Genomic DNA, 56,905 nt, shown 5'->3' on the forward strand with positions numbered 1-56,905 from the left:
CCCCCCCCCCCCCCCCCCCCCCCCCCCCCCCCCCCCCCCCCCCCCCCCCCCCCCCCCCCCCCGGCACAGGTCAACGCCCCCGCGTCCGTCAGACCCGGCCCCGGCACAGGTCAACGCCCCCGCGTCCGTCAGACCCGGCCCCGGCACAGGTCAACGCCCCCGCGTCCGTCAGACCCGGCCCGGGCACAGGTCAACGCTCCCGCACCCCCGTCAGGCCCGGCCCCGGCCGGCGCGGCACCCCGGCGAGGCCGCGACGCCGATCCGCACCGGGGTCCCGGCCACGCCGGAACCCCGTCGCCACTCCGGCCACGCCGGAACCCCGGTCCGGTCCGCCGGAACCCCGCGGCACAAGAACCCCGTCCCGCGGAGCGACAACCGCTACGCCCAGAGCTGGCCGTGCAGGTTCTCCACCGCCGCTTCCGTGGAATCGGCCGTGTAGACGCCGGTCGAGAGGTACTTCCAGCCGCCGTCGGCGACCACGAAGACGATGTCCGCCGGCTCGCCCGCCTTGACCGCCTTGCGGCCGACGCCGATCGCCGCGTGCAGGGCCGCGCCCGTCGAGACGCCCGCGAAGATGCCTTCCTGCTGGAGCAGTTCGCGGGTTCGCCGGACCGCGTCCTCGGAGCCGACCGAGAAGCGCGTGGTGAGGACGGACTCGTCGTAGAGCTCCGGGACGAAGCCCTCGTCGAGGTTGCGCAGCCCGTACACCAGGTCGTCGTAGCGCGGCTCGGCGGCGACGATGCTGATGCCCGGGACCTTCTCGCGGAGGTAGCGCCCGACGCCCATCAGGGTGCCGGTGGTGCCCAGGCCCGCGACGAAGTGGGTGACCGACGGGAGGTCCGCGTAGATCTCCGGGCCGGTGGTCGCGTAGTGGGCGCCCGCGTTGTCCGGGTTGCCGTACTGGTAGAGCATCACCCAGTCCGGGTGCTCGGCGGAGAGCTCCTTGGCGACCCGGACGGCCGTGTTGGAGCCGCCCGCCGCCGGGGAGGGGACGATCTCCGCGCCCCACATGGCGAGCAGCTCGCGGCGCTCGGACGAGGTGTTCTCGGGCATCACGCACACGATGCGGTAGCCCTTGAGCTTGGCGGCCATGGCGAGCGAGATGCCGGTGTTGCCGGAGGTGGGCTCGAGGATGGTGCAGCCGGGGGTCAACCGGCCGTCCTTCTCGGCCTGTTCGATCATGTGGAGGGCCGGCCGGTCCTTGACGGAGCCGGTCGGGTTGCGGTCCTCCAGTTTCGCCCAGATCCGGACGTCCGGGGACGGGGACAGCCGCGGCAGACGGACGAGCGGCGTGTTGCCGACCGCTGCCAGCGGGGAGTCGTACCGCATCAGCGCATGCCGCCCGCGACCGCCGGGAGGACGGTGACGCTGTCGCCGTCTGACAGCTTGGTGGAGATGCCGTCGAGGAAGCGGACGTCCTCGTCGTTGAGGTAGACGTTCACGAAGCGGCGCAGCTCACCGCCGTCGACCAGGCGCTCGCGGATGCCGGCGTGCCGCGACTCGAGGTCGGCGAAGAGCTCCTCGAGCGTGGCGCCGCTGGCCTCGACCACCTTCTGGCCGTCGGTGTAGCTGCGAAGGATGGTCGGGATGCGGACCTCGATGGCCATGAGTGGGCTCCTGTCGGAATGAAGCGGAGGGCGCGCGGCGTCCTTCGCCGGCGGCAGAGAGTGCTGAGGGCCGGCAGCGCGGCCTGACGGGGTCAGGCCGGGCGGCGGGCAGCGGTGTGCGGACACATCGCACTGGCGAGGCGGCACAGGTCGACGTGCAGCCGCGCCACGAGCAGCGTGCCCGGCGTCTTCTCGCTCACGTCGTGGACAACCATGGGGTCATCGTATCGATTCCCCGTCCGAGCTCCGGGATCCGATCCCAGGATCCGGACGTCGCTTTGGACACGTCCCGTGGGACCGGCCTGGGCTCAGTATGCCGTGACGATCTTCACGTTCTCTTCCGTGACCTCGCCCTCGACGATCCGGAAGGAGCGGAACTGCACGGGCCCCTCCTCGGCGCCGCTCTCGGCGGTGGAGACGAGGACGTAGTGGGCACCGGGCTCGCCCGCGTACGAGATGTCCGTGCGGGACGGGTACGCCTCGGTGGCGGTGTGCGAGTGGTAGATCACCACCGGCTCCTCGTCCCGGTCGTCCATCTCCCGGTAGAGCGCGAGCAGGTCGGTCGAGTCGAACTCGTAGAACGTGGGCGACCGGGCCGCGTTGAGCATGGGGACGAAGCGCTCGGGACGGTCGGACCCCTGCGGACCGGCGATCACACCGCACGCCTCGTCGGGGTGGTCGGCGCGGGCGTGCGCCACGATCCGGTCGTGGAGGTCCTGGGTGATGGTGAGCATGGCACGAGGATAAGCAGACGGCCCCCGGAGGAGATCCGGGGGCCGTCTGCTGAGACGCGTGCTACTTGGTGCTGTCCACCAGCGGGCGGTCGGCCTGGCCGCCGGGGCCGGGCAGGGTGCCGCGGCTGCGGAGGACCAGCCAGCCGATGCCGAGGACGACGGCCCAGCCGGCGCCGACGTACAGGGAGACCCGGGCCTCGCTGTCGTAGGCGATCAGACCGGTGACGAAGACCAGGAACAGCAGGGCGACCCAGCTGAACGCGGCACCGCCGGGAGCCGGGAAGGAGGACGCCGAGAGGCGGCCGGCCTTCACCGCGCGCCGGTACAGGATGTGGCTGACGAGGATCATCATCCAGGTCCAGATGCCCGCCGCGGTGGCCACCGAGGTGACGTAGGCGAAGGCCTTCTCCGGGACGACGTAGTTGAGGACGACGCCGATGCCCATGAGGGTGACGGAGAGGGCGATGCCGACGGCCGGGGTCTTGCGGGCGTTGAGCTTGCCGAAGACCTGCGGGGCCTCCTGGTTGGCGGCGAGGTCGCGCAGCATCCGGCCGGTGGAGTACATGCCGGAGTTGCAGGACGACAGGGCCGCGGTCAGCACGACGAAGTTCACGATGCCCGCGGCGAGCGGAATGCCGATCTCGCTGAACGCGTGCACGAAGGGGCTCTCACCCTCGGAGAACTCGGTCCACTTCACGACGGAGAGGATGACGGTGAGGGCACCGACGTAGAAGACGATGATGCGCCAGGGCAGGGTGTTGATCGCCTTGGGCAGGGTCTTCTCCGGGTTCTCGCTCTCACCGGCGGTGACGCCCACGAGCTCGACGGCCAGGTAGGCGAACATCACGCCCTGGAGGGTCATCAGGCTGGAGCCGATGCCGTTCGGGAAGATCCCGTGGTGCGACCAGAGGTTGCTGACCGAGGCGGTGTCACCGACCTGCGAGAAGCCGAGGGTGAGCACGCCGAGACCGATCACGATCATGCCGATGATCGCGGTGACCTTGACCATCGAGAACCAGAACTCGACCTCGCCGAAGAGCTTGACGGAGATCAGGTTGACGCCGAACAGCACCACGAGGAAGACCAGCGCGCTGACCCATTGCGGGATCGCGGGGAACCAGAAGTGGATATAGATGGCGGCGGCCGTGAGCTCGGCCATGCCGGTCACGACCCACATCAGCCAGTAGGTCCAGCCGGTGACATAACCGAAGAACGGGCCCAGGAACTCGCGGGCGTACTCCGCGAAGCTGCCGGACACCGGCCGGTAGAGGAGCAGCTCACCGAGCGCTCGCATGATGAAGAAGATGATGACGCCCGCCAGGGCGTACATGAGGATGATGCTGGGGCCGGCCTTGGCGATGTTCGCTCCGGCACCCATGAAGAGGCCGACGCCGATGGCGCCACCAATGGCGATCATCTGGACCTGGCGACTGCCCAGTCCGCGCTCGTAGCCCTCTTCGGAAGCTCCGTTGCCCGCGGTGCCCGCCTCAGCGGTACGGCTCGCGACCTGCTCAGAGGTCATGGATGGTGCGCCTTTCTCCATACCGATCCGGTCTGTCCGGATCGGGGTTCCGATCCCCCCGGATGGAGTCCTGCTACCGACGGTCGGCCGGCTGCGCCCCCGTCTCGCCATGGGTGGCGGCGTAGACGGCAGGTCGTGAAGATTTATCACGCCGCTAACACTGAACCGGCCGGTCAGATGTGGCACACACCACAAGAAAAAGGGGACAAAGATGCACCGGAAGGCCGAAAATCGATGGCCCTGGTGATGGGATCGTTATCCGGAATTGAGTGTCTACTGAGCGAACTCGCCGCGACACACCGCAAACGATCAGCTGAAACGGTCAGGGCAGCAGAGTTTCGACGAGCGACTCCTGGAGCCCGCCGAGCCAGAGGTAGGCCATGACCATCGGCTTGCGCGGATCGGAGTCCGGCAGCCGGTAGAACTCCTCGCCGTCGTCGTCCGAGACCTCCAGCCGGGCACCGATGGCCAGCCGCAGGTCGTTGAGGGCTCCCAGCCACTGCCGGGACTCGTCCGGGCCGAGCCCCAGGACGGCACCGCCGTCACCGGCCATGGTGAGGGCGTCGAGGGAACGGATGACGGCCAGGGCGTCGTCCCGCTTGCGGGCCCGCAGGTCGTTCTCCGTGTAGCGGCGGAACTCCGCGGAGAGGTCGCGCGCCTCGTCGTCGTCCGGCTTCACGTCCGGGCCGCCGTAGGCGTCGGGGAAGAGCCGGGCCAGCGCCGGGTCCTTCGGCGGTTCACTGGGACCCTCGGCGAACAGCGAGGCGAGCGGATCCTCGCCTTCGATGGGCTCGTCGCCGGGACCGACCAGCTCCAGCAGCTGGACGGCGAGGCTGCGCAGGATGGAGACCTCGACCTCGTCGAGCGCCACGGCCGCGCCCCCGCCGGGTACGGCTTCGAAGAGTCCGGACATCAGCGGTCCTGCTGGAGAGTCGCCCACAGGCCGTAGCCGTGCATGGCCTGCACGTCGCGTTCCATCTCCTCGCGGGTGCCGCTGGAGACGATCGCCCGTCCCTTGTGGTGCACGTCGAGCATCAGCTTGTGTGCCTTGTCCTTGGAGTAGCCGAAGTACGTCTGAAAGACATACGTCACGTAGCTCATGAGGTTGACCGGGTCGTTGTGCACGAGCGTCACCCACGGGACATCGGGTTCGGGCACCACGTCGGGTGCCTCGCTCGACTCGGGACGCTCGATTTCGACGGGTGCGACGCTCACGCGTCCATGCTGCCACCAGGGGTGGGGCATCGCATAAACCGGCCTCCGGGCGGCCCCGTTCCGCAGAAATCGTCAGAGTGACGAGTATGCGGGGTAGCATCCCAGCCATGAACACAGCGGACCTGGGGCTGCCGGTGGCCGTGCCGTCGACTGCGCTCTTCACCGATCAGTACGAACTGACGATGCTGCAAGCAGCGCTGAGAGCGGGCACCGCCGACCGCCGCTCCGTCTTCGAGGTCTTCACCCGCCGACTGCCCGAGGGGCGGCGCTACGGGGTCGTGGCGGGTACCGGCCGCGTACTGGACGCCGTCGAGAACTTCCGTTTCGACACCGACGTGCTGGACTTCCTCCGCAGCCGCGGCGTGGTCGACGAGCCGACGCTGCAGTGGCTGGCCGACTTCCGCTTCCGCGGCGACATCCAGGGCTACCCGGAGGGCGAGGTCTACTTCCCCGGCTCACCGCTGCTGCGGGTCGAGGGCAGCTTCGCCGAGGCCGTGCTGCTGGAGACGGTGATCCTCTCGATCCTCAACCACGACTCGGCGGTGGCCGCCGCGGCCTCCCGGATGTCGCTGGCCGCCGGGGTCCGGCAGCTGATCGAGATGGGCGCCCGGCGCACCCACGAGCTGGCCGCGGTCGCCGCCAGCCGCGCCGCGTACATCGGCGGCTTCCACTCCACCTCCGACCTCGCGGCCGGCTTCCGTTACGGCATCCCGACGGTCGGCACCAGCGCCCACGCCTTCACGCTGCTGCACGACAGCGAGCGGGACGCGTTCACCGCCCAGATCGAATCGCTCGGGCGGGGCACGACCCTGCTGGTGGACACCTACGACGTGGCCGAGGCCGTGCGGACCGCCGTGGAGCTGGCCGGGCCCGAGCTGGGCGCCGTCCGGATCGACTCGGGCGACCTGCTGCTGGTGGCGCACCGGGTGCGCCAGCAGCTGGACGCCCTCGGCGCCCGGGACACCCGGATCGTGGTCACCAGCGACCTGGACGAGTACGCGATCGCCTCGCTCGCCGCCGCCCCGGTGGACGCCTACGGCGTCGGCACCCAGCTGGTCACCGGCAGCGGCCACCCGACCTGCTCCATGGTCTACAAGCTGGTCGCCCGCGCCGAGTCCGCCGATCCGGCGGCCCCGCTGGTGCCGGTCGCGAAGAAGTCGCTGGGCGGGAAGACGTCGGTCGGCGGCCGCAAGTGGGCCGCCCGCCGGGTGGACGCGGACGGCGTGGCCATGGCCGAGGTGGTGGGCACCGGGGAGGTCCCCCCGGAGCTGGCCGGAAACGAGCTGCTGGTGGAGCTGCTCCGGGGCGGCGAGGTGCTCTCCCGCGAGCCGCTGGACACGGTCCGCGACCGGCACGCCCGGGTCCGGGAGACCCTGCCGCTGTCGGCCCGGCAGCTGTCCCGGGGCGAGCCGGTGCTGCCCACGGAGTACGTCTAGATCCCGCGCCAGGGGCCCGTCACGGGGCTCGGGCCGGGGCTCACCGCTCCGGCCCGGTCCCCCGACGGCGGGCTCCCGGGCCACGTCCGCTCCCCGTGCGGCGCCCAGGGGGAGCGGACGGCACGAATCCGGGCAGGCCCCGGGACGCGCGCCATGGTCAGGGACACCCCATGAGGGCGTCCGGCCCCCTCCCGCGGGGGCGTCCGAATCCCTACGCTCGGAAAGGCCGGGACAGGCCGGTCGACCGTGCGGTGGTCCGGGCGCCGGTTCCGGGAAGGGGCCCGGTCCGCCCCCGCCGTTCACCAGCCGAAGGGCACGCCATGCACCGGGCACTCATCGTCGTCGATGTGCAGAACGACTTCTGCGAGGGCGGCAGCCTCGCGGTCGCCGGCGGCGCCGACGTCGCCGCCGCCATCACCGACGTGATCGGAGCGTCGACCGCCGGTTACCGCCATGTCGTCGCGTCCCGCGACTTCCACATCGATCCGGGCGGTCACTTCTCCGAGCAGCCCGACTTCGAGCACTCCTGGCCCCCGCACTGCGTGGCGGGCACGAAGGGCAGCGCGTTCCACCCGAACTTCGCCCCGGCCGTCGCCTCGGGCGCGATCGCCGCGATCTTCGACAAGGGCGCGTACGCCTCGGCGTACAGCGGGTTCGAGGGCGTCGACGAGGACGGGACGACGCTGGCCGACTGGCTGCGGGCCCGGCACGTCAGCGAGGTCGACGTGGTCGGCATCGCGACCGACCACTGCGTCCGGGCCACCGCGCTGGACGCGGTCCGCGAGGGCTTCACCACGGGGGTGCTGCTCGATCTGACGGCCGGGGTGGCCCGGCACACCACCGAGCGGGCGCTGCGGGAGTTCCGCGCGGCGGGTGTGGAGCTCACGGGGCGGCCGGTGGTCTGACGCCCGCGGAGCCGGCCCCACCGGGGACCGGACAGACAGGCGCCACGGGGCCTCCGGGCCCGGACGTATGGGGCCCGAAGCGCCGGAGCCCGGAGCCCCGGGCCCTGAGCCGCCAGGTCCTGATGGGCCGGGGCGTGCATGGGCCGGGCCCTGCCGGGGCGGGGCCCGGCCTCCTAGAGCACCAGCGGTGCGGGCACCGCCGGGAAGGCCGGCAGGCTGCGCCCCTCCGGCGCCCGCGGCTCCGGCGCCGCGGGCTGGGCCGGCGGTCGCAGCAGGGTCCGGATCGGGTGCCAGGACTCCGTGTCGTCGTGCGGCGCGGCCCGCCACACGAGCCCGTCGGGGTGGTGCAGGACGGCCGTGACCTCGTCCGGCGTCGGCGGCGCGATGTTCCCCCGCAGGTACACCGAGCGCAGCCCGAGATTGCGCAGGCGGGTCAGGGCCCGCGCCCGGTTCGCGGCGTGCACGAGCACCCGGACCCGTACGGCCTCGCCGCAGGCACCCTCGCCCAGCGGGCGGGGCAGCGACAGCGCGACGACCACGCTGCCGCCCGGAAGCTTGATGAATCCTCCATCTGCCATGCGTTCGAAATCTCCCCCGTGAGTGGTCATGCGTGACGGTCGTGTCAATAAGAAGTTTGCCAGAGCATCTAAACGCGGATCGGCCGCCGCCCGCTAGAGGGCGACGGCCGATACCGTTCCGACCTGCGAAGATAGCGATCTACCGGGTCGAGGGCCCGACCTTCACCGTCATCGTCGACCCGTCGCGGGCCTCCTTGACGATCTTGATCTGGGTGTTGGTGTCAGGAACGACGACACCCGCGGTCGGGTTCGAGCGGTACCAGTAGGTCCCCTTGTGATCGTCGAAGACGGAGACACCCTTCTTCGACTTGATCTTGGTGGCCTTGCCGTCCTTGTGGATCTTGAACCCGTCCGAGGCGTACCGGCTGAAGGGCGAGTCGTACGCCTGGACGCGGTTGCGCAGCAGCGTCCCGTCGGCCCACTTCTCCGGCTTGGCGTGGGAGTCGACCGGCAGGATCAGCCCCTTGCCCGGGTGGACGCTGACGTTGTTGTCCGCCTGCGAGGTGTCCCAGAGCGAGACCAGCAGGCCGTTCTGGTACGGGTAGTGCTCCACCCAGTTCGGACGGGCGGTGGCCCAGCCGAAGTTGTACGGGCCGACCTTGAGGGTCTTGTCGTACGACACGTACTGGCGGTTCTCCGCGAGGTAGTACTGCGGGTACTTCTTGGTGAAGGTCTCGCCGATGCGCGAGAAGCCCTTCACGGCCCAGCCGTTGTCGTCGGCCTCGGCGCCGTCGGTGAACAGCGGGGAGCCGTCCGCCACCACGCTGATCTCGTCGGCCGCGAAGCCCTTCTGCGCCGCGCCGCCGTCGGTCTGGTAGCGGAAGCGGAGGTCGATCTTCTTGCCCGCGTAGGCGTCCAGCGGGTAGACGACGTCCTTGTAGGCCCCGGAGACACCGGTCAGCGCCGGCTTGTCACCGCCGTCGCGCGGAATGGCCTTGCCGTCCGCCGTGCCGTCCACGGGCGTCCAGTTGGCGCCGCCGTCGGTCGACACCTCGGCGTAGAGGTAGTCGTAGTTCTCCTCGATGTCCCACCAGCCCTTGAGGTTCAGGGCGGCCTTGGACTTGCCCGTCAGGTCGACCGAGCGGGTGAGGGTGTTCTTGAGGTCGTTGCCCATGTCGCTCCACCACTGCTTGGCGCCCTCGGTGGGCTTCGCCACGGTGGTGGTCTCGGACTTGGACGGCAGGTTGACGACGAGCGCCTGCTTGTTGCGGGTGTTGTACTCCGCGACCCCCAGCTTGTGGGTGGACTTCTTCGCCGCCTTGGCCTTGCCGTAGTTCAGCCAGCCCAGCTGCAGCTTGTCCCAGGCGCTCATGTCGCCCGGCAGGTCGCCGATCTCCTTCTTGCCGGTGCCCAGCCAGGAGCCCGAGGACATCAGGGACCAGAAACCGACGGACGACTCGCCCTTGCCCGTGGTGTCGTAGAGGTCCGGCAGGCCCAGGTCGTGGCCGTACTCGTGGGCGTAGACCCCGAGGCCGCCGTTCTCCGGCTGCATCGTGTAGTCGCCGACCCAGATGCCGGTGTCACCGATCTGGGTGCCGCCGGACTTGTTGGCGGAGGGGCCGGTCTTGCCCGCGTCCGTGCCGTACGCGTACCAGCGGTGCGCCCACAGCGCCGTCTCGCCCTGGACGCCGCCGCCCGCCGACTCGTCCTCGCCCGCGTGCACGAGCTGGAAGTGGTCGATGTAGCCGTCGGACTCGTTGAAGTTGCCGTCACCGTCGAAGTCGTAACGGTCCCACTTGTCGTACTTGGCGAGCTGCGCCTTGATCTGGGCGGGGGTCCGTCCGGCGGCCTTCTGGTCGGCGGCCCACTGGTTGACGCCGTCACGCACCGCGTCCCAGACGTTGGGGCAGTTGGTGTCGCCGCAGTAGTTCGAGCCGTACCGGCCCTCGTTCCACTTGACCTTCACCCAGTCGGAGACCTCGCCGTCGACCGAGTACCGGCCGGAGGAGGCCTTCTCGTAGTACTTCTTCAGGGACTGCTTCTTCTTCGCCTTGGAGAAGTAGAGGTCCTGGAAGTGCTTGCGGTCGTAGTCCTTGCGCCAGGCGGTGCTGTTGTCGTCGGCGCGGTCCGGCTTCGCGATCTTGTTGTGCTTCGGGCCGGGCGTCCCGCCGTACTTCTTGACGGCCGGCTTCGGGCCGTCCGCGCCGTCCGGGTCGTACATCGTGGTGTTGTCGACCTTGTTGCCGAACTCCACGAGGATCGTGAAGATCTTGTCGGTCCGCTCCCGGCCCAGCTCGACGTACTTGTTCTTGTCGAGCTTGACGACCTGCGAGGAACCGCGCTTCTCGGCCCGCGCGTCTCCGGCGAGGATCTGCTTGAGCGCTTCCTCGCGCTGAGCCTTCTGCTTCTCGCTGAACGGGCCTTCCAGGTCGTGGTCGACCTGCCCCCTCGCCGACGCCGGGTCAAGGCGCTCGACTCCGCCGGTCGGCCGGTCATCGGCCTGCGCGGCGCCCGCTGACAGAGCTGCTGCTCCGAGCGCGGCGACCGCGGTTGCCAGGGCGGCGGATCTGATGGTCCTCCGGTGGCTGCTCACGTGGCGCTGTCCTCCCCGGGTGTTCCCCCAAAAAAGCTTCTTCTGGGGGGCATTGGACCGGAGTGACGACAGAAAAGACAGATCTTGACTTGAACACGCCATGCACATACGTTGAGCGGTTCTCATCTTCCGGACATCGGACAGATGTCCGTCGGGTGAACGTCGCGGCCCCCGGTCACCCGGCCCCACCTCGGGCAACGCGGTTCCGGCAGACGGAAGGAACAGGCGCGTCCGTCTCGCCTGTTGAAATACGGAATGACTCCGTGCGCCCCCTGTGCACCGGCACCGTGTGTAAGGTCACGCTTAGTACCGGATCCGCTCGGGCAGACAGCAACTGGAGTCACAGGACGGCGCGAGCTCGGCGTCCACCCCGGGCCCAGCGGCCGGTGACTCCGCCAACCCCGACACTGTCCCGAGGACGGAACTCCGCGATGCCGCGTCCGACTCTCGCCCAGCTCGCCTACGGTTCGGCCACCGTCGTCTTCGCGACCCTGGCCATGCTGCTGCTCTTCCGGACCGGTTCGGCCCTGGGGGTGACCCTCGCCGCCGTCGTGGGCCTGGCCCTCGGCCTGCTGGTGGCCACGACCGTCGCGGCGCCCCGCCGCCCGGCCCGGCCCGTGGCGCAGCCGCCCGCCGGCCACCCCATGGGCTCCGCCCCGGCCACCACGCACCGGGCCCGGGTCCCCCGGCCGCGGCACCACCCGAAGGCGGGCTCCCGGCTGGAGGGCCACTCGGTCCGCCGCTGAGGGCGGGGCGCGGGCTCAGGATCGGGCTCGGGCTCGGGCTCGGGCTCGGGCTCAGGATCGGGATCGGGCTCGGGTGACGAGCCCGCTTCCGGGGCCGGGCGCGACCGGAACAAGGCCCGGGTGACGCTCACTTCCGGGGGCACACGGCCGGAACAGGGCCCGGGTGACGCTCACTTCCGATGCGGGCGCAGCCGGAACGGGCTCGGGTCCGAGCCCGTTTCCCGGCCGGGGCTCAGGTGACCGCCACCACCACGGTCTTGGCCGCCTTGTCGTGCAGACACTGCTGATACGGCTTGTCCCAGGTGCAGTTCAGCACGTTGACCAGCCAGAAGATGAAGCCGCAGCAGGGCACGAACTCGGGCAGGGTGTAGACGGCGGCGCGGATCCAGCCGACCGATCCGGCCGGGATCCCGCCGTTCTCCAGCAGGGCGACCCGGATGTTCATGAGCTTCTTGCCCACGGTCTGGCCGGAGTTGCTCAGCATCAGCCCCTCGTAGATGAAGTACACGAGCATGACCGTGCCCTGGACGGTGGCCGATCGGCCGGTGTCGTCGGGGTCCGTGGGGTCGTAGCCGCCGACGATCAAGCTCATGATCACGCCGACCGGGATGGCGATGAGCAGCCCGTCGATGATCCGGGCGAGCAGCCGTTTGCCGCGGTTGGCGAGCGGGGGCATTCCGGCGAGCGGATCGACGCCGGAGCCCGAGCCATAGGGATCGCCGCCGTACGGACCACCGCCCGGCCCGCCGCCGTAGGGGCTTCCGCCGCCCGGGGCTCCGCTGTACGGGCCGCCGCCCTGGCCTCCGCCGTACGGACCGCCCGCGCCGCCGGGCGGAGGGGGCGGCGGGGTACCGCCACCCCACGCACCGCCGGAGCCGTCCGCGGGCGGGGGCTGCGGCCCCTTCCGGAACCGGTCGTCGTCCGGCGGCTCACCGGACCCGGGCGACGGCTGATCGCTGCTCATGGCCCCCAGTCGACCCCGGCCGGGGAGGCTCCGCAGCCCGGAACGAGCCGTTCGGGGGACCGGGCGGGGACCGGACGGCTCAGGGGACTGGGCAGCTCAAGGGACCGGACGGCTCAAGGGACCGGGCAGCTCAGGGGACCGGACGGCTCAGAGGCCCGGACGGCTCGGAGGTCCGGGCGCTGTGCCCGGCCGGGTCGCACGGCCCCGGCGCCGCACCTCGCCGCGTTGCCGGAGCGCAGCGGTGGCCCCACGGCCAGGGCTCTGCGGCAGCTTGCGACGCCCGGCACCGGACCACAACGACCTACCGGGTGCCCACAGCGCCGGAACCCCTCAGTCCTGTCCGCCCGTTCCGGCCACGAACGTGCGGGCCGCCTTGTCGTGCCAGCACTGCCGCCACGGGCGGTCGAAGAGGCACCAGAGCACATTGACGATCCCGACGGCCAGGACGCCGAGCAGGCCGTAGAGCAGCCAGCGGCGCAGGGCGCCGCCGAAGGACGGGGAGTCGTGGGTCTCGATGTCCAGCACTTGCACCCCGCAGAGCCGCTTGCCCACGGTGCGGCCCCACTTGGCCACCGGCAGCGCCTCGTAGAGCACCCCCGCGACGAGCAGCACGCCCAGGACCGCGCCGAAGTACCCGGCCGTGGTGCCGTCGACCAGCCAGACGGTCACCGTCTCACCGGTCAGCCGGGCCTTCTCCAGCTTGTCGTCGATGTGGCCGAGGGCGAGGGAGATCAGCGGAACGGCGGCGGCCGCCACCACACCGCCCAGGAGGACGGTGTCGATCAGCCGGGCCGCGAACCGGCGGCCGAGCGGGGCCGGTCGGGCCGACGCCTGGGCCTGGGCGGCCCGGAGGAAGGGGTCGTCGACCGGCGGCCGCCACGGGATGACCCCCTCGGCACCGCCCTGGCCCGCACCGCCCTGGCCCGGGAGGCCCTGCCCCTGCGCCGCGCCCGCGGCGGCCTGGTCCGGGGTGGCGAGCCGGTGCACCTGCTGCGCCCAGGACGGCTGCCCGCCGCCGGGGCCCTGGGTGACCGGCGACTGCGGGGCGGCGGGGCCGGTCCCCGGCGCCTGCTGCTGCGCGGGGACGGACGGCTGATGCGGCGTCGGGGCGGAGGGGGAGGCCGGGGTCTGCTGCGGGGGCACGGACTGGGCCGAGGGGGCCCTCTCCGGCTGGGCGGACGCGGCCTGGCCGGTGGCCGACGGAGCCTCCGGGCCCGGCTGGGGCGGGATCGCGTCGATCCGCTCCCGCGCGGCACCGGGCCGGGCGGCGCGGATGGTCAGGGTGCCGTCCTTGCGGTCCGCCCCGGACGACGCCCCCCGCTCGCCGGCGTCGGCGCGCAGGGTCATCGTGCCGTCGTGCCGGTCCCGCCCCGCCGGTCCGGAACCGGTGCGCGCGCCCAGCTGCACGGTCGCCGACGGGCCCTGACGGTCCGTGGTCCCGGCCGGCGCTCCCCCGGCCGCTTCCGGGGACCGGCCCGACGGCTCGTTACGGTCGGCGGAACCGGCGCCGGCCCGGGCGTCCGCCGGCTGCTCCGGATCCTGGGGCGGGCCGAACGCGCCGGAGACGGGCCGGCCGACGTCCTGCGCCGCACCGCCGGCCCCCACACTCTCGCCCCCCACACCCCCGGGAGCGGCGCCGGGGCCGTCGCCGACGGAGGGCGCCGCGCCGTACGCACCGGGGGTGTCCGCGGACTCCGCGCCCCAGGAGATGCGGCGCTCCTGCTCCGCGCCGAACCCGGTCTGCCGGGAGGCGTCCGCCTGCCAGGCGGAGGCGGGTTCACTGCGGGAACCGGCCGGCTGGGACGTCCCGTCCGGGGCGCCGGAGCCGGTCTCCGGCAGGGAGCCGGCGGAGGACGCCGCCAGGGCCGGGTCCTCGTCGAGGAACACCGGGCCGGACTCCTCCATCGACATGCTCCGGTCCCCCGGGACGGCGCCCGGCGCGGCAACGGCAGGCGTGGCGGCGGCCGGTGCTCCGGGCGTCTCCTCGCCGTCCTTCGGCGCGGGACGGCTCGTGCCCGGCACCCAGGACGAGCCGTTCCAGTACCGGATGTAGCTGGGAATGGACGGGTCCGGGTAGTACCCGGGGCTGGGGCTGCCGTCGGCGGATCCTGAGGTTGGCGCGCTCATTGACCGTTTCCCGTCGTTCTGCTCGTCCGTGCTGTGCGGTTGGGCAGGAGCAGTGTGCCGCACACGCGCGGTGTGGGTGTAGCGCGCTCCACCGCTGCCCGGAGGCGCACGGGGCCGGAGCGCAGTGTCCACACATACCAGACCCGTCCGTCCGGCGCTCCAATCCCCGGTTACCGCCACGACGGCCGGGCGGAGCCGGGAGAATCCGTGGGCGTGCCCGCGGAACCACCGCCGACGCCGGGGCTCCTGCGCCGTGTGTCCGGGGGGTACGCGCTCCGCGCCGCTCACCGCCGGGGACGCACATCGGGGGAGAAGCGGGGCACGAGAACGGAGCCGGGCGGGCCGTCCGCGGCACCGCCCGGTCACCACCGGCGTCCGCCCGGCACGTGTTCCGGCGGGTTTCGCGAAGTCGCGTCATGAATGCCGAGGTGCGGTGTCTCACCGTGTGCGGGCCCGTCGCGAGGGCCGCCGCCCCAGGAAAGGACGACGTCATGCACACCGTGGTGGAACGAGAGTTGGAGCTGGACCTGGTCCTGTCACCCGAGCGCAGCATTCCGGTACCGGCCCGGCTGATCTACCGGACGGAGGATCCGTATGCCGTGCGCATCACCTTCCACATCGGCTCGGACTCCCCCGTCACCTGGACGTTCGCCCGGGATCTGCTGATCGAGGGGGTGTTCCGGCTCTCCGGTGAGGGGGATGTCCGGGTCTGGCCGACGAAGATCGACGGACGGAGCGTCGTCTGCATGCTGCTGTCCTCCCCCGACGGTGACGCGCTGCTGGAGGCCCCGGCCGGTGCGGTGTCGGCGTGGCTGGAACGGACCCTGCGCCTGGTGCCGCCCGCGGCGGAGGGCGAGCGGCTGGCCATCGACGACGAGCTGGAGGCCCTGCTGGCCCCGGCGGTCCCGGAGGAGGCCCGGCTACGGGAGCTCCGGCCCGCCGACGAGCCGCCGGAGACGCCCGCGGGGGCCTGAGCCGGGGACGACGCGGGCCGGGCAGGAGGCCCGGAAGGGGGACGAGGGGAGCCGGGACCGGAGAAAGCGACCGGGGGTGAGGACGGGGGTCGGGGATCGGGGGTCGGGGGTACGGCCAGGGGCTGCGGCCGGGGGCACAGGCGGGCCCCGACGGTTGGCCCCGGGGGATGAGGGGGTGGCCCGGGCCGGGCGCCGGGCAGTGCGTCAGAGACGGTGCGCCGGAAGAGGCGGGGCGTCAGAAGAGCTTGCCCGGGTTGAGCAGGCCGAGCGGGTCGAAGGTGTTCTTGATGCCCCGCTGGAGCTCCAGGCCGACCGGGCCGATCTCCCGGGCGAGCCACTCCTTCTTCAGCACGCCGACGCCGTGCTCGCCGGTGATCGTGCCGCCGAGTTCGAGACCGAGGGCCATGATCGCGTCGAACGACTCGCGGGCGCGCCGTGACTCGTCCGGGTCGGCGGCGTCGAAGCAGACGACGGGGTGGGTGTTGCCGTCGCCCGCGTGGGCGCAGACCCCGACCGTCAGGCCGTACCGGTCGCCGATCGCGGCGGTGCCCTCCAGCATCTCCGCGAGCCGGGACCGGGGCACGCAGACGTCGTCGATCATGGTGGCGGTGCCGATCCGCTCCAGGGCGGTGAGGGCGAGGCGCCGGGCCTGGAGGAGGAGTTCGGACTCGGCGGTGTCGTCGGCCGGTACGACCTCGGTGGCCCCGGCCTCCTCGCAGATCTTCCCGACCGCCGCCAGCTCGCTCGACGGATCGGGGGTGTCGAAGGCGGCGAGCAGCAGCGCCTCGGTGGTCTCCGGCAGTCCCATGTCGGCCATCGCGTTGACCGCGCGGAGCGTGGTGCGGTCCATGAGTTCGAGGAGGGAAGGGCCGTGGCCGTCGGCCATGATGCGGCAGACCGCGTCGCAGGCGGCGGCCGTGCTGGGGAACTCGGCGGCGAGCGCGAGCTGCGGCGGCGGGGTGGGCTTCAGGGCCAGCACGGCCCGGACGACGATGCCGAGGCTGCCCTCGGAGCCGACGAACAGCCGCGTCAGGTCGTAGCCGGCGACGCCCTTGGCGGTGCGGCGGCCGGTGGTCAGCAGCCGCCCGTCGGCGAGCACGACCTCGAGGCCGAGCACGTACTCGGCGGTGACGCCGTACTTCACGCAGCACAGGCCGCCGGACGCGGTGCCGATGTTGCCGCCGATGGTGCACTGTTCCCAACTGCTCGGGTCCGGCGGGTAGTAGAGGCCGTGCTCGCCGACGGCCCGGGAGAGCGCCGCGTTGACCACGCCGGGCTCGACGACGGCGGTCCGGTCGACGGGGTTGATCTCCAGGATCCGGTCCATCTTGACCAGGGAGAGCACGATGCACCCGTCGGAGGCGTTGGCCGCGCCGGAGAGCCCGGTGCGCGCGCCCTGGGGGACGACGGGGACGCGCAGGGCCGTGGCGGTGCGCATCACGTGCTGGACCTGCTCGACACTGCGGGGCAGGACGACGACGGCGGGGACGCCCGCGTCGCAGAAGGACGCCATGTCGTTGCTGTAGGCGGCGGTGACGTCGGGGTCGGTCAGCAGAGCTTCGTCGGGGAGGCCGTCCCGGAGCAGATCCATCAGCTGGTCCATGAGGTCCAGCGTCGCATTTGCGTGCTCCGCTGGGAAGATCGACACCTCTCGGCGCCGGGCGGGATCCGGCCCGGCCGTGACCTCGACCGTGGCCGGATACGGGGAGACGTCGCGGGACGGGCCCGGCGCCCCGGCCCGGTTCCGGTGCTCACGGGGCCGCCGCGGTGGTCCTGGGGTCCGCTGCGGTGCTCGTGGGGTCCGTGCGGTGCCCGTGGAGTCCGCCGCGGTGCTCCTGGGCTCCCGCTGCGGTGCTCCTGGAAGCGGTGGCCCCGCTTCCAGGAGCGCTCGGGGCCGGAAGCCTCGGCTCAGGCCCGGCCCAAGGGCTCGGGCCAAGGGCCCGAACTCAGGGGCTCGGGTTCAGGGGCTGGGGTTCAGGGGCGGGGTTCAGGGGCTGGGTTCAGGGGCTGGGGCTCACGGCCCCGGGCTCACGGCCCCGGGCTCAGCGGAGCCGGATCCGGCTCCGGGGCCTCCTTGTAGTAGAGGGAGTACTTCCGGCCGCCGACCGGCCCCGAGGCGTACCCCATGCACAGCCGCGGCCGGGGAGTGTGCAGCACCGCCAGGCCCTCCGGCTCGCGCGCCAGCAGCACGTCGACCGAGCGGGTCCGCAGCTCCTGGATGACTCCCCCACTGCTCAGGTCCATGCAGTACAGGCGCCCGTTGATGCCGACCTCCTCGGAATCGGGGTCGTCGGGGTCCCGGAAGGCGCCGATCACCTGATAGGCGTAGTCGCCGTACAGCGTCATGCCCTGGAACGGGAGGCCGAGCTCGGCGCCCGGCTGGGGGAAGTCGACGATCGGGCGGTAGCTGCCGCGCCGGAAGAGGTCGAAGTCGTAGACGGCGAAGCGCACCCCGTCGGCCCGGCGGTAGCGCAGCAGCAGCCGCCGGCCGTGCAGGTCGATGGCGGCCGAGTTGCTGATGGAGCCGGGCTGCGGGCGGTGGATGGCGACCCCGGGGTCGGAGCAGTGCAGGATCGTGTTCTCGGCGTAGCGGTAACGGCCGATGCCGCGGGCGTGCCCGGTCTGGGGGTCGGCGTCGCACTCGGTCCACAGCGCGAACCGGCCGCTCCCGAGCGGCTCGACGCCCATCGCGCTGCCGTGCCCGAAGCCCTTGAGGTACATGTGGCCCAGCACGTCGCCGTCCATGGAGAGCCGGTTGAGGCACAGGTCCCCGGACCGGGTCCGCTCGGCGTGGGTGTACGCGCGGGGCTCGCCCGGCAGCTGGACTCCGCCGCGGATCACCTGGAGGGCGTAGATGTGCCGGTTGTCCTCGTCGAAGGCGAAGGACTGGAGCACCGTCGTCTGCTGCAGCCGCTTCTCGTGGATCCAGCGGGTGGCGGCCCCGCTCAGGTCGAACGGCCGGTCGGGGGCGGCCGGTGCCCGGCCGGCGCCGCGGACGGGCCGTCCGGTGGCGGACGGCCCGTCGAGCGGCGCGGTGCCGGTCCCGGTGGCCGCGTACGCCGGTGACGCCCCGAGCGCGGACGCCACCACCGCGCCGCCGCCGAGCCGGAGCACGGACCTGCGGGTGGGCCGAAGTGGTGATGTGTCTTCCTGTCGCATCGGAACACTGTCGGAGGTACCGGGACGCGGCCGGAACGAAGGCGGACGGCGGGGTCGCGAAGTTCATCCGTACGGGGTCCGTTCCGCCCGGCGTCCGTGTCACGGCGGTGGTGTCCCACGGCGCCCGGCCGGTGCCCGCGCCCGGCGCACGGCGGCGCGTCGGCCCGGAGCCGCCCGCCCCGCCGTCGGGCCGCCCCCGCCGTCGGTTCAGCGGCGCCCGAGGGAACGGCGACGCACCGCGGCCCCACGGGTCAGGTTCCGTGGGGCCGCTGGGGCCACCCCCGCGCGAGCGGGAGCGTGCGGGCGGTCCAGGGGCCGGTTCGGATCAGGCAGGATCCGGACCACAGCCCCGGCGCCGCCGGGCGTGTCACAGGTTGCCGCGCTTCTCCTGCTCCCGCTCGATCGCCTCGAACAGCGCCTTGAAGTTGCCCTTGCCGAAGCCCATGGAACCGTGCCGCTCGATCATCTCGAAGAAGACGGTGGGGCGGTCCTGAACGGGCTTGGTGAAGATCTGCAACAGGTAGCCGTCCTCGTCGCGGTCGGCGAGGATCTTCAGCTCGCGCAGCGTCTCCAGCGGCACCCGGGTGTCGCCGACCCACTCGCCGAGGGTGTCGTAGTAGGAGTCGGGGGTGTCGAGGAACTGCACCCCGGCCGCCCGCATGGCCCGTACGGTCGCCACGATGTCGTTGGTGGCCAGCGCGATGTGCTGGACGCCCGGGCCGCCGTAGAACTCCAGGTACTCGTCGATCTGCGACTTCTTCTTCGCCACGGCGGGCTCGTTGAGCGGGAACTTCACCTTGCGGGTGCCGTCCGCCACGACCTTCGACATGAGCGCGGAGTACTCGGTGGCGATGTCGTCGCCCACGAACTCCTTCATGTTGGTGAAGCCCATGACCTTGTTGTAGAAGCCGACCCACTCGTCCATCCGGCCGAGCTCGACATTGCCGACGCAGTGGTCGATGGCCTGGAAACGGCGGGGGCCGGGCTCGACGATCGGCTCGGCCGCGACATAGCCGGGCAGGTACGGACCCCGGTAGTCACCGCGCTCCACCAGGGTGTGGCGGGTCCTGCCGTAGGTGGCGATGGCGGCGAGGACGACGGTGCCGTGCTCGTCCTTCACCTCGTGCGGCTCGTCCAGGCCGGTGGCGCCGTGCTCCACCGCGTAGGCGTAGGCGGCGCGGGCGTCCGGCACCTCGATCGCCAGGTCGATCACGCCGTCGCCGTGCGCGGCGACATGCTCGGCGAGGAACCGCCCGTGGTCGGAGACGGGCTTGATGACGGAGGTGAACACGAACCGGGCGCCCCCGGACTCCAGCACGTAACTGGCGGTCTCCCGGCTGCCGTTCTCCGGGCCGGAGTACGCCACGCGCTTCATGCCGAACGCCGTGGAGTAGTAGTGGGCGGCCTGCTTGGCGTTGCCGACCGCGAAGACGACCGCGTCCATCCCCTTCACCGGGAAGGGGTCGGCCTGACGTGCGCCCTCTTCGGTCGATCCGGCAGGGCGGTGATCGATGGTCTCAGTCATATCCGCAGGCTCCCCCCGAACCACAAGGTGCGCAATAGTTGGGGATTCCGCTGCACACTGTGTACAGCCGAACCAGGGTTCCGCCGGTCGGTCTGTACATGATGACCATCGGGAGGCGTGACGCATGGGGATCGACGGACTGGACGGGCGGCTGATCGAGCTGCTCGCGGTGGAGCCCCGTATCGGGGTCCTGGAGGCGTCCCGCCGGCTCGGCGTGGCCCGGGGCACGGTTCAGGCCAGGCTGGACCGGCTTCAGGCCAATGGGGTGATCCGCGGCTTCGGGCCGGAGGTGGACCCGGCGGCCCTGGGCTATCCGGTGACGGCGTTCGCCACCCTGGAGATCAAGCAGGGGCAAGGCGCCGACGTGCGGACCCACTTGGCGACCGTGCCGGAGGTGCTGGAGCTGCACACCACCACCGGCCACGGCGACATGCTCTGCCGGCTGGTGGCCCGCTCCAATGCCGACCTACAACGTGTCATCGACCGGGTTGTGGGCTTTGATGGCATCGTGCGAGCCTCGACTGCCATCGTGATGGAGAACCCGGTACCGCTACGGATCATCCCGCTGGTGCGCCAGGCGTCGGAGGACCGCCCCTGAGCCGAGCAGGACGGAGGGCCCGGATGTGAGCTTCTGGGAGTACCTCGGAAACCGCCACGAGCAACTGCTGGTGGACGCGTACCAGCACGCCAGCGCGGTGTTCCAGTGCATGGTGCTCGCCACGCTGATCGGAGTGCTGATCGGTGTGCTGACCTACACCTCCGAGTGGGCCGGGAACCTCGCCATCACCTCGACGGCGACCGTTCTCACCGTGCCCTCGCTGGCCATGATCGGCCTGCTGGTGCCGGTCGTCGGCCTGGGCGTCGCCCCGACCGTCATCGCGCTCACCCTGTACGGGCTGCTGCCGGTGGTGCGCAACTGCATCGTCGGGCTGCGCGGCGTCGACCCGTCGCTGGTGGAGTCGGCCCGGGGCATCGGCATGTCCCGCACCGCCCGCCTCCTGCGGGTCGAACTCCCGCTGGCCTGGCCGCCCATCCTCACCGGCATCCGGGTGGCGACGCAGATGCTGATGGGCATCGCCGCCATCGCCGCGTTCGCCTCCGGCCCGGGGCTGGGGAACCTGATCTTCCGGGGGATCTCCAGCCTGGGCAGCGCCAACGCGCTGAACGAGGTGCTGTCCGGGACGCTCGGGATCGTCGTGCTCGCCCTGCTCTTCGACGCCGCGTACGTCCTCATCGGACGTCTCACCATCTCGAGGGGAATCCGTGCCTGAACCCGCGGTCACCGGTGCCACGATCGAGCTGGAGCAGCTCACCAAGCGCTATCCGGGAGGTTCGGTCCCCGCGGTCGACGGCGTCGATCTGCACATCAACGCCGGGGAGATCGTGATCCTGGTCGGCCCGTCCGGCTGCGGCAAGAGCACCCTGCTGAAGATGATCAACCGGCTGATCGAGCCGACGTCCGGCCGGATCCGGATCGGCGGGGAGGACGTCACGGGCATCGACCCGGTACGGCTGCGCCGCACGATCGGCTACGCCATCCAGGCGTCGGGGCTGTTCCCGCACATGACGGTGGCCGAGAACATCGCGCTCGTCCCCCGCATGGTGGGCTGGCCGAAGGCGAAGGTGAAGGACCGCGTCGAGGAGATGCTCGACCTGGTCGGCCTGGACCCGGGCGAGTTCCGCGGCCGCTATCCGCGCCGGCTCTCCGGCGGCCAGCAGCAGCGCGTCGGGGTGGCCCGGGCGCTGGCGGCGGATCCGCCGGTGCTGCTGATGGACGAGCCGTTCGGCGCGGTCGACCCGATCACCCGCGACCACCTCCAGGACGAGCTGATCCGGCTCCAGCACGAACTGCACAAGACGATCGTCTTCGTCACCCATGACTTCGACGAGGCGATCAAGCTGGGCGACCGGATCGCGGTGCTGCGCGAGCAGTCGCACATCGCCCAGTTCGACACCCCGGAGGCGATCCTCACCAACCCGGCCGACGACTTCGTCTCCGGCTTCGTCGGCGCCGGGGCGGCACTCAAACGGCTCAACCTCACCCGGGTGCGGGACGTGGAGATCGCCGACTTCCCCACCGTCACGGTCGACGACCCGCTGGACACCATCCTGGAGCGGCTCCAGTCGGGCAACACCAACGAACTGCTGCTGCTGGACCAGCGGGGACGGCCGTACAAGTGGCTGCGGCGCGGCGACCTGATGCGCGCCCAGGGCTCGCTGGCCCGCGCCGGGGCGCTGATCCAGGACACGGTGACCCGGGACGCGACCCTCCACGACGCCCTGGAGGCGGTGCTGGTGGACAGCAGCGGCCGGGTCGCGGTGACCGGGCGGCGCGGCGAGTACGCCGGGGTGGTCGACATGGAGACGCTGCTCAACACGGTGCACGAGATGCTGGAGGCGGACCGGCTGGCCGCGATGGAACCGCCGGACGAGCGGCGGGCGTCGGAGGCGGAACGTTCCGGCGGTGGGGGGTCGCAGGCGGAACGTTCCGGCAGTGGGGGGTCGGGGGCGGAACGTTCCGGCAGTGGGGGGTCGGGGGCGGAACGTTCCGGCAGTGGGGGGTCGGGGGGCGGCGGTTCCGGTTCCGGGGAGTCCGGTTCCGGAGAGCCGGGGTCCGGCGAACCGGGTGCCGCTGCCGCCGGGCCACGGGCCGACGCCCCCGGCCGGGAGGGCCGCGGCGGGTCCGTCGCCCCGCCGGAGGAGCCGTCGTGAGCCCGGGGACCACCGCGCCGGCCGCCCAGGACGAGATCGAGACCGGAATGGTCGGCCAGGACCGGGTCCCGGCCCGGCTCACCTGGCAGAAGCTGGTGATCATCCCGGCCTTCGTGGTCGTCGCCGTCGGCGCCACCGCGCTCTGGCTGAGCAACGTCCACCTGGACTCGATCGCCCGGAACTCCCTGAGCCTGGAGATCGTCCGCACCGCGCTCTGGCAGCAGATCAAGCTGGTCGCCATCTCCACGTTCTTCGTGCTGATCATCGCGATTCCGCTGGGGATCGCCCTGACCCGCAAGGCGCTGCGCCGGGCCTCGCCGGTGGTGACCGCGCTCGCCAACATCGGCCAGGCGACCCCGGCCCTCGGCCTGTTGGCGCTGCTGGTGATCTGGCTCGGGATCGGTCAGCGGTCGGCGCTGATCGGCATCATCATCTACGCGATCCTGCCCGTCCTCAGCAACACCATGGCCGGGCTGAAGGCCATCGACCCGACGCTCGTGGACGCGGCGCGCGGCATCGGGATGTCACCGCTGGGCGTCCTGACGCGGGTCGAACTCCCGCTGGCCGTCCCGCTGATCCTGGCCGGCGTACGCACCGCCCTGGTGCTCAACGTCGGCACCGCGACCCTCGCCACGTTCGGCGGGGGCGGCGGCCTCGGGGACCTGATCGCGGCCGGCATCACCAATCAGCGGATGCCGGTGCTGGTGCTGGGCTCGGTCCTGACCGTGGCGCTGGCGCTGATGGTGGACTGGCTGGCCAACCTCGCCGAGGTCCTGCTGCGGCCGCGCGGCCTGGAGGTGGGGTGAGGATGCGCCGGACGAGGACGATGCGCCGGGTGAAGATGCGCCAGAAGAGGACGACGCACCGGGTGAGGATGCGCCTCGCGACGACGGCGACGGCCGGCGGCTGCGCGCTGCTGCTGGCCGCCGCGACGCTCTCCGGATGCGGACTGACCAGCGGCAGCCCGCTGGTGGACGATGTGCTGCCCGGCTCGGTGGGGCAGGGGCGTCCGCTGGAGGGGGCCAAGCTGACCGTCACCTCCAAGCAGTTCACCGAGCAGATCATCCTGGGCCAGATGATGGGCCTGGCCTTCAAGGCGGCGGGCGCGGAGGTGCTCGACCGCACCAACATCCAGGGGTCGATCGGCGCCCGGGAGGCCGTCAAGTCGGGCGCGGCGGACGGGATGTACGAGTACACGGGCACGGCGTGGATCACCTATCTCGGCCACACGACGCCGATCGTGGACCCGTACAAGCAGTGGGTGGCCGTCCGCGACGAGGACCGGAGGAACGGCATCACCTGGCTGCCGCCCGCGCCGCTGGACAACACCTACGCGCTGGCCGCCAACCCGGCGAACGCCAAGAAGTACCGCCTCCGGACGCTGTCCGACGTGGCGCGGCTGACGAAGACCGACCCGGGGGCGGCCACGCTGTGCGTGGAGAGCGAGTTCGCGGTCCGCGACGACGGGCTGCCGGGCCTGCAGAAGAAGTACGGCTTCACGATCCCGCCCGGGAACATCAAGAAGATGGACAGCGGCATCGTCTACACCCAGGTCTCGAAGGGCGCCGCGTGCACCCTGGGCGAGGTCTTCACCACCGACGGCCGCATCCCGGAGCTCAACCTGACGGTGCTGGACGACAACAAGCACTTCTTCCCCAACTACAACGCGGCACCGGAGATCAACACGGACGCCTTCCGGAAGCACCCGGAGATCGCCGACGTCCTCGACCCGATCAGCAAGCGGCTGACGACGCGGGTCGCCCAGCAGCTGAACGCGAAGGTGGACGTGGGCGGCGAGGACCCGCACGACGTGGCGCTGGACTGGCTGGTGCAGGAGGGGTTCATCAAGGAGGGGTGACCGGGCGGGAGCCGACGTCGGACGCGGGACGCCTTCTCGGGCGACGGCCGGCACCGACCGCCCCGCGCCGAGCGGGTCAGCAGCTCGGGACCCGGCCGCCGGTGTTCAGGGCCTGCAGCGAATCGACGGCGCCGTCGAGCGTGGTGACGGGGATCAGGCGAAGCCCCTTCGGCAGGCCGGACTTCGCGTCGGAGCACTCCGCCTTCGGGACCAGGAAAACGGTCGCGCCGTCCCGCCGGGCCGCCTGGGTCTTCAGCGGTACGCCGCCGACCGCGCCCACCGTGCCGTCCTCGGTGATGGTGCCGGTCCCGGCGATCGTACGGCCGCCCGTGAGGTCGCCGCCCCGGCCGTCGCCGTCCAGCTTGTCGATGATGCCGAGGGAGAACAGCAGCCCCGCGCTCGGCCCGCCGACGTCCGCGAGCCGCAGGGTGACCTTGACGTCGTCGGGCGAGCGGTGGAGCCGGCGCAGCGCGGCGTCGGTGGCGGAGCCCTGGGACTTCCGCATCTCCTGCACGTTGTGCTTCTCGATCTGCTGGGTGCTCTCGCCGACCGGGTAGACCGCTTCGCGCGGCAGCACCTCGCGGTCCGTGTCGAACCAGCCGTCGACCACGTCCCCCAGGCCGACCTGCGCGTCCGGGCCCGTCGCGGCGATCGTCGTCATCCGCAGCTGCCCCGTCGTCTTCCGGGTCTCGGCACCCGAAACGGTGATCACCGGCTTGCCCTTGTTGCTGCCGAGCACATCCGCGGTCATGCCCGGCTGCGCGATCGAGAACGGCAGGGGGGCGAACGCGGCCACGGCGAACAGCGCGGTCACGGGCAGGGCGCAGACAGCGAGGAGCCGGGAGCGGGGAGAGACGGCTGGCATGGGAACGAATCTAGTTCACCGGAGGCGCGGACGTCGCAGGGGGCGGCTCCGGGCCCGGCGACGGCGCAGCCACCGCCCCGGGCCGGCCGGCGTGGTGGACGGACCGCCGCGAGCCCGCGGCCGGGGCCGGGGGCCGACGCGGTCCCCGAGGCGACAACCGGGACGGGCACGCCGGGACGGCACGTCGGGACGGCACGTCGGGACGCGCCCTCCGGCGGTCCGCCCGCGGACCCCGCCCGGCACGGTCACCACTGCGCCCCGGCCCGGTGTGCGCAGCGCCCCGGCGCGGTCAGCCCAGGGCAGCCCGGTCACCACGCGCCTCGGCCGGGTAAGTGCGGCGCTCGCCCCGGTCAGCGCAGCGCTTCCGACACCTCCCGGGCCGCCTCCATCACCCGCGGGCCGACCCGTTCCGGTACGGAGTCGGCGAGCATGACCACGCCCACGCTGCCCTCCACACCCGTCACCCCCAGCAGAGGGGCGGCGGCGCCGCTCGCGCCCGCCTCCAGCTCGCCGTGGGTGAGCTCGAAGCCGGGGTCGGCGCCCGGGTTCCGCCGGGCGGCGAGGATCGCCCGGCCCGCGGCTCCGCGGTCCAGCGCGTGCCGGAATCCGGCCCGGTAGGCCACGTGGTAGTCGGTCCAGGTCGGCTCGACGACCGCGACGGCCAGGGCCTCGGTGCCGTCGACGAGGGTCAGGTGGGCGGTGGCCCCGATGTCCTCCGCGAGCGAGCGCAGCGCGGGCAGCGCGGCCTCCCGCACCAGGGGATGCACCTGGCGCCCCAGCCGCAGCACCCCCAGTCCGACCCGGGCACGCCCGCCGAGGTCCCGGCGGACGAGTGCGTGCTGCTCGAGGGTGGCGAGCAGTCGGTAGACGACGGTCCGGTTGACCCCGAGCTTGTTGGACAGCTCGGTCACGGTCAGCCCGTGGTCGGTATCGGCCAGCAGCTTGAGGACCCGCAGTCCCCGGTCGAGCGTTTGAGACGTCTCCGCGGTCACGACGCCCCCTCCTCGTCTGAGTGACGGGCGGCGCTCTCCCGCGGTGGGTGGCCCTGCCGGTCCCAGCGGCAGCGCACGGAGAGGCCGCCGGTCGCATGGCACCGGCTGCGCTCCGCGGCGGCGTTGCCACGGGGCGTGTGGGGTAGACCGGAACGCTAGCGAGCGGTCCCGCTGAGCGGAAGAGTCCGTCCAGAATCCGGGCATATCACGGTCGGTTTACGCGCATTGCGGACCGCTCCGGACCGGGAATCGGGCCCGAGACCGACCGCTGAGCGCCTGGTGACGACCGGTCGGAGCAGCTGCTTCCGCGCCCCGGTCGCCCCTCCGGGGGCGTCCGGGACTCCCCCGCCCCGCCGATTCGGTCACCGCCACAACCTCTGGACACCAGCCGGCCGGCCGCTGCCGCGGAGCGCCGGGCGGCCCCCGACTCACGAGCGACCGGCCGGCGGCCACCGGCCCTCACCGCACGAGCGGCCGACGCGTCGACATCAACGCCCGCAGACTGGCGCCCGACGACCGGCGGCCGACGACCGCCCCTCGTCGCCACAGCCGAACGCCGACCAGCGACCAGCAGCCGTCAGCCGCTCACCGCATCCGCGTCGCCCACTCCTGGACCTTCTTGATCCGCTCCCGGATCTGCCCCGCCGTCGCCTCCGCGCTCGGCGGCCCGCCGCACACCCGGCGCAGCTCGGTGTGGATCACCCCGTGCGGCTTGCCGCTCTGGTGCACATAGGCGCCGACCAGGTTGTTCAGCTGCTTGCGGAGCTCCAGCATCTCCTTGTGGCTGACGATCGGCCGCCGCTCCGCCGGGAGCTCCAGCAGATCGGCTTCCTCGTCGGGCTTCTTCCGGCTGTGCTGGATCTGCCGGGCCTGCCGCTTCTGCAGCAGCATCTGCACCTGATCGGGTTCGAGGAGGCCCGGAATGCCCAGGTAGTCCTGTTCCTCCTCGCTGCCCGGGTGGGCCTGCATGCCGAACTCGGCGCCGTCGTAGAGCACCCGGTCGAACACCGCGTCGGACTCCAGCGCCTCGAACGGCAGCGCGTCCTGCTCGCCGGTGTCCTCGTCCTGCTGCTTCTCGGCCTCGGCGAGTTCCTTCTCGGACTCCGCGTACGGGTCCTCCTCGCCCTCCTTCTTCGGCTTGTCCAGGACGTGGTCGCGCTCGACCTCCATCTCGTTGGCGAAGCCGAGCAGCATCGGAATGGTGGGCAGGAAGACGGACGCCGTCTCACCGCGCCGCCGGGACCGCACGAAACGGCCCACCGCCTGGGCGAAGAAGAGCGGTGTGGAGATGGTCGTGGCGTAGACGCCGACCGCCAGCCGCGGCACGTCCACCCCCTCCGACACCATCCGGACCGCGACCATCCACCGGTCCTCGGACGCGCTGAAGTCGTCGATGCGCTGCGAGGCGCCATTGTCGTCGGAGAGGACGACGGTCGGCCCCTTGCCGGTGATCTCGCGGATCAGCTTCGCGTAGGCGCGCGCGGAGTCCTGGTCGGAGGCGATGACCAGCCCGCCCGCGTCCGGGATCGCCTTGCGGACCTCGGTCAGCCGGTGGTCCGCGGCCTTCAGCACATTCGGCATCCACTCGCCGCGCGGGTCCAGGGCGGTGCGCCAGGCCTGGGACACCGCGTCCTTGGTCATCGGCTCGCCGAGCCGGGCGGCGACCTCGTCGCCCGCCTTCGTCCGCCAGCGCATGTTGCCGCTGTAGGAGAGGAAGATGACCGGGCGGACGACGCCGTCGCCGAGCGCGTTGCCGTAGCCGTAGGTGTAGTCGGCGGAGGAGCGGCGGATGCCGTCGTTGCCCTCCTCGTACTGCACGAACGGGATGGGGTTGGTGTCGGACCGGAACGGCGTGCCGGTGAGCGCGAGCCGCCGGGTCGCCGGGTCGAACGCCTCGAGGCACGCCTCGCCCCAGGACTTGGAGTCACCGGCGTGGTGGATCTCGTCCAGGATGACCAGCGTCTTGCGCTGTTCGCAGCGGTTGCGGTGCAGCATGGGCCGCACGCCGACACCCGCGTAGGTCACCGCGACGCCGTGGTACTCACGGCCCAGCGGCCCCGCGCTGTACTCCGGGTCGAGCTTGATGCCTATCCGGGCCGCCGCCTCCGCCCACTGCTTCTTCAGATGCTCGGTCGGCGCGACCACGGTCACCTGCTGCACGACGTGGTGGTGCAGCAGCCAGGAGGCGAGGGTCAGCGCGAACGTGGTCTTGCCCGCGCCGGGTGTCGCCACCGCGAGGAAGTCCCGCGGCTGCTTCTCGATGTACTGGTCCATCGCGCCCTGCTGCCAGGCACGCAGCTTGTTGGCCGTACCCCAGGGGGCGCGGCCGGGGAAGGCGGGCGAGAGATGGTGGTTGGCGGTGGTGGTAGTCACGGTCTCCGTCGGGCTGGCTCGGCGATCGGGAACCGCGTCAGCCTACCGGTGCCGGGGGCGCGCTCCGCGGGTGCGCCCCACGGCTGCCCCGGGGTGGGATCCACCTCACATCCGCGTCCGTCGGCCCCGGCCGGAACTCGTCCCGAAAAGCACGCCGAAAGCCTCGGGAAGCTGCCGGAAGCCGCCGCAGAACGTTCCGAACCCGCCCGGAGAACGCCCGGACCGGGCCCCGCGCTCCCCGGCCACGGGTCACCGGCCATCGGCCCCGCTCAGCCCGCCCGTTCGGGCGCGGGCCGCAGTCGCGTGGTGATGTACGCGGCGACGAGGGCCACCGCCGCCATCGCCAGATACACCGCGGCGAACGCCGCGGGGCGGCCCGTACCGGCACCGGCACCGGCCGCTCCGGACACCGCGTGCGCCCCCGCCGTGACCGATCCCCCGCCGAGCCCGACGAAGACCACGCCGCTGAGTCCGACCAGGGTGATCGACCCCAGCGCGTCGGAGACCTGGAGGGAGGCGGAGTTGCTGCCCGCCTCCTCCGGGCGGGACAGTTCCAGCAGCAGCACACTCGCGCTGGAGATCGTCAGGCCCATGCCGAAGCCGCCGGCCATCCAGCAGACGGCCACCGTCCAGGCCGGCACCGATGCGGCGAGGGCGAGCGCGCAACCGGCGATGGAGAGGGCCATCAGCGTCGTGCCCAGCGTCATGAGCCGCTCCCGGTGGGGCTCCATCCGGCTCCTGGCCTGGACGTACGAGCCGAGCGCCCAGGTCAGCCCGCCGCCGGTGAGGGAGAGCCCGGCCTGGGTGGGCGTCAGTCCGCGCTGGGTGACGAGCATCAGCGGAACGAACGTTTCCGCGCCGAGGAAGGACCCGGCCGCCACCCCGCGCAGCAGGATCACCGCGGGCAGCCCGCGCGCCGCCCGGAACGTACCGCGCGGCAACAGCCGGCGGATGCCCGGGACGACCAGCAGCAGCCCGGCGGCCGCCGCGGCCACCGCGACCGGGCCCACGCCGCCGGACGGCACGGCCTGCGCCGCGTACTGCAGCAGGCCGGCGCCCGCCGCGACGGCGAGGGCGAAGAGGATACGGCGGCGGTCCACGGCCGGGGTGCGGTCCCCGGCGGGGAGCCCCCGCAGGGCGGGCAGCATCACGGCGAGCGGCAGCAGGATCAGCGCCGGAATAGCGAGGAACACCCAGCGCCAGCCGAACTGTTCGGTGACGGTACCGGCGACGAGGGGGCCGACGATGACGGGCAGCACCCAGGCGGCGCTGAACGAGGCCAGCACGGCCGGGCGCAGCCGGTCCGGGTAGGCCCGGCCCACCACCACGTACAGGGCGACGATCACCAGCCCGCCCCCGGCCCCCTGGACGCACCGGCCCGCGACCAGGGTCCACATGGTCTGCGCCGCACCGGCGAGCACCAGCCCGGTGCCGAAGGCCACGATCCCGGTGAACAGCGGGACGAGCGGGCCCCGGCGGTCGCACCACTCACCGGAGAGGACCATGGTGAAGAGGCTGGCGGTGAAGTAGCCGGAGAAGGCGTACGCGTAGAGGGCGATGCCGTCCAGGTCGTGGGCGGCGACGGGCAGGGCCGTGTTGAGCGCGCTGGCCTCGAAGGCGATCAGCGAGACCACGGAGATGATGCCCAGGGTGAGCGCCCGGAAGCGCCTCCCGAGGACGGTCTCGTCCAGGCCGGGGCCGCGGTCCGGGCCGGGGCTGCGGTCCGGGCCGGGGCTGCGGTCCGGGGCGGTACTTCCCTCCGGGACGGGGCTTCCGTCCGGCGCCCCGGAACCGGGAACGCCGGTGCCCTCGGCGGCACCGGCGGAATCGGCCACTGTGTCGTTCCCCTGGTCGAATGCGGTCATTGCGCCAGCGTAGGAGCGCCCTGACGGTCCGACACCTGGCGCGGGACGGTGATCGGGTCGGTCTTCGGTCCTAGGCCACGGAGGAGGCCGCAGTGACCGAGGGGGATAGGTCGCGGTGGCCGACGGGGGATAGGTCGCGGTGGCCGGGGGAGGCAGCCGCGGTGACCACAGCAGAAGCCGCAGCCCATGCCGAGGCCACGGAAGCCCCCTCCGGCCGCGGCCCGCCCTCCGTACCGGGCCGCGGCCGTGGCCGTCGGCGCGCCGTCCACCCGCACGCACCGGTCCCAGGGGGCGTCGGGTGGTTCCGTCCGCCCCTCAGGTGGTGAGCAGCACCCCCGCGTACGACACCCCCGCCACCACCACCCAGGAGCACAGGCCCAGCGCGGCGACCCGGCCTCCGGTCCGGGCCAGCGTGGGCAGGTGGACCGCGCTGCCCAGCGCGAACAGCGCGGTGGCCAGCAGGAGTTCCTGGGCGATCTGCGCCGCGTCGAGCACGGAGACCGGCACTCCCCCGGTGCTGCGCAGGGCCACCATCGCCAGGAAGCCCAGCACGAACAGCGGCACCAGCGCCGGACGGCGTCCCTCCGTACGGCCGGCCGCCGCCTTGCCGCGCCGCCGGATATGCACGGCCACGCCGGCGACGAGCGGCGCGAGCATGGCCACCCGCATCAGCTTGACCAGGACCGCCTCGCCCAGCGCCCCGGGGCCGGCGGCCTGGGCGGTCGCCACGACCTGCCCGACGTCGTGCACCCCCGCACCGACCCAGCGGCCGAACTGCGGATCGCTCAGCCCGAGCGGGTACTGGAGCAGCGGCAGCACGGCGATGGCGAGGGTGCCGCAGAGCGTCACCAGGGCCACCGAGGTCGCGACGTCCTCCTTGTCGCTGTCGGACACCTCGCTCACCGCGCCGATGGCCGACGCGCCGCAGATCGAGTAGCCGGTGGCCACCAGCAGGGGCTGGTCGCCCCGCAGGCCCATCCGGCGGCCGAGCCACAGGGTGCCGAAGAAGGTGGCGGCCACCACGGCGAGGACCATCGCCACGGTCGCCCAGCCCAGCCCGAGCACGTCGTTCAGGCTCAGCTTGAGCCCCAGCAGCACGATGCCGAGCCGCATCAGGCGCTTCCCCGCCAGCGACAGCCCCGGCTTGGCCACGCCGCGCACCAGTCCGCGCAGTCCGGGCAGATGGGCGGCGGCGATGCCCAGCACGATCGCCGCGGTCAGCAGCGGTACGGCCGGGACCAGCCGGTGGACGGCCCAGGCCGCCGCCGTGCCGAGACAGGCGAGCGCGAGCCCGGTGGCCTTGGGGTGAGCGACGACGGTCGCGACGGGAGCCGGACCCGGACCGGCAGTGGGGCGTTCCCTCAGGAGTGCCACTACTGGTCGTCCTCCGGGAGGTCGTAGACCCGGCGGACGCTGGAGCCCAGCCGGCTGATGTCCGCGCCGTAGACGTGGATCGAGATCGCCGCGTCCGTACCGGCGTTCCACACCCGGTGGATGTCGCCGGGCGGCGCGAAGCCGCACACCTCGCCCTGCGGGTTCACCACGTCCTGGATGGGGACGAGCCGCGCCGACGTGCCGTCGGGCACCAGCCGGTAGCGGCGCTCGCTCTCCTCGCCCTCGTGCACACCGGCGACGCACCAGGCCACATGGTCGTGGATACAGGTGCGCTGCCCGGGCAGCCAGACGATCCCGACGACCGAGAAGCTGCCGTCCGCCTCGGCGTGCAGCAGATGCGAACGGTAGGTCTCGGAGTCGCCCTGCCGCTGGTCCTCGGTGAGCAGGTCGGGCGCCCCCATGTGCGGCCGCAGCGCCTCGGAGACGAGATGGGCCGTCAACTCGGGGGGCAGGCCGCGCCCGACGGCCTCCCGCACGTCCTCCACGAGTCGGTGCAGCCGGGCCGTGCCACGGACGGGGACGGCGGCGGGCCGTTCGGTGGCCGGTGTCCGGGCCGTGGAGGCGGTCCGGCCGGTGGTCGTCCGGTCGGCGGTCGAACGGTCGGCGGTCGAACGGTCGGGGGTCGTCCGGTCGGTGGCGGTGCGGGCAGCGGTCGCAGGGGTCATACACGCAGCGTCAGGCTGCCCGACCCATCACGTCCAACGACGATTTATACGCCTGACCCCAACGTCTGCTTATACCGGGCTCAGCAGCCGACGCGCGCCTGTGCCACCGCCTTCAGCTGGTCGAGGACCAGGGCGGTGGCCGGAATCCGCAGATGCTCGCGGAGCACGTACGCCGACACCTGCCGACGGGTGTGCGGCTCCACCGCACGCCCCGTCACCTTGGTGTGGCAGAGGAACGACAGCACCAGCGCCGGCATCATCGCGACACCCACCCCGGCCGCTACCAGGCTCTGCACCACGAGGTTGTCGTCGGTGGTGAACGCGATGTCCGGGGCGAACCCCTCCTCCGCGCACGCGTGCAGGAAGTTGGCCCGGCAGCGCAGACAGCCCGCGATCCAGCGCTCGTCCCGCAGGTCCGCCAGGTGCACCGACTTGCGGCGGGCCAGCGGATGGCCGGCGGGCAGCAGGACCGTCAGCAGGTCCTCCATCAGCGGGACCTCGACCAGGTCCTCCGGCACGTCGTCGTGCAGGCCGGGGTAGCTGAACGCCAGCGTGATGTCGCACTCGCCGCGCACCAGCTGCCGCAGCGAATCCGGCGGTTCCCCCTCCAGCAGCTCCACCCGCACCCCGGGATGCTCCGCGGAGAGCCGCGCCATGGCCTCCGGTATGAGGGTGGCGCTGGCGCTGGGGAACGCACAGACCCGCACCCGCCCCGAGCGCAGCCGGGTGATGGCGTTCATCTGCTCCTGAGCCGCGGAGATGCTGTCCAGGATGACGCCGGAGTGCCGGGCCATCGCCTCACCGGCCTCGGTCAGCCGCACGCCCCGGCCCGCGCGGGTGAACAGCGGGGTGCCCACCGATCGCTCCAGCGCCTTCATCTGCTGGGTGATCGCGGGCTGGGTGTAGCCGAGAGAACGAGCCGCCGCGGAGTACGACCCCGTCCTGACCACTTCGTGAAACGTCTTGATGTGCCGCGATTCGAACACACGGAAATCATAAGCGGATTTTGGGATCGCAGAAGAATCCGCATCCGATGCTTTTCAGCCGCCCTCCCCGCCCGGGGCCGACAACAGGGACCGGCGACACCACAGCGCGGCACCCCCGCATCCGGACGTATGCCGTCGCAGATCGGGCACCCTGATGCGTATGCCGCACTTCCGCTCGTACGACGACACCGAACTCTCCTACCGGGTGCTCGACGCCCGCGACGGCAGCGCCGCGCCCCCGCTGATCTGCCTGGCCGGCGGGCCCGCCCGGGACGCCGCCTACCTCGGGAGCCTCGGCGGACTCGACGGCCACCGACCGCTCGTCCTGCCCGATGCCCGCGGCACCGGCGACTCCCCCACCGCGGCCGACGCCTCCGACTACGCCTTCCCGCGGCTGGCCGAGGACGTCGAGGCGCTGCGCGAACACCTCGGGCTGGAACGGTTCGCCCTGCTCGCCCACGACGCGGGCACGGCCACGGCCCAGGCGTACGCCGCCGCCCACGGTGAGCGCCTCAGCCACCTGGTCCTGCTCAACCCCGGCGCCCGGCTGCAGGGCGAACTCCCCGACGACGCCCGGGAGATCTTCGAGTCCCGGCGGGACGAACCCTGGTGGCCGGATGCCGCCGCCGCACTGCGGCAGCTCGCCGAGGTCTCCGATCTCGACGAGGTGCGCGAGCTGCTGCTGCGGGTCGCGCCCATGGCCTACGCGCGCTGGGACGAGGCCCAGCAGTCGCACGCCCACGCGGAGGCCGGACAGCTCAACCCGGTCCCCCGGGCCGGCTTCTGGCAGGGCGTCGACGAGTCCGCCCGGCGGGCGATGCTGACCCGGCTGCCCGAGCTGGACCGCCCGGTCCTGGTGGTCACCGGCGACCTGGACGCGGTGACCGGCCTGCGGGCGGGCGAGCTGGTCGCGGAGTCCTTCCGCCACGCCACCCTGCGCGTCCTCCCCGGGGTGGGCCACTACCCCTGGGTGGACGAACCGGAGACGCTGCGCCCCCTGGTGGAGGAGTTCCTCACGACACCCGGGGCGTGAGGCCGGGGGTGGGGGCCCGGGGAGGCTGCAGGGACGGGAGGGCGGAGACTGCCTGACGCGGGGCGAAGACGGGCCCCTGCCGGACCGACTGTGAACGGCACATGGCAGTCGTATGGCACCGTGCGCCGCCCCATTGAGCGCCCCACTCCAGCACCGTACGGTCGTCATCAACAGCCCAACACGGCCGTGTGCCCGAGTGGTTCAGGGACTCGCCTGCAAAGCGAGTTACGCGGGTTCGATTCCCGCCACGGCCTCTCATGCTCCGACCAGGAGCGACGGATGGGGTGGTCCCGAGAGGGACCACCCCATCGCTGTTCGTCCGGGTTTCCGTCGTGGTCGGCCGGCGCGCGTGCCCCGGCCGCGCCCCCGTCGTCGGCCGGCTGATCCGCCTCGGGCTTCCGAGCCGGCCCACGGCCTGTCGGGCATCGGTGCGCACCACGTCCGACCATGCGCTGATACCGGGCAGCGCATGGCTGTGGGCGCCCCATGAATCCCATCACAACGCTCGGGCACCCCGAGGATCACCGGACTATTGCGGCGATGTGGCGAGCATCGTGCTCACGTGTGCACCGCCGCTGTCAGGTCACTGCCAGAGCTGCGACTTATTATCTGCCTTGCAGGTAAGGGCTCGGACGGCGCCACCGTCGACGGCAAGGCACTTGCCCGTGCCGACGTTCTTGAGTACCCAGCCACCGCTCTTCTTCTGCTCGTACCACCTCTGGTTCTTGTTGCGGCTGGCAGCACAATTGTTGCTGTAAACCCTGCCGCCGGCGTTAGCGGTGAGGCACCTGGTCCCCGAACTGCCTCGCTCCATCTCGGCATAGCTGCCGCCCTGCTGTATCACGTCGTACCAGTTCTTCTTCCCACAAGCGCCCAGCTTGGCGTTCATGGTGTGCCCGTCGTAGGTGAGGCACTTACCGGCCTTCTTGCTCTTCCAGTCGACAGCACCGTCAGCCGCCGCCGGACCGGCCGCTGCCAGTCCGATTGCAGGAAGTGCGACGGCGGCAAGGGCGAAGTGAAGCACCTTCGACTTCTTCACAAACAAATTACTGCCTTCCGCATGCGTGTGACGTGGTGGGTACGCGGCCGACGGTCAATCGGCAGTCCCACGACCCAGCCCACACGCTACGAGGCCACCGCCCGGATTTCGTCGGCAGAGAGTGCACACTTGACTTGGCAATGCGTGCGCTCGTCCCACGGTGTCAACAGCATGCCGGCTTACTTCTCCCCGTGGACAAGGTGCAGTTCGGGGCCGTGGAGCCCTGAATTCGCGCGATGACTTCCCTATGCCGATTCATGCGCATGCTCACGCTCAGCCGACGCCGGTTCCGGCCGGTCCTGGCATCCTGCTCACAGAGCAAGCGCCATCGGTCCACTGTGCGCCAAGAAGCGCTTCGCAGACTGCGAATCATGCCTGTCATGCCGTCGAGGAGCTGCGCGCGTCCCTTCGCTCCGGATGAACGAACATCATGAGTTCGTTCCACAAAGGGCGCACCTCGGCGTTCGCCGCTCCAAGGTGCGCCACCCCGCCTGCTCTACTGCGGCGCCGCCGCCACCGCCGCCTGGGGGCGGATCGGGAGGCGGTTCACCGGGCGCCCGGTGGCCGCCCGTACCGCCGCCGCCACCGCGGCCGGGGCCGTGACCACCGGTACCGCGCTCGCCGCCTTCGCGCCGAACGGTGCCACCACGTCCCGCTCCTCGATCAGTTCGACGATCCGGATCTCCGGGGCGTCCAGCGAGGTGGGAAGGGCGTAGCCGGTGAGGTCCGGGTGGCGGACGACGCCGCGCGAGGTGCGCAGGTTCTCGGTCAGCGCCGCGCCCACGCCCTGGGTGATGCCCGCCTCGATCCGGGCCGCCAGCTGGCGCGGGTTGAGCACCCGGCCGACGTCCTGGGCCACGGCCATCTCCACGACGCGCACCGAGCCCAGCTCGATGTCCACGTCCACCACCGCCCGGATGGCGGCGAAGGCCATGCCGACGAACGCGTCGCCCTGGCCCGTCTCGTCCAGCGGCTCGGTCGGGTGCGGGCGGCACTGCGCGGTGGCCCACAGCTCCTTGCCGTCCAGCGTCTCCGCGACCGTGGTGCTGAGCACCCCGTCGTAGGAGGTGATCTTGCCGTCGGCGATGGTCAGGAGCTCGGTGGACATGCCGAACTTGTGGGCCAGCGGCTGCAGCAGCTGGGTGCGGACCATCTTCGCCGCGCGCTCGACCGCACCGCCCGACACCCAGGTGTGCCGGCCGTGACAGGCCGGGCCGGCCGGCGGCTGGTCGGTGTCGACGGAGGCGACGTGCACCTCCTCGATGCCCAGCACCTCCTGGACGATCTGCCGGGCGAGGGTGGTGAAGCCCTGGCCGGTCTCGACGGCCGCGCAGATCACGGTCGCCTCACCGCCGTTGACCTTCACCGTCGCGGTGGAGACCTCGTCGGTCCCCTCCGCGCCCAGCATGTGCACCATCCCCAGGGCGTAGCCGACGCCGCGCCGCACCGCGCCCGGCTCGCCCGCGCCCTCGGGGCCGCCCGGCAGGAGCCAGTCCTCCTCGGGGGCGTCCTTGGGCAGGGCGGGCAGCTCGGCGTCCCGTACCGCTTCGAGGAGTTCGGCCACCGGGGCGGGGCAGGTCACGGTCTGGCCGGTGGGCAGCAGGTCGCCGGTGGCCAGGACGTTCCGGAGCCGCAGCTCGACGGGGTCCATGCCCAGCTTGGCGGCGAGCTTGTCCATCTGGCCCTCGTACGCGGCGCACACCTGCAGGGCGCCCTCACCGCGGACGTGGCCGGACGGCGGGTTGTTGGTGCGCACGGCCCACCCCTCGACGAACGCGTGCGGCACCACGTACGGGCCGGCCGCGAAGGCGACCGCCGCGGCCAGCGACTCGGACGAGTCGTCGGCGTAGGCGCCCGCGTCGAGCAGGATCTGGGCCTCCACCTTGACGAGCCGGCCGTCGGCGTCGGCGTGGTGGCGGTAGCGCAGCAGCGTGGGGTGCCGGTGGGCGTGGCCGAGGAAGGACTCCTCGCGGGTCGCGGCGAGTTTCACCGGGCGGCCGGTGCGCAGCGCGAGCAGCCCCAGCGGCAGTTGCATGCCCGGGTCCTCGCGGTCGCCCATCGCGCCGGGCACGCCGGTGACGACGACCTTCACCCGGTCCCGGTCGAGTCCGAAGCAGGCGGCGGCGAGGTCGCGGTCGGTGTGCGGGTCGGTGGAGGCGGTGTAGATCTCGACGCCGCCGTCCGGGCGCGGCACCGCGAGTCCGGCCTCGGCGCCGATCGGTGCCGGGTCCTGGCGCCCGATCCGGTACAGGCCCTCGACGACGACCTCGCCGTTCACGTCCGGGTCGCCGTAGCGCAGCGGGATGTGCCGGACCAGATTGCCGTCGGGGTGCAGCGGTTCGGCGGAGAACGCGCGCTCCGGGTCGGTGACCGGCTCCAGGACCTCGTACTCGACGGCGATGGCCGCGGCGGCGAGGCGCGCGGTGTCGGGGTGGTCGGCGGCGACGGCGGCGATCGGCTCGCCGTGGTGCCGGACCAGGTCCTTGGCGAAGACCGGCCGGTCGGCGATCTTCCGGCCGTGGCAGGCGTCGCCGGGCACGTCCTCGTGGGTGACGACGGCGTGCACGCCCGGCATCTCCGCGGCGCCCGAGGTGTCGATGCCGACGATGCGGGCGTGCGGGTGCGGGGACCGGAGCACGGCGGCCCACAGCAGGCCCTCCGCCCACAGGTCGGCCGCGTACGGGAAGGTGCCCGCGGTCTTGGCGAGCGCGTCGGCGGGCGGGAGGGACGCTCCGATGCCGTGCGCCGGGGTTTCGGGGGGCACCGGGGTGCCGCCGGCCGGTGTCGCGGTGGCCGCGTCGGGACCGGTCATCACGCTGCCTTTCCGCTGCCGCTGAAGGTCTGCTGGGGGCGGGCCGCCGCGCCGGGCGGAACGGTGGGGTCACCGGCCGCGGCGCGCGCGGGCCGGGTGAGCCCGGGGGCGGGGTTCCGCAGGCGGGCGCGCGGGGGGATCACGCGGGGCCTCCCGTCGAGGGGCCAAGGGCCCCACCGAACGGGCCCGTCTGGCGGGGGATCCGGGTGGTGTCGGTGTCGGCCGACGGGCCGGGCAGGGTGCGTTCCGCGGCCCCGTCGGCCGGGCCTGCCGCCTCCGCCGCCTCGATCCGGTTCTCGACGACCTCGCGGACCGCGTCCAGGACGCCCCGGTAGCCGGAGCAGCGGCACAGGTTGCCGCAGATCGCCTGCCGGGTCTCCAGCTCGGTCGGCGCGTGGTTGCCCTCGAGCAGGTCGTGCACGGTCATGGCCAGGCCGGGCACGCAGAAGCCGCACTGCACGGCGCCCTTGGCGGCGAGCGCGCGCTGCACGTCGGAGGCCGCGCCGTCGGTGGCCAGCCCCTCGACGGTGCGGATCTCGGAGCCCGCGGCGGTCGCGGCGGGCACCAGGCAGGAGGCGACCAGCCGGCCGTCCACCTGCACGGAGCACGCCCCGCACTCGCCCTGCGAGCAGCCGTCCTTGGCCCCGGCGAGGCCGAGCCGCTCCCGCAGGACGTAGAGCAGCGACTCGCCGATCCACGCCTCGGTGACGGGCCGGTCGGTGCCGTTGACCGTCAACAGGTAGGAGGCGTGCGGGTGTTCGCTGTGCGGGTCGTACGCCGCGGGCTCGTCCTGCGGTGCCGCGTCGGGTCCGGCGGCGTCGGGCGCGGCCGGGTGGTCCGGGTCGCCCGCTCCGGCCGGGCCGTCGGCGGCCGCCACGGAGTCACCACCGGCAGCCGGCGCGCCACCGGGAACCGGCGCGCCGTCGACCGGTGCCGCGCCGGAAGCCGGAGCGACGTCGTCGGAGACCGGAGCGGCATCGGAGAGGAGCGCGGCATCGGAGACCCGTGCGGCGCCGGGAACCCGGGTGCCGTCGGGCACGGTGTCGCCCGGACCGGCCGGAGCGCGCCCGGCGGCCGGGTTCGCGGACCCGTGGCCCGCAGCGGCGTCCTCGGCGTCGCGGTCCCCCGGCACGGCGGTGTCCGCGGTGGCCCCGGCGTCCGTCGGCCGTGCGGCAGGTGCGTCGGCGGGCGCCACATCGTGGGTGGAGTCCGGGACGCGGGTGTCGGGTGCGTGCGTGTCCGGGGCGTGGGCGTCCGGTGCGTGGGTCGAGTGCGGGGCGTGGCCCGCGTCTGGGCTGTGACCCGTGCCCGGTACGTGCGCCGAGTCCGGGGCATGCGTGGGCTCCGGGGTGTGACCGGCGGCCGGGTCGTGCCCGGGAGCCGGTGCGTGCCCGGGAGCCGAGTCGTGCCCGGGAGCCGAGTCGTGCCCGGGAGCCGGTGCGTCGGCCCGCGGGGCGGCGTCGGCGTGCTCCGGGTGGCCCGGGGCGGGCCGGTGGCCGCCGTCGGCGTCCGGCCACGGGGCGCCGACCGGCAGCCCGCTGCCGTACGAACCGCCGGAGGGCACGTCGGTGCCGAACCCGTTGCGCTGGCCCGGCAGTTCCACCTGCGGGGCGGTCGGCCAGGCGTCACCCGCGCGGGGCTCCGGCGGCCTCGGCCCGGCCGGCGCGCCGGTGCCGGGCCCCGCGGGGGCCGTGCCGCGCGCCTCCCAGTAGGCGCTGCCGTGGTCGTCGTACGGACGGCCGCCGTCGTCCGGGGACCCGGGCGCGTCCGGCCCGGGGACCGGGCCGTCCGCGGTGCCGCCGTCGGGACGGTAGGGGCCCGCGGCGTCCCGGTCCGCCGGGTCCGCGTCACGGGGAACGGTCCAGTGACCGGTGTCCCGGCCGCCGGTGTTCCAGTGCCCGGAGGCGCCGTCCGGCGCCCCGGGGTACTGCCCGGGGGAAGCGGGGTGCTGCCCGGGGGAAGCGGGGTGCTGCCCGGGGGAAGCGGGGTGCTGCCCGGGGGAAGCGGCGCCCGGGTGCGGCGCCCCGTGCTGCCCCTGGGGTGGGTAGTGCCACGGGGCGTCCGGCGCGGGGGCGGTGTCACCGCGCTCCGCGTCCCACCGGGTGCCGCTCGCGGCACCGGGGACGTGCCACTGGCCGGTGCCGCCCGCGCCGTCGGAGTCCCGGAGCAGGTACTCGCCGGACTCGTCCGGGATGTCGTCGGCGGCCGGGGGGACCGTCCACGGCCCCGCGGATCCCTCGGCGTTCGGACCGGTCCAGCCGGTGCCGTGCGGCGTGCCGTGCGGGGGCCGCTCCTCGCCGGGCGCGGGCCAGTGGCTCTCCGGGGCCGGCTGGTGCGGTGCGGCGCCGTCGCCGAAGGGCATCGTCCACTGCCCGGCGCCGGGGTCGGCGTGCGGCGCCGGGTGCGTGGGCGCGCCGGAGTCACCAACGGCCGCCCCGGGCGTTATCGGCGGGGGGACGTAGCCATGGCCGGGCGCCGCCAGCGGGTCGCTGCCCGGGGGCATGTCGATCATGTCGAGGAGGCCCTCCGGCAGTTGCACGAACGCCGTGGCCTCGATGTCGTACTCGCCCTGCGGCAGCGGCTGCCAGCCCTGCTGCGGGTCGGGGTCGTGCGGCTGCCCCGGCTGCCGCTGCTCCTCGGAACTCATGCGAGAGCCCTCCCCAGTGCTCGGCGGGCCAGTGCCGCCACCGTACGACGCAGATGCAGCACTCCCGGCGGCAGCGCAGGGGGGTCCGAGCCGTCCGCCGCCGGCGGCGGGTCGGGGATGCAGGCCGCGGCGACGTACTCGCCGAACGCCGTGCAGGCCTCGGGGGCCAGCGCGCGGTCGCCGTCCCAGTCGATGAGCCCGGCGACCCAGCGCTCGGCCTCCAGCGGGCGCAGCGGCATCGGGGCGACCGCACCCACCGCGCAGCGCACCCCGCGGCGGGCGGGGTCCAGTACGACGGCGACGGAGGCGGTGGCCCGGCCCGGCCCGGTGCGGCCGGTCGCCTTGAGGAAGGTCTGCGGGGCGTGCAGCAGCGGCACCCGGACGAAGCCGACGAGCTCGGCGGGGCCGAGCATCTCCATCCCGGCGAGCAGATGGCTGACCGGGATCTCCCGCCGCGCGCGCTCCGGCCCCGCGATGATCAGCGTGGCCTCCAGGGCCGCGAGCACGGGCAGGGCGTCACCGGTCGGGGCGGCGGAGACGATGTTGCCGCCGAGGGTTCCGGCGTTGCGGATCTGCGGCGGACCGGCGGCGCGGGCCGCGGCGGCCAGCCCCGGGATCAGCGCCGCGAAGTCCGGGCGGCCCATGCGGGCGTGGGTGAGTCCGGCGCCGAGCAGCGCGTGTCCGTCCTGGTACTGCCAGCCGCGGATCTCGCTGATCCGGCCGAGGCCGACCAGGGCCGCGGGGCGCAGCAGACCGGAGTTGACGGCCGCCATCAGGTCGGTGCCGCCCGCGACGGGTACGGCGGCGGGCATGGCGGACAGCGCCGCGACGGCCTCGTCCAGCGAGACCGGCAACGTCACCGTCTGCGCCGCATGCGGTGCGTGCGTGGTCAACCCAGCTGCCCCTTCCCGGTGTCCCGCCTGTTCGCCGTACGGTACGTGCTCACAGCCCGGACGTGGCAACTCTGGCACATGTTCACCGGTCCCCGACGCGAGGGTCCGCGAAGGGCGGTTCCGTACCGACCTGACCAATGGTCCGATTTCTTCCCCTGTCACCCGTGCGTGCGCATTGCCATCTTCGGGGAACCTTGTACGAATTCCGCCGCGGCGGAGACAACGGTCCCAGGGGTCCGGCGCGCGGACGGCCACCTTCCGCTCCGGCTCACACGATCGGGGGCGCCCCCTCGATCGGGCGTCCGAGCACCGCACCGCGGCGGTGCGGGACCTCCCGCCGGGAGCACGGCCGGAGGAAGGGGTGTACCGCACCCGGGACACCAAGTCGCCCACGGCGCGGGGCCCCACCGCGGCACCGGGCCCCACCGCGGCGCGGCGCAACGTCCGGCGGGACCGGCCCCGGCTCGGCGCAACCTCCGGCGGGACCGGCCACGGCACGGCGCGACCCTGCGGCCGAAGACAGAACAGAGGACAGAGCCGAGGGCGGAGCAGAGGGCAAGCAGAAGACAGAGCCGAGGGCGGGACCGAGGAGGGAGCCGGGAACCCCCGCCCGCCCGAGCCCCGTTCACCGCCGGCCCCCACCTCCGGACCGGCCGGCCCGCCCGCGGGGCGACGGCGCCCCGGCACCGACGGGAGACGGCACCGGGAAACGCGGACGGCTCCCGGGCGCGCGTCAGCGCGCACCCGGGAGCCGTGGAAGCCCAGTTGCGTCCCGGCGTCCGCCGGGCGGGCGGCCGTTACTTCTTGTCGCCGCCCTTGCCGCCCTTGTCCTTGTCGCCACCGGCGCCCATGGACTCGTAGATCTCCTTGCACATCGGGCACACCGGGTACTTCTTGGGGTCGCGCCCCGGGACCCAGACCTTGCCGCACAGTGCGACGACGGGCGTGCCTTCCAGCGCGCTCGCCATGATCTTTTCCTTCTGGACGTAATGGGCGAAGCGCTCGTGGTCGCCGTCACCGCTCGACACCTGCGGCGTCGGCTCCACGAGGGTGCCGGTCCCTGCCCCGCGCTCGGGCTCAAGAGTGCTCATATCGGCAAGGGTACTCAACGCGGCCCTGCTCAGTTGAGGCTCGGGTCGTCGGGGTAGGTCGCCACCATGGCGAGCTCGTTGCGCTGCCGCCGCAGCACCGCCCGCCACAACTGCTCGGGGTCCGGCGAGGACACGTCACCGGGCTCCGACTCCACCACGTACCAGGCGCCGTCGACCAGCTCCTCCTCCAGCTGGCCCGGCCCCCAGCCCGCGTAACCGGCGAAGATCCGCAACGAGCCGACGGCCGCCGCCAGCAGCTCCGGGGGCGCCTCCAGGTCGACCAGCCCGATCGCCCCGTGCACCCGCCGCCAGCCCAGCGGCCCCTCCCCCACGACCGCTCCGGCCTCGCCGGGCACCACGGCCACGCCGAGCGCCGAGTCCAGCGACACCGGACCGCCCTGGAAGACCACGCCGGGGTCCCCCGCCAGCTCGGCCCAAGACTCCAGGATGTCACCGACCCCCACCGGTGTCGGCCGGTTCAGGACGACCCCCAGCGACCCCTCGTCGTCGTGGTCGAGGAGCAGCACCACCGCGCGGTCGAAGTTCGGGTCGGCCAGCGCCGGTGTCGCCACCAGCAGCCGTCCTGTGAGGGAGGACACCTCGGTCATGAGCACATGATCCCGCACGTTCGCCCCGCGCGGGGAGTCAACCGGGCTACGTGGCTGATGGCAGCACGGGGCGTACGGCGGCAGCGGGGGCGCGCCCGGTGACCCAGCGGCGCGATCGGTGGACGGAGCGTGTTGTCACACGTTCATGACGTGACCGTGGCGTTCTCGCCCTTACGGGACAGGGCCACTCGGCCCTTACCATTTCCCTTTGGCCCCTGCCCAACTCCAGGAACGCGAGATCCATGACCGGCACCGACGATGTCCTGCTTGTCCACGGCGGCACCCCGCTCGAGGGCGAGATCCGTGTCCGCGGCGCGAAGAACCTCGTGCCGAAGGCCATGGTCGCCGCTCTGTTGGGAAGCGAGCCCAGTCGGCTGCGCAATGTGCCCGACATCCGCGACGTCCGCGTCGTCCGCGGGCTGCTCCAGCTGCACGGCGTCACTGTCCGGCCGGGTGACGAGTCCGGCGAGCTGATCCTCGACCCGTCCCGGGTGGAGAGCGCCAATGTCGCCGACATCGACGCGCACGCCGGCTCCTCCCGCATCCCGATCCTCTTCTGCGGCCCGCTGCTGCACCGGCTCGGCCACGCCTTCATCCCGGGCCTGGGCGGCTGCGACATCGGCGGCCGTCCGGTCGACTTCCACTTCGACGTGCTGCGCCAGTTCGGCGCGGTCATCGAGAAGCGGGCGGACGGCCAGTACCTGGAGGCTCCGCAGCGGCTGCGCGGCACCAAGATCCGCCTGCCGTACCCGTCGGTCGGCTCGACCGAGCAGGTGCTGCTGACGGCCGTGCTGGCCGAGGGCGTCACCGAGCTGTCGAACGCCGCCGTGGAGCCCGAGATCGAGGACCTGATCTGCGTTCTGCAGAAAATGGGCGCGATCATCTCCATGGACACCGACCGGACCATCCGGATCACCGGTGTCGACAAGCTGGGCGGCTACAACCACCGCGCGCTCCCGGACCGCCTGGAGGCGGCCTCCTGGGCGAGCGCGGCGCTGGCCACCGAGGGCAACATCTACGTGCGCGGCGCGCAGCAGCGCTCGATGATGACCTTCCTCAACACCTTCCGGAAGGTCGGCGGCGCCTTCGAGATCGGCGACGAGGGCATCCGCTTCTGGCACCCGGGCGGCCCGCTGAACGCGATCGCGCTGGAGACCGACGTCCACCCCGGTTTCCAGACCGACTGGCAGCAGCCGCTGGTCGTCGCCCTGACCCAGGCGTCCGGGCTCTCCATCGTCCACGAGACGGTGTACGAGTCGCGGCTGGGCTTCACCTCCGCCCTGAACCAGATGGGCGCGCACATCCAGCTCTACCGCGAGTGCCTGGGCGGCTCCGCGTGCCGCTTCGGGCAGCGGAACTTCCTGCACTCGGCGGTCGTCTCCGGCCCGACCCGGCTCCAGGGCTCCGACCTGGTCATCCCGGACCTCCGCGGCGGCTTCTCGTACCTGATCGCGGCGCTGGCGGCGCAGGGCACCTCCCGGGTGCACGGCATCGACCTGATCAACCGCGGCTACGAGAACTTCATGAGCAAGCTGGTGGAGCTGGGCGCGAAGGTCGAGCTCCCGGGCGGCTCCACGAGCGCCTGAGCCCGCCGTCCGGCTGCCGGGCCCGCCCCTGGGCGCCCGCGGGCAGCCGGACGGGGCCCAGGGCCGTGACCGGGCCCCCGGCGCCTGTGACGGAGGCGGCGGGCCCCGGCGGGGGCCCCGCACCGGCCGGGGCCTCAGCCCACACGGCACGGCCCTGGCCCCGCACGCACGAAGAGGCACCGCACGCACGACGAAGGGCGGCCACCCCGGAAGGGGTGGCCGCCCTCTGCGTTGTCTGTGGCCTTACTTGCCCTTGGCGGCTTCCTTGAGCTTGGAGCCCGCGGAGACCTTCACGCTGTAACCGGCCGGGATCTGGATCGGGTCGCCGGTCTGCGGGTTACGCGCGGTGCGAGCGGCACGGTGGGTGCGCTCGAAAGTCAGGAAGCCGGGGATGGTGACCTTCTCGTCGCCCTTGGAGACGACCTCACCGATGGTCTCGGCGAGGGCGGCCAGGACGGCGTCCGCGTCCTTGCGGGTCACCTCGGCGCGCTCGGAAAGAGCGGCCACCAGCTCACTGCGGTTCATAGTTACTCCCGTGTTCATCTTGCCAATGAGGCGTGAGATCGAAGCCGATGCTGCCAGGGCCCTCGGACAGTCCCCGGACCCGGGTCTGAAGCCAGACCCTCGCGCCCGCGATACGCATCCTGCCCCCACCTGAGGCGGGAAAGCCAATCCGGCACCCTCGAGAGTCACACGGAAAGCGCCACTGCCTCACTTTGTGACGCTCCGTCCACTCCCGGCAGCGCACCGCAGGGCCTCGCTTCAGGGTGTGCGACCCTTTTCTGCCCCCGTCACCCTATGGGGGCCACTGCGGCCCGGAGTCACGCGACGCGCCGTGCCCGGGCCTGCCGGAACCGGCCTACTGCTCCGCGGTGACCCCGGTCACCGCCGGTCCCGACGCCTTGGCGGCGTCCCGGACCGCACCCGCGACCGCGCCCGCGACCTTGTCGTTGAAGACGCTGGGGATGATGTAGTTCGGGTTGATCTCGTCCTCGGTGACCACGTCGGCGAGCGCCGCGGCGGCCGCCAGCATCATCTCGGTGTTCACCGTGCGTGACTGCGCGTCGAGCAGGCCGCGGAAGACGCCCGGGAAGACGAGCACATTGTTGATCTGGTTGGGGAAGTCGCTGCGGCCGGTGGCGACCACCGCGGCGGTCTGCCGGGCCACGGCCGGGTCCACCTCGGGGTCCGGGTTGGCGAGCGCGAAGACGATCGCGTCGTCCGCCATCGCGGCGACGTCCTCGCCCGCGAGCACGTTCGGCGCGGACACGCCGATGAAGACGTCCGCACCGGCCACGGCCTCCTTCAGGGTGCCGGTGACGCCCTCGGGGTTGGTGTTGTCGGCGATCCAGCGCAGCGGGGACTCCGGGTCGGCGGAGACCAGGTCGGGGCGCCCGGCGTGCACGACGCCGTGGATGTCGGCGACCACCGCGTGCCGCACCCCGGCCGCGATCAGCAGCTTGAGGATGGCCGTGCCCGCGGCGCCGGCGCCGGACATCACGACCCGGACGTCGCCGATGGCCTTGCCGACCACCCGCAGCGCGTTGGTGAGCGCGGCGAGGACGACGATGGCGGTGCCGTGCTGGTCGTCGTGGAAGACCGGGATGTCGAGGGCCTCGCGCAGCCGGGCCTCGATCTCGAAGCAGCGCGGCGCGGAGATGTCCTCGAGGTTGATGCCCGCGAAGCCGGGGGCGATGGCCTTGACGATCTCCACGATGGCGTCGGTGTCCTGGGTGTCCAGGCAGAGCGGCCAGGCGTCGATCCCGGCGAAGCGCTTGAAGAGGGCGGCCTTGCCCTCCATCACCGGCAGGGCGGCCTTGGGACCGATGTTGCCCAGGCCCAGCACCGCCGAGCCGTCGGTGACGACGGCGACGGAGTTGCGTTTGATGGTGAGGCGGCGGGCGTCCTCGGGGTTGGCGGCGATCGCCGTGCAGACCCGGGCGACACCCGGGGTGTAGATCATGGAGAGGTCGTCACGGTTGCGAATGGGATGCTTGGACGCCATCTCGATCTTGCCACCGAGGTGCATCAGGAAGGTACGGTCGGAGACCTTGCCCAGGTGGACGCCCTCGATGCCGCGCAGCTTCTCGACGATCTCGTCGGCGTGCGCGGTGGAGGTCGCGCCGACGGTGACGTCGATCCGCAGCGTCTCGTGGCCGGAAGCGGTGACGTCGAGACCGATCACCGAGCCCCCGGAGGACTCCACGGCCGTGGTGAGCTGGCTGACGGCCGTGCCGCTCGCCGGCACCTCCAGCCGGACGGTCATCGAGTAGGAGACGCTGGGCGCCGTTGCCATGGCGGACTTCCTCTGCTTTCCCTTGTTTCGCGTGACGCGCGACCACAGGGATACCGGGACGCGCCGTACGATCGTCGCACCTACCAGCCGGTACACGGTAACCGGCCAGGACGCCCCGGGCCCCGTACAGCGGGCCGGGAGACGCCGGCCGCAGCGGGCCGGACCAGCGCACGCCCCCGCATCGGGCGCCCCCCGCACAGCACTTCGGGCGCCCCTCCGCGGAGGAGGGGCGCCCGAGGTGCGAACGAAGGTGGCACCGACCCGCCATGCTCGCCTCGCGGCAAGTGGTCGCTCGAAGCGACTAAGGTTGGGCCCGGGGGCTTGGATCGGGCCGGTGCCACACTCAGGCTAACAAAGAGCCCCGGAAAGTCATTCCTGGGCGGCCAGTTGGTCCGAAATCGACCCGGTCAGCCGACGTCAGTCCCGCAGCAGATCCGGCACCCCGTCCGCGTCCGGAGCGTCCCGTTCGCCGGAGAGCACGGTCAGCCGCTGGGTGGCCCGGGTCAGCGCCACGTACAGCACCCGCAGGCCGGCCGGGGACTCGTCCGCGATCTCCGCGGGCGAGACGACGACCGTGGCGTCGTACTCCAGGCCCTTCGCCTCCAGGCTGCCCAGGGGCACCACCCGTTCGCCGAGGCCCGCCAGCCACTGCCGGGCCTCCTCGCGCCGGTCCATGGCGACGACCACGCCGACGGTGCCGTCCACCTCGCCGAGCAGCCGTTCCGCCTCCTCGCGGACGGCCGCTCCGAGGGCTCCGGCGGTGTCCCGGTTCCGCTCGCGGGCGGGGGCGCCGGCCCGCGCGGGGCCGCCCGCCGGGCCGCCGTTCGCCGCAGGGTCGTCCGGTCCGGTGCCGTTCACTCGCGTGCCGTTCGTCCCCGTGCCGTCCACCGCCGTGACGTTCGTCCTTGTGCCGTCCACCGCCGTGACGTTCGCCGCCGTGACGTTCGCCGCCGTGACGTTCGCCGCGACGGCGAAGCGGGGCACGGTGCCGGTGGAGCGGACCGCCGCCGGGGACTCCATGCCCGGCATGGCCAGGGCCAGCACCTTGGCCGCGACCTCGGCGATCTCCGCCGGGTTGCGGTAGTTGACGGTCAGGGTGAACCGGCGGCGCGGCCGGGGGCCGAGCGCCTCGTCCCGCGCCTCGGCGGCCTCGTCCGGGTCCGACCAGGAGCTCTGCGCGGGGTCGCCCACGACCGTCCAGGTGGCGTGCCGGCCGCGGCGGCCCACCAGCCGCCACTGCATGGGCGTGAGGTCCTGCGCCTCGTCGACGATGACATGGGCGTAGTCCGTCCGCTCCTCCTCCAGCCGCTCGGTGCGGCTGCGGCGGCCGGCGGTGCGGTCGGCGAAGGTGGTGACCTCGTCCAGGCCGGTGAGCTGGTCGAGCGGGTCGGCCTCCCGCTTGCGGGGGCGGGCCGGCGCGCCGAGCAGGGTGTGCAGTTCGTCCAGCAGCGCCACGTCGTGCACGGAGAGCGGTCCCCGGCCCTCGGGGTCCAGCCGCCGCAGGGAGCGCGCCAGCCGGCGGGCCTCGCGCGGGTTCAGCACCCGGCGCGACCAGCGGGCGAGCCGCCGTTCGTCGGCCATCGCGGCGAGCACCCGGCGCGGGGTCAGCTCGGGCCACCAGGCGTCGAGGAAGTCGATGAAGTAGGGCTCGCCCGTGATGTCGTCGTCGAACGCCTGCCGGGCCTCGGCCGCCAGCTCCGGGTCGCTGTACCGGCGGCCCGCGCCGGACTTCGCCCAGAGGGCGTCCAGCACCAGCCGGCGGGCCCGCGGGCGCAGCAGGTTGACGGGCGCGGTGCCGCCGAGCGCGGTCCGGCGGATGTGCTGGAGGTCCTCCGGGCCGAGCTCGATGCGGCTGCCGAAGGCGACCACCCGGAGCCGCTCGGGGACGTCCGGCGGCGCGGTGCCGTCGGCGCCGGGGCGCGGCAGTTCCAGGGCGCCGCGGACCGCCTTGCGGAGGACCTTGAGCATCCGGGAGGAGCCCTTGATCCGGGCCACCGCCGGTTCGTCGTAGGTGGTGGCCTCGGCCCCGTCGACGAGTGAGCCCACCGCGCGGATGGCGACCTGGCCCTCCTCGCCGAGGGACGGCAGCACGCCCTCGGTGTAGGCGACCAGCAGCGGGGTGGGGCTGACCACGAGGATGCCCCCGGCGTACCGGCGGCGGTCCTGGTAGAGGAGGTACGCGGCGCGGTGCAGCGCCACCGCGGTCTTGCCGGTGCCGGGGCCGCCGCCGACCTCGGTGACGGAGGCGGCGGGGGCCCGGATCACCTCGTCCTGCTCGGCCTGGATGGAGGAGACGATGTCCCGCATGGCGTGGCTGCGGGCCCGGCCGAGCGCCGCCATCAGCGCGCCGTCGCCCACCACGGGCAGTTCCCCGCCGTCGAGCGTGGCGGTCAGTTCGGGTCTGAGCAGGTCGTCCTCGACGCCGAGCACCCGGCGGCCCTTGCTGCGGATCACCCGGCGGCGCACCACGCGGCCGGGGTCCTTGGGCGTCGAGCGGTAGAAGGGCGCGGCGGCGGGCGCGCGCCAGTCGATGACCAGCGGGGAGTAGTCGGCGTCGAGCACCCCGAGCCGGCCGATGTGCAGGGTCTCGGCGATGTCGCCGTACGCCCCGGCCTCGTCGGTGCGCACGGCGTCCTCGGAGGGCTCCACCGAGGTGTAGGCGCCGTCCGGGCCGCGCTTGCCGTCCTTGCCCAGCAGCAGGTCGATCCGGCCGAAGAGGAAGTCCTCGAATTCGCTGTTCAGCCGGTTGAGGTGGACGCCGGCGCGGAACACCTGGGCGTCGCGCTCGGCGAGCGCCCCGGGCGTGCCGACCTGGCCGCGGCGAGCGGCGTCGTCCATCAGGAACTCGGCTTCGTGGATCTTCTCCTCGAGGCGCCGGTACACCTGGTCCAGATGTTCCTGCTCGACCCCGATCTCGCGGTCCCGAACCGAATCGACTGCGGCATCCTGCGCGGCCACCCGGATCCCCCTTCTGACGTGCTGGGCAGCCGTCAACCGTACGCCACGGGGGCGTGCGGTGCACGCCTGCCCGTCCGGGGCCGGGAGGGGGAGTCCGGAGCGGAAGGGCCCGGTCAGTGGGGGTGCGCCGGAGGAGCGGCGGGCGGGCACGCCGGAGCGGGCCGCGCGGGCAGCCGGACGGCTGCGGACGCGGCCCGCCGGGGTGCGATCAGGCGTCGACCGAGACGAGGCGCTTGCCCGAGAAGGTCCGGACCTCGAAGTGGTCGATGTCGTCGCGGGACATCGCGGCACCGCCGTGGACGTACAGCGGCTTCTTGCCGGCCTCGTGCTTGCTGCCCGGGATGCCGTAACCCCATCGGGGGACGCCCCAGGACGTGATGACCTCTTCCTCGCCGCTCTTGGACACGGCGATGAGGTTGCAGCGCTCGGGGCCCTTGACGTTCTTCAGCTCCAGAACCGTGTGGGTGCCCCAGGCCTTCTTCTCGGTGCCGACCGTGGCAGCGATCTTGGTGCCGGGGTCGGTTCCCTTGACCTTGTCGGTCATGTGGTTGAAGAACGCGTCCTCTGCCGGGCTGGTGGAGTGCGCGTGCGGCAGGGCGACGTTGGAGCCGGTGTTCTCCGCGGTCACCGCCGTGGCGATCACCGGTCCGCCGATGATCAGCGCGGCGGCCGCGGCCACCAGGTACAGGCCTCGGCGCCGGCGCTGAGTCCGCCGCACGGCCACCTCGTCGACCAGCCGGTCCAGCAGTTGCGGCGTCGGCTTGGCGTGGAGGGTCGCGGGATCGGGTACCGCGGAGGGAGTCTCGGCAAGCGTGGCGAGCAGCGGTTCGAGACCCATGAACTCGTCGAGCTGCTGTGCGCAGGGCTCGCAGTAGGCCAGGTGGTCCTCGAATCGGGCCGCGTCCGCAGCGTCCAGCACGCCGAGCGCGTAGGCACCGACGGCCTCGTGCTCTGAATGGCGCTCGTACGCTGTCATGCCGTCACTCCTCGTTCCTCGAGCGCGAGCTTCATGGAGCGCAGCGCGTAGAAAACACGGGATCTCACGGTCCCGCTGGGTATGCCGAGTTTTTCTGCCGCTTCATTGACGGTCCGACCCTTGAAGTATGTCTCGACGAGCGCTTCCCTATGCGCGTCACTGAGGTCACCCAAGGCATCCGAGAGCGTCATGAGTGACAGAGCCTTGTCAATCTCATCCTCCGCGGGCATGAGTTCCAGAGGTGACGGGTCGACCTCCTGCGGGCGCGCCTGACGGCTGCGGTGCCCGTCGATGACGATGCGCCGCGCGACGGTCACGAGCCACGGCCGCACCGAGCCGGTGGCCCGGTTCAGTTGGTCCGCGTTCCGCCATGCCCGTACCAGGGTTTCCTGGACGACGTCCTCCGCGCGGTGGCGGTCACCCGCGACCAAGCGGAGGACGTAGGCGAGCAACGGACCTGCGTGCTCGCGGTAGAGAGCCCGCATGAGCTCCTCGTCCGGCACGGGGGTGCCGACTCGGGGCTTCTCGGCCCTATGGCGCGTTCTTGAAGGACGATGTTCGACCACGGCCGCATCCTTGCGCACCCGAACCTCCTGGTCGAGTCCCAGTTTTGGAGAAAGGCTGGGAACGGTCATTGACGGAAGCCACGAAGTGGGGCGGGGGTCCGCAGCCCTCGTCTGCGGCGGACCCCCGCCCGTCCTCGGAACCACTGGCGTGGGGGAACGGTCAGTGGCCCGAGGAGTTTCCGGAATCTCCGCCGCTCTGGCCCGAGTCCGGGAGACCGTCGTCGCGGACCGCCGTGCGGCGGAGGGCGGCAACGGCGGGGGCGGACACCGCGTGCGGTCGGGCGCGGTCGGACTGGCGCATGGGTGTTTCCCCCAAGGATCTGGTGGACGCGGGCTTTTCGCTGCTTCCCCCATGAGTACGCGCGGGGCTCTCGAACGACTCAACGCCGCGACAAAAAGTTTGCGGATCGCTCGGCAGGCGGCGGGCAATACGGGCGCGGCGGGGCGGCAGTTCACGGCTCGCGGCATGACGCGTCTCACACTCGGAATTTCCGCGGGGCGCGGGACGGAATCCGCTTCATTTCCGCAGAGTCGACACAGCGGACACATTCCGCATCGCGGAGGAATCGCCAGGAATGGCCGGGGCGGTGAAGTCCGTCGGTGCGCAGCCCTGACGTTTCAGGATTCGGCGTTGGTCACCGCGGGACTTCTCTTGGCCCCTGATGGACCGATGGTGACCGCCGGCGGATCGCCGACGGCACGGCCCGATGGCCGGGAGGGCAGGAACGAGGCCCCGGGAGGTCCGGAATCGAACCCCCCGTAACGGGGTACCCCGACCGGGTCGCCCCCGCCCTGGGGACAACGGGCCTCGGCCCTGGGGACATCGGGCCTCGCGCCACGGTGACAGCGGCCTCGCGCCCCGGGGCGGGAGGCCGCGCCAACGGCGTCTACGCGTCCCCGTACTTGGTGTCCGCCGCCGGGTCGAGCGCCAGCCGGTAACCCCGCTTGACCACGGTCTGGATGAGCTTCGGCGCGCCCAGCGCCGTCCGCAGCCGGGCCATCGCCGTCTCCACCGCGTGCTCGTCCCGGCCCGCCCCGGGCAGCGCCCGCAGCAGGTCCGCCCGCGACACCACCCAGCCGGGCCGCCGGGCCAGCGCACGCAGCAGCGCCATGCCGGCGGGCGGCACCGACCGCAGCTCGCCGTCCACCAGCACCGCGTGCCCGCGGATCTCCACCCGGCGGCCACCGACGACCAACGGCCGTACCCGTCCCGGGAGTTCGGCGCAGAGCAGCTGGACGAGCGGCCCGAGCCGGAAGCGTTCGGGCTGTTCGGTGGGGATGTCGTGGGCCTCCAGCGGCAGCGCGGTCACCGGCCCGACGCAGGCCGGCAGCACGTCGTGGCGCAGGGCCTCGACCAGCTCCGTCAGCAGTCCGCGCTCCCGCGCCCGGTCCAGCAGGGAGGCCGCCGCGGGTGCGCTGGTGAAGGTCACCGCGTCCAGGGAGCGGGACACCGTGGCGTCGAGCAGCCGGTCCAGCGGGCCGATGTCCTCCGGCGGCATCCAGCGGTAGACGGGCACACCGACGACCTCGGCGCCCCCGGCCCGCAGCGCCTCGATGAAGCCCGGCAGCGGCTCCCCGTGCAGTTGCAGCGCGATCCGGCGCCCCTCGACGCCCTGCTCCAGCAGCCGGTCGAGGACCTCGGCCATCGACTCGGAGGCGGGGGACCACTCCTCCGTGAGCCCCGCGGCCCGGATCGCGCCCTTCACCTTGGGCCCGCGGGCGAGCAGTTCCACCCCGCGCAGCCGCTCCAGGAGGGCGTCGCCGAGGCCCCAGCCGTCGGCGGCCTCGATCCAGCCGCGGAAGCCGATGGCGGTGGTCGCGACCACCACGTCCGGGGCGGTGTCGATCAATTCCTTGGTGGCGGAGAGGAGTTCGGTGTCGTCGGGGAGTGGAACGATGCGCAGCGCCGGCGCGTGCATCACCTCGGCGCCGCGGCGCTGCAGCAGCGCGCCCAGTTCCTCGGCGCGCCGGGCGGCCGTGACGCCGACGGTGAATCCGGCGAGGGGCGGCGGAGCGCTGGCCCGCTCCGCCGCTTCTGTCTTCTCCTGCATGGCTCTCGTCCCGCTTCGCAATGGTGGTGCGTGTGTGCCGGCGGGCCGTCCCGGGCCCGCCCGGCTCTTCCGGGTCCTCGGAATCCTGTCAACCGGCGGTGACGGGCGCGGTACTCCTGTGTTTCCCCGCTGTTACGGCGCCCACCGCCCCGGCCGTGCGCCCCCGGGCGCGTGCTGCCGAGGACCGGTTCTAGGGCGTGTTTCGAAAGTAGCGTCGTCCGCCCGAAGGGCGGGGCCGGAGGTGTCCGGTGCGTGCGATCGCAAGGCGGAGGGTGGGGGTACCTCCCGGGCCGCCAGGCCCAGGGGGAGAGAGCGCAGCGGGCTGCGCCGACGACCGACAACGCAGCGTGGGGGCACCTCCCGTGCCCGAAGGGCAACGGGGGAGTGCGTGCCGGGCACCTCCGGCCAGGCGGGACTTTCGAAACACGCCCTAGATCTCAGCGTAGGCGGGCTCCGGCCGCGTCCGCTCGGCCGTCCGGGCCGTCGGCGTCGTGCGCCGGAGGTATACCGCCCAGGTCACGACGGAGCACAGGGCGTAGCAGGCGAGGAAGGAGCAGAACGCCGGGGTGCCGCTGCCGGTGGTCTGGAAGGACTGGCGGAAGGCGAGGTTGATGCCGAGGCCGCCGAGCGCGCCGGCCGCGCCGATCAGCCCCATCGCGGCGCCGGAGAGCCGCCGCCCGTACGCCGCGGCCTCCTCCCCCGCCAGGCCGCGGGCGACCGCCTTCGCCTGGAAGATGCCGGGGATCATCTTGTAGGTGGAGCCGTTGCCGAGCCCGGACAGGACGAACAGGGCGATGAACCCGCCCAGGAACACCGGCAGCGACCGCGTCACCGAGGCCTGGACGACCACCAGGGTCGCGGCGGCCATCGCGGCGAAGTTCCACAGGGTCACCCGGGCACCGCCGATCCGGTCGGCGAGCCGGCCGCCGACGGGGCGGATCAGGGAGCCCAGCAGCGGGCCGATGAAGGTGAGGGAGGCGGCCTGGAGCGGGGTGCGGTCGAACTGGTTCTGCAGGACCAGGCCGAAGGCGAAGCTGTAGCCGATGAACGAGCCGAAGGTGCCGAGGTAGAGCAGCGCCATGATCCAGGTGTGGGCGTCCCGGGCCGCCTCCCGGGCGGCCCCGGTGTCGTTCCGCACCGGCGCGAGGTTGTCCATTCGCAGGGCCGCCAGCACCGCCGCGATCACGATCAGCGGGATGTAGACCGCCAGCACCAGCCGGGGGCGGCCGGCCCCGGCCACGCCGATGACCAGCAGGCCGACGAGTTGGATGACCGGGACGCCGATGTTGCCGCCGCCCGCGTTGAGCCCGAGCGCCCAGCCCTTCTTCCGCAGCGGGTAGAAGGAGTTGATGTTGGTCATGGAGGAGGCGAAGTTGCCGCCGCCGACCCCGGTCAGCGCCGCCACCACCACGAACGTGGTGTAGGAGGTGCCGGGGTGCATCACGGTCGCCGCGGCGGCCGTGGGCAGCAGCAGAAGGAGGGCGCTGACGACCGTCCAGTTGCGGCCGCCGAACCGGGCGACGGCGAAGGTGTACGGGATCCGGAGCACCGCGCCGACCACGGTGGGCACCGCCACCAGGAAGAACTTCCCGGCCGGGTCGACCCCGTACTCCGGGCCCATGAAGAGCACCATCACCGACCACAGGCTCCAGATGGAGAAGCCGATGTGCTCGGAGAGGACCGAGAACGCCAGGTTGCGCCCGGCGATCCGTTTGCCCTGCCCTTCCCAGAAGGCGGTGTCCTCCGGGTCCCACTGCTCGATCCAGCGGCCTCCCTTACGGGCTGTGGTGCTCGGAGCGGTCATCACGCCTCCACGGGTGTCGGGCCTGAGCGGCAGCCATCACCACCCGACGGTAGGGAGGCCGCGTTTCAGCGCCGTGGCGACAGGTGACGCGGACGAAACCTTGCTCTCACCCGCCGCCCGGGGGTGCTGTGAGTGCCCCCGTACGCGCCCGGCCCGCCCGGCGCCGGCCGCCGCCGCTGGGCCACAGCCGCACCCGGCGCCCGGCGGCCAGGTCCTCCGCCCAGCCGGAGCCCAGCACGAGCAGCGCGATCAGCGGCCAGGCCAGCAGGAACATCAGTACGGTGTCGGCGCTCTCCAGGAGACCGGACCAGCCCGGGCTGTCGGCGAGCCAGGGCACGTCCCACAGCAGATCGATCAGCGGCACGGTCGCCATGATCGCGACCTCGTGCCAGAGGTAGATCGTCACCGCCCGGTTGTTGGCCAGCGTGACCGGCTTGTCCAGCCGTCCCAGCCGGCCCGGCAGTTCCCGCCAGGCCGGGGCGAAGCTCAGGAGCAGCGCGCAGAATCCGAACGACCACAGGGCCTGGGCCAGGGGGATGTCGTTGAGGTCCAGGCCGTCCTCGCCCGGGTGCCCCGTGGCCCACCACAGCCCCAGCGCCATGAACACCGGTGCCAGCGACGGGACGAGATACGCCGGGATACGCCGGAGCAGCCCGTCGTGGTGCGCGAAGCCGAGGACCCAGCAGGAGCCGTAGACCACGAAGTCGGTCACGGCCTCGCCGGTGGCGCCCGGGATCTCCACCAGCCCGGTCCCGAGGAGCGCGGTCAGCCCGAGCGGGGCGAGCAGTGTGGTCCACGGCTGCCGCCGG

Annotated in this window: 46 protein-coding genes, 1 tRNA gene and 1 pseudogene (1 of these 48 cut by a window edge); 12 read left to right on the top strand and 36 right to left on the bottom strand. The window is 72.9% G+C overall.

Annotation, left to right across the window (positions count from 1 at the left end):
* Positions 1-378: 378 nt before the first annotated feature.
* The 7 genes from AC3EQ1_RS23080 to clpS form a co-directional block, all read right to left on the bottom strand.
* Positions 379-1,329, bottom strand: coding sequence for a PLP-dependent cysteine synthase family protein (locus AC3EQ1_RS23080; RefSeq protein WP_432096249.1), 951 nt, complete (start codon positions 1,327-1,329; stop codon positions 379-381).
* On the bottom strand, positions 1,329-1,607 hold the full coding sequence (locus AC3EQ1_RS23085; protein ID WP_432096250.1) for a MoaD/ThiS family protein: 279 nt from the start codon (positions 1,605-1,607) through the stop codon (positions 1,329-1,331). The genes AC3EQ1_RS23080 and AC3EQ1_RS23085 overlap by 1 nt, the downstream gene beginning before the upstream one ends.
* A gap of 92 nt (positions 1,608-1,699) precedes the next feature.
* Positions 1,700-1,822, bottom strand: coding sequence for a putative leader peptide (locus AC3EQ1_RS23090; RefSeq protein WP_351512765.1), 123 nt, complete (start codon positions 1,820-1,822; stop codon positions 1,700-1,702).
* Positions 1,823-1,915: 93 nt separating this feature from the next.
* The gene (locus AC3EQ1_RS23095) at positions 1,916-2,341 is read right to left on the bottom strand and encodes a M67 family metallopeptidase (protein ID WP_432096251.1); all 426 of its coding nucleotides are present in this window, start codon (positions 2,339-2,341) and stop codon (positions 1,916-1,918) included.
* 61 nt (positions 2,342-2,402) lie between these two features.
* Positions 2,403-3,863 (bottom strand): amino acid permease, encoded by a 1,461-nt coding sequence (locus AC3EQ1_RS23100; RefSeq protein WP_432096252.1) that lies wholly within the window; start codon positions 3,861-3,863, stop codon positions 2,403-2,405.
* A 322-nt stretch (positions 3,864-4,185) separates the two neighbouring features.
* Positions 4,186-4,776, bottom strand: a complete 591-nt coding sequence (locus tag AC3EQ1_RS23105) for a DUF2017 domain-containing protein (RefSeq protein ID WP_432096253.1) — start codon at positions 4,774-4,776, stop codon at positions 4,186-4,188.
* Positions 4,776-5,108, bottom strand: coding sequence for an ATP-dependent Clp protease adapter ClpS (gene clpS, locus AC3EQ1_RS23110; protein WP_351512757.1), 333 nt, complete (start codon positions 5,106-5,108; stop codon positions 4,776-4,778). Before clpS ends, AC3EQ1_RS23105 begins: the two co-directional genes overlap by 1 nt.
* Positions 5,109-5,185: 77 nt before the next feature.
* On the opposite strand from clpS, the gene AC3EQ1_RS23115 reads away from it, so the two are divergent.
* Positions 5,186-6,514, top strand: a complete 1,329-nt coding sequence (locus AC3EQ1_RS23115; RefSeq protein ID WP_432096254.1) for a nicotinate phosphoribosyltransferase — start codon at positions 5,186-5,188, stop codon at positions 6,512-6,514.
* Between the two features lie 320 nt (positions 6,515-6,834).
* Complete coding sequence (locus tag AC3EQ1_RS23120; protein WP_432096255.1) at positions 6,835-7,419, top strand: isochorismatase family protein; 585 nt, start codon at positions 6,835-6,837, stop codon at positions 7,417-7,419.
* Positions 7,420-7,676: 257 nt separating this feature from the next.
* Here the strand turns inward: AC3EQ1_RS23120 and AC3EQ1_RS23125 are convergent.
* Both AC3EQ1_RS23125 and AC3EQ1_RS23130 read right to left on the bottom strand, forming a co-directional pair.
* Positions 7,677-7,997 (bottom strand): annotated as a pseudogene (locus AC3EQ1_RS23125) (hypothetical protein); the annotation flags it as partial.
* Positions 7,998-8,136: 139 nt separating this feature from the next.
* A complete protein-coding gene (locus AC3EQ1_RS23130) occupies positions 8,137-10,530 on the bottom strand; it encodes an immune inhibitor A domain-containing protein (RefSeq protein WP_432096256.1) in 2,394 nt (797 codons plus the stop codon).
* Between the two features lie 431 nt (positions 10,531-10,961).
* Here AC3EQ1_RS23130 and AC3EQ1_RS23135 point away from each other — a divergent pair, with 431 nt between their 5' ends.
* Complete coding sequence (locus AC3EQ1_RS23135; protein WP_432096257.1) at positions 10,962-11,276, top strand: hypothetical protein; 315 nt, start codon at positions 10,962-10,964, stop codon at positions 11,274-11,276.
* A gap of 232 nt (positions 11,277-11,508) precedes the next feature.
* Here the strand turns inward: AC3EQ1_RS23135 and AC3EQ1_RS23140 are convergent, their stop codons facing one another.
* The gene (locus AC3EQ1_RS23140) at positions 11,509-12,240 is read right to left on the bottom strand and encodes an RDD family protein (RefSeq protein ID WP_432096258.1); all 732 of its coding nucleotides are present in this window, start codon (positions 12,238-12,240) and stop codon (positions 11,509-11,511) included.
* A gap of 330 nt (positions 12,241-12,570) precedes the next feature.
* Positions 12,571-14,367 carry an RDD family protein gene (locus AC3EQ1_RS23145; RefSeq protein ID WP_432096259.1) on the bottom strand — a complete coding sequence of 599 codons (1,797 nt, stop codon included), beginning with the start codon at positions 14,365-14,367 and terminating at the stop codon, positions 12,571-12,573.
* A 491-nt stretch (positions 14,368-14,858) separates the two neighbouring features.
* Here AC3EQ1_RS23145 and AC3EQ1_RS23150 point away from each other — a divergent pair, with 491 nt between their 5' ends.
* Positions 14,859-15,341 (top strand): SsgA family sporulation/cell division regulator, encoded by a 483-nt coding sequence (locus AC3EQ1_RS23150; protein ID WP_432096260.1) that lies wholly within the window; start codon positions 14,859-14,861, stop codon positions 15,339-15,341.
* 235 nt (positions 15,342-15,576) lie between these two features.
* Here the strand turns inward: AC3EQ1_RS23150 and AC3EQ1_RS23155 are convergent, their stop codons facing one another.
* From AC3EQ1_RS23155 to hppD, 3 genes are all read right to left on the bottom strand, one after another.
* Positions 15,577-16,944, bottom strand: coding sequence for an FAD-binding oxidoreductase (locus AC3EQ1_RS23155; RefSeq protein WP_432096261.1), 1,368 nt, complete (start codon positions 16,942-16,944; stop codon positions 15,577-15,579).
* Positions 16,945-17,369: 425 nt separating this feature from the next.
* Positions 17,370-18,500, bottom strand: a complete 1,131-nt coding sequence (locus tag AC3EQ1_RS23160) for a phage baseplate protein (RefSeq protein WP_432096262.1) — start codon at positions 18,498-18,500, stop codon at positions 17,370-17,372.
* A gap of 367 nt (positions 18,501-18,867) precedes the next feature.
* Positions 18,868-20,025: a 4-hydroxyphenylpyruvate dioxygenase gene (gene hppD, locus AC3EQ1_RS23165; RefSeq protein ID WP_432096263.1), complete on the bottom strand. Its 1,158-nt coding sequence runs from the start codon at positions 20,023-20,025 to the stop codon at positions 18,868-18,870.
* A gap of 124 nt (positions 20,026-20,149) precedes the next feature.
* Here hppD and AC3EQ1_RS23170 point away from each other — a divergent pair, with 124 nt between their 5' ends.
* The 5 genes from AC3EQ1_RS23170 to AC3EQ1_RS23190 all read left to right on the top strand — a co-directional run bounded on the left by AC3EQ1_RS23170 (position 20,150) and on the right by AC3EQ1_RS23190 (position 24,595).
* Positions 20,150-20,623, top strand: coding sequence for an Lrp/AsnC family transcriptional regulator (locus AC3EQ1_RS23170; RefSeq protein WP_432096264.1), 474 nt, complete (start codon positions 20,150-20,152; stop codon positions 20,621-20,623).
* A 25-nt stretch (positions 20,624-20,648) separates the two neighbouring features.
* Positions 20,649-21,296 carry an ABC transporter permease gene (locus AC3EQ1_RS23175; protein WP_432096265.1) on the top strand — a complete coding sequence of 216 codons (648 nt, stop codon included), beginning with the start codon at positions 20,649-20,651 and terminating at the stop codon, positions 21,294-21,296.
* On the top strand, positions 21,289-22,737 hold the full coding sequence (locus AC3EQ1_RS23180) for a betaine/proline/choline family ABC transporter ATP-binding protein (RefSeq protein ID WP_432096266.1): 1,449 nt from the start codon (positions 21,289-21,291) through the stop codon (positions 22,735-22,737). The genes AC3EQ1_RS23175 and AC3EQ1_RS23180 overlap by 8 nt, the downstream gene beginning before the upstream one ends.
* 47 nt (positions 22,738-22,784) lie before the next feature.
* Positions 22,785-23,543 (top strand): ABC transporter permease, encoded by a 759-nt coding sequence (locus AC3EQ1_RS23185; RefSeq protein WP_432096293.1) that lies wholly within the window; start codon positions 22,785-22,787, stop codon positions 23,541-23,543.
* Between the two features lie 68 nt (positions 23,544-23,611).
* Complete coding sequence (locus tag AC3EQ1_RS23190) at positions 23,612-24,595, top strand: glycine betaine ABC transporter substrate-binding protein (protein WP_432096294.1); 984 nt, start codon at positions 23,612-23,614, stop codon at positions 24,593-24,595.
* Between the two features lie 76 nt (positions 24,596-24,671).
* Here AC3EQ1_RS23190 and AC3EQ1_RS23195 read toward each other — a convergent pair whose 3' ends face one another.
* The 7 genes from AC3EQ1_RS23195 to AC3EQ1_RS23225 form a co-directional block, all read right to left on the bottom strand.
* On the bottom strand, positions 24,672-25,460 hold the full coding sequence (locus AC3EQ1_RS23195) for a YlbL family protein (protein ID WP_432096267.1): 789 nt from the start codon (positions 25,458-25,460) through the stop codon (positions 24,672-24,674).
* Positions 25,461-25,810: 350 nt separating this feature from the next.
* Positions 25,811-26,452 carry an IclR family transcriptional regulator gene (locus tag AC3EQ1_RS23200; protein WP_432096268.1) on the bottom strand — a complete coding sequence of 214 codons (642 nt, stop codon included), beginning with the start codon at positions 26,450-26,452 and terminating at the stop codon, positions 25,811-25,813.
* A gap of 585 nt (positions 26,453-27,037) precedes the next feature.
* Positions 27,038-28,825, bottom strand: coding sequence for a DEAD/DEAH box helicase (locus AC3EQ1_RS23205; protein ID WP_432096269.1), 1,788 nt, complete (start codon positions 28,823-28,825; stop codon positions 27,038-27,040).
* A 269-nt stretch (positions 28,826-29,094) separates the two neighbouring features.
* Positions 29,095-30,690, bottom strand: a complete 1,596-nt coding sequence (locus tag AC3EQ1_RS23210; RefSeq protein WP_432096270.1) for an MFS transporter — start codon at positions 30,688-30,690, stop codon at positions 29,095-29,097.
* Between the two features lie 315 nt (positions 30,691-31,005).
* Positions 31,006-32,064: a YeiH family protein gene (locus AC3EQ1_RS23215; protein WP_432096271.1), complete on the bottom strand. Its 1,059-nt coding sequence runs from the start codon at positions 32,062-32,064 to the stop codon at positions 31,006-31,008.
* Positions 32,064-32,750: a cysteine dioxygenase family protein gene (locus AC3EQ1_RS23220; RefSeq protein WP_432096272.1), complete on the bottom strand. Its 687-nt coding sequence runs from the start codon at positions 32,748-32,750 to the stop codon at positions 32,064-32,066. The genes AC3EQ1_RS23215 and AC3EQ1_RS23220 overlap by 1 nt, the downstream gene beginning before the upstream one ends.
* 80 nt (positions 32,751-32,830) lie before the next feature.
* Entirely contained in the window at positions 32,831-33,736 is a 906-nt protein-coding gene (locus AC3EQ1_RS23225) for a LysR family transcriptional regulator (RefSeq protein ID WP_432096273.1), read from the bottom strand.
* A 160-nt stretch (positions 33,737-33,896) separates the two neighbouring features.
* Between AC3EQ1_RS23225 and AC3EQ1_RS23230 the strand changes: the two genes are divergently transcribed.
* Entirely contained in the window at positions 33,897-34,769 is an 873-nt protein-coding gene (locus AC3EQ1_RS23230) for an alpha/beta fold hydrolase (RefSeq protein WP_432096274.1), read from the top strand.
* Between the two features lie 182 nt (positions 34,770-34,951).
* A tRNA-Cys gene (locus tag AC3EQ1_RS23235) sits at positions 34,952-35,023 on the top strand.
* Between the two features lie 329 nt (positions 35,024-35,352).
* Here the strand turns inward: AC3EQ1_RS23235 and AC3EQ1_RS23240 are convergent.
* From AC3EQ1_RS23240 to AC3EQ1_RS23270, 7 genes are all read right to left on the bottom strand, one after another.
* On the bottom strand, positions 35,353-35,808 hold the full coding sequence (locus AC3EQ1_RS23240; protein ID WP_432096275.1) for an RICIN domain-containing protein: 456 nt from the start codon (positions 35,806-35,808) through the stop codon (positions 35,353-35,355).
* Positions 35,809-36,304: 496 nt separating this feature from the next.
* Entirely contained in the window at positions 36,305-38,620 is a 2,316-nt protein-coding gene (locus tag AC3EQ1_RS23245) for a xanthine dehydrogenase family protein molybdopterin-binding subunit (RefSeq protein ID WP_432096276.1), read from the bottom strand.
* The gene (locus AC3EQ1_RS23250) at positions 38,620-38,763 is read right to left on the bottom strand and encodes a hypothetical protein (RefSeq protein ID WP_432096277.1); all 144 of its coding nucleotides are present in this window, start codon (positions 38,761-38,763) and stop codon (positions 38,620-38,622) included. The genes AC3EQ1_RS23245 and AC3EQ1_RS23250 overlap by 1 nt, the downstream gene beginning before the upstream one ends.
* On the bottom strand, positions 38,760-41,267 hold the full coding sequence (locus AC3EQ1_RS23255; protein WP_432096278.1) for a 2Fe-2S iron-sulfur cluster-binding protein: 2,508 nt from the start codon (positions 41,265-41,267) through the stop codon (positions 38,760-38,762). Before AC3EQ1_RS23255 ends, AC3EQ1_RS23250 begins: the two co-directional genes overlap by 4 nt.
* The gene (locus tag AC3EQ1_RS23260; protein ID WP_351512687.1) at positions 41,264-42,160 is read right to left on the bottom strand and encodes an FAD binding domain-containing protein; all 897 of its coding nucleotides are present in this window, start codon (positions 42,158-42,160) and stop codon (positions 41,264-41,266) included. The genes AC3EQ1_RS23255 and AC3EQ1_RS23260 overlap by 4 nt, the downstream gene beginning before the upstream one ends.
* Positions 42,161-42,957: 797 nt before the next feature.
* Positions 42,958-43,251, bottom strand: coding sequence for a DUF3039 domain-containing protein (locus AC3EQ1_RS23265; protein ID WP_351512686.1), 294 nt, complete (start codon positions 43,249-43,251; stop codon positions 42,958-42,960).
* Between the two features lie 29 nt (positions 43,252-43,280).
* On the bottom strand, positions 43,281-43,859 hold the full coding sequence (locus tag AC3EQ1_RS23270) for a YqgE/AlgH family protein (protein ID WP_432096279.1): 579 nt from the start codon (positions 43,857-43,859) through the stop codon (positions 43,281-43,283).
* 242 nt (positions 43,860-44,101) lie between these two features.
* Between AC3EQ1_RS23270 and murA the strand changes: the two genes are divergently transcribed.
* Positions 44,102-45,445, top strand: a complete 1,344-nt coding sequence (gene murA / locus AC3EQ1_RS23275; protein WP_432096280.1) for a UDP-N-acetylglucosamine 1-carboxyvinyltransferase — start codon at positions 44,102-44,104, stop codon at positions 45,443-45,445.
* Between the two features lie 243 nt (positions 45,446-45,688).
* Here the strand turns inward: murA and AC3EQ1_RS23280 are convergent, their stop codons facing one another.
* The 8 genes from AC3EQ1_RS23280 to AC3EQ1_RS23315 all read right to left on the bottom strand — a co-directional run.
* Complete coding sequence (locus AC3EQ1_RS23280) at positions 45,689-45,970, bottom strand: HU family DNA-binding protein (protein ID WP_351512681.1); 282 nt, start codon at positions 45,968-45,970, stop codon at positions 45,689-45,691.
* Between the two features lie 334 nt (positions 45,971-46,304).
* Complete coding sequence (locus AC3EQ1_RS23285) at positions 46,305-47,741, bottom strand: NAD-dependent malic enzyme (RefSeq protein WP_432096281.1); 1,437 nt, start codon at positions 47,739-47,741, stop codon at positions 46,305-46,307.
* Between the two features lie 417 nt (positions 47,742-48,158).
* Positions 48,159-50,699: a HelD family protein gene (locus AC3EQ1_RS23290; protein WP_432096282.1), complete on the bottom strand. Its 2,541-nt coding sequence runs from the start codon at positions 50,697-50,699 to the stop codon at positions 48,159-48,161.
* Between the two features lie 208 nt (positions 50,700-50,907).
* Complete coding sequence (locus AC3EQ1_RS23295) at positions 50,908-51,675, bottom strand: zf-HC2 domain-containing protein (protein ID WP_432096283.1); 768 nt, start codon at positions 51,673-51,675, stop codon at positions 50,908-50,910.
* Positions 51,672-52,310, bottom strand: coding sequence for a sigma-70 family RNA polymerase sigma factor (locus AC3EQ1_RS23300; protein ID WP_432096284.1), 639 nt, complete (start codon positions 52,308-52,310; stop codon positions 51,672-51,674). The genes AC3EQ1_RS23295 and AC3EQ1_RS23300 overlap by 4 nt, the downstream gene beginning before the upstream one ends.
* A gap of 818 nt (positions 52,311-53,128) precedes the next feature.
* Positions 53,129-54,292 (bottom strand): uroporphyrinogen-III synthase, encoded by a 1,164-nt coding sequence (locus AC3EQ1_RS23305; RefSeq protein ID WP_432096285.1) that lies wholly within the window; start codon positions 54,290-54,292, stop codon positions 53,129-53,131.
* A gap of 430 nt (positions 54,293-54,722) precedes the next feature.
* Positions 54,723-56,096 (bottom strand): MFS transporter, encoded by a 1,374-nt coding sequence (locus tag AC3EQ1_RS23310; protein ID WP_432096286.1) that lies wholly within the window; start codon positions 56,094-56,096, stop codon positions 54,723-54,725.
* Between the two features lie 106 nt (positions 56,097-56,202).
* Positions 56,203-56,905 carry the 3' portion of an acyltransferase family protein gene (locus AC3EQ1_RS23315; protein ID WP_432096287.1) on the bottom strand. Its footprint extends 554 nt past the window's final position, so 703 of the gene's 1,257 nt are visible here — the last part of the coding sequence; its start codon lies beyond the right edge, outside the window — the gene reads right to left on this strand; it ends in the stop codon at positions 56,203-56,205.

The sequence above is a fragment of the Streptomyces sp. bgisy100 genome (assembly GCF_057709105.1).

What these genes read in the sequence shown, in the direction of transcription:
- clpS (WP_351512757.1), bottom strand. Translation starts at nt 5,108, where the DNA reads ATGCCCCACCCCTGGTGGCAGCATGGACGCGTGAGCGTCGCACCCGTC.
- AC3EQ1_RS23140 (WP_432096258.1), bottom strand. Translation starts at nt 12,240, where the DNA reads ATGAGCAGCGATCAGCCGTCGCCCGGGTCCGGTGAGCCGCCGGACGAC.
- AC3EQ1_RS23160 (WP_432096262.1), bottom strand. Translation starts at nt 18,500, where the DNA reads ATGCGACAGGAAGACACATCACCACTTCGGCCCACCCGCAGGTCCGTG.
- AC3EQ1_RS23220 (WP_432096272.1), bottom strand. Translation starts at nt 32,750, where the DNA reads ATGACCCCTGCGACCGCTGCCCGCACCGCCACCGACCGGACGACCCCC.
- AC3EQ1_RS23090 (WP_351512765.1), bottom strand. Translation starts at nt 1,822, where the DNA reads ATGGTTGTCCACGACGTGAGCGAGAAGACGCCGGGCACGCTGCTCGTG.
- AC3EQ1_RS23305 (WP_432096285.1), bottom strand. Translation starts at nt 54,292, where the DNA reads ATGCAGGAGAAGACAGAAGCGGCGGAGCGGGCCAGCGCTCCGCCGCCC.
- AC3EQ1_RS23120 (WP_432096255.1), top strand. Translation starts at nt 6,835, where the DNA reads ATGCACCGGGCACTCATCGTCGTCGATGTGCAGAACGACTTCTGCGAG.
- hppD (WP_432096263.1), bottom strand. Translation starts at nt 20,025, where the DNA reads ATGACTGAGACCATCGATCACCGCCCTGCCGGATCGACCGAAGAGGGC.
- AC3EQ1_RS23095 (WP_432096251.1), bottom strand. Translation starts at nt 2,341, where the DNA reads ATGCTCACCATCACCCAGGACCTCCACGACCGGATCGTGGCGCACGCC.
- AC3EQ1_RS23310 (WP_432096286.1), bottom strand. Translation starts at nt 56,096, where the DNA reads ATGACCGCTCCGAGCACCACAGCCCGTAAGGGAGGCCGCTGGATCGAG.
- AC3EQ1_RS23285 (WP_432096281.1), bottom strand. Translation starts at nt 47,741, where the DNA reads ATGGCAACGGCGCCCAGCGTCTCCTACTCGATGACCGTCCGGCTGGAG.
- AC3EQ1_RS23080 (WP_432096249.1), bottom strand. Translation starts at nt 1,329, where the DNA reads ATGCGGTACGACTCCCCGCTGGCAGCGGTCGGCAACACGCCGCTCGTC.
- AC3EQ1_RS23245 (WP_432096276.1), bottom strand. Translation starts at nt 38,620, where the DNA reads ATGACCGGTCCCGACGCGGCCACCGCGACACCGGCCGGCGGCACCCCG.
- AC3EQ1_RS23105 (WP_432096253.1), bottom strand. Translation starts at nt 4,776, where the DNA reads ATGTCCGGACTCTTCGAAGCCGTACCCGGCGGGGGCGCGGCCGTGGCG.
- AC3EQ1_RS23270 (WP_432096279.1), bottom strand. Translation starts at nt 43,859, where the DNA reads ATGACCGAGGTGTCCTCCCTCACAGGACGGCTGCTGGTGGCGACACCG.
- AC3EQ1_RS23155 (WP_432096261.1), bottom strand. Translation starts at nt 16,944, where the DNA reads ATGGACCAGCTGATGGATCTGCTCCGGGACGGCCTCCCCGACGAAGCT.
- AC3EQ1_RS23150 (WP_432096260.1), top strand. Translation starts at nt 14,859, where the DNA reads ATGCACACCGTGGTGGAACGAGAGTTGGAGCTGGACCTGGTCCTGTCA.
- AC3EQ1_RS23230 (WP_432096274.1), top strand. Translation starts at nt 33,897, where the DNA reads ATGCCGCACTTCCGCTCGTACGACGACACCGAACTCTCCTACCGGGTG.
- murA (WP_432096280.1), top strand. Translation starts at nt 44,102, where the DNA reads ATGACCGGCACCGACGATGTCCTGCTTGTCCACGGCGGCACCCCGCTC.
- AC3EQ1_RS23085 (WP_432096250.1), bottom strand. Translation starts at nt 1,607, where the DNA reads ATGGCCATCGAGGTCCGCATCCCGACCATCCTTCGCAGCTACACCGAC.
- AC3EQ1_RS23300 (WP_432096284.1), bottom strand. Translation starts at nt 52,310, where the DNA reads ATGACCGTTCCCAGCCTTTCTCCAAAACTGGGACTCGACCAGGAGGTT.
- AC3EQ1_RS23210 (WP_432096270.1), bottom strand. Translation starts at nt 30,690, where the DNA reads ATGACCGCATTCGACCAGGGGAACGACACAGTGGCCGATTCCGCCGGT.
- AC3EQ1_RS23255 (WP_432096278.1), bottom strand. Translation starts at nt 41,267, where the DNA reads ATGAGTTCCGAGGAGCAGCGGCAGCCGGGGCAGCCGCACGACCCCGAC.
- AC3EQ1_RS23115 (WP_432096254.1), top strand. Translation starts at nt 5,186, where the DNA reads ATGAACACAGCGGACCTGGGGCTGCCGGTGGCCGTGCCGTCGACTGCG.
- AC3EQ1_RS23190 (WP_432096294.1), top strand. Translation starts at nt 23,612, where the DNA reads ATGCGCCTCGCGACGACGGCGACGGCCGGCGGCTGCGCGCTGCTGCTG.
- AC3EQ1_RS23195 (WP_432096267.1), bottom strand. Translation starts at nt 25,460, where the DNA reads ATGCCAGCCGTCTCTCCCCGCTCCCGGCTCCTCGCTGTCTGCGCCCTG.
- AC3EQ1_RS23135 (WP_432096257.1), top strand. Translation starts at nt 10,962, where the DNA reads ATGCCGCGTCCGACTCTCGCCCAGCTCGCCTACGGTTCGGCCACCGTC.
- AC3EQ1_RS23265 (WP_351512686.1), bottom strand. Translation starts at nt 43,251, where the DNA reads ATGAGCACTCTTGAGCCCGAGCGCGGGGCAGGGACCGGCACCCTCGTG.
- AC3EQ1_RS23295 (WP_432096283.1), bottom strand. Translation starts at nt 51,675, where the DNA reads ATGACAGCGTACGAGCGCCATTCAGAGCACGAGGCCGTCGGTGCCTAC.
- AC3EQ1_RS23145 (WP_432096259.1), bottom strand. Translation starts at nt 14,367, where the DNA reads ATGAGCGCGCCAACCTCAGGATCCGCCGACGGCAGCCCCAGCCCCGGG.
- AC3EQ1_RS23100 (WP_432096252.1), bottom strand. Translation starts at nt 3,863, where the DNA reads ATGACCTCTGAGCAGGTCGCGAGCCGTACCGCTGAGGCGGGCACCGCG.
- AC3EQ1_RS23170 (WP_432096264.1), top strand. Translation starts at nt 20,150, where the DNA reads ATGGGGATCGACGGACTGGACGGGCGGCTGATCGAGCTGCTCGCGGTG.
- AC3EQ1_RS23185 (WP_432096293.1), top strand. Translation starts at nt 22,785, where the DNA reads ATGGTCGGCCAGGACCGGGTCCCGGCCCGGCTCACCTGGCAGAAGCTG.
- AC3EQ1_RS23280 (WP_351512681.1), bottom strand. Translation starts at nt 45,970, where the DNA reads ATGAACCGCAGTGAGCTGGTGGCCGCTCTTTCCGAGCGCGCCGAGGTG.